Source organism: Bacteroides clarus (assembly GCF_015555825.1).
Lineage (GTDB): Bacteria > Bacteroidota > Bacteroidia > Bacteroidales > Bacteroidaceae > Bacteroides > Bacteroides clarus.
In genome coordinates, this window is sequence record NZ_JADNLF010000008.1 from 115,343 (window position 1) to 173,013 (window position 57,671).

General features: G+C 48.8%; 42 protein-coding genes (2 of these 42 running past the window's edge). 18 read left to right on the forward strand and 24 right to left on the reverse strand.

Annotation, left to right across the window (positions count from 1 at the left end):
• The 3 genes from I2F54_RS10345 to I2F54_RS10355 all read left to right on the forward strand — a co-directional run.
• Positions 1-111, forward strand: partial view of a hybrid sensor histidine kinase/response regulator transcription factor gene (locus I2F54_RS10345; protein WP_195501131.1) — the end only. Its footprint begins 3,948 nt before the window's first position; the window shows 111 of its 4,059 coding nt (coding positions 3,949-4,059); the start codon falls outside the window, past its left edge; its stop codon occupies positions 109-111.
• 26 nt (positions 112-137) lie between these two features.
• On the forward strand, positions 138-689 hold the full coding sequence (locus I2F54_RS10350; protein WP_009122439.1) for a chromate transporter: 552 nt from the start codon (positions 138-140) through the stop codon (positions 687-689).
• A gap of 83 nt (positions 690-772) precedes the next feature.
• Positions 773-1,342: a chromate transporter gene (locus I2F54_RS10355; protein WP_009122440.1), complete on the forward strand. Its 570-nt coding sequence runs from the start codon at positions 773-775 to the stop codon at positions 1,340-1,342.
• A gap of 119 nt (positions 1,343-1,461) precedes the next feature.
• On the opposite strand, the gene I2F54_RS10360 is transcribed toward I2F54_RS10355, so the two are convergent.
• A complete protein-coding gene (locus tag I2F54_RS10360; protein WP_087412778.1) occupies positions 1,462-2,970 on the reverse strand; it encodes a glycoside hydrolase family 10 protein in 1,509 nt (502 codons plus the stop codon).
• A gap of 71 nt (positions 2,971-3,041) precedes the next feature.
• Here I2F54_RS10360 and uvrA point away from each other — a divergent pair, with 71 nt between their 5' ends.
• A complete protein-coding gene (gene uvrA / locus I2F54_RS10365) occupies positions 3,042-5,813 on the forward strand; it encodes an excinuclease ABC subunit UvrA (protein ID WP_195501132.1) in 2,772 nt (923 codons plus the stop codon).
• A gap of 162 nt (positions 5,814-5,975) precedes the next feature.
• On the opposite strand, the gene I2F54_RS10370 is transcribed toward uvrA, so the two are convergent.
• Genes I2F54_RS10370 through I2F54_RS10380 form a run of 3 tightly spaced genes read right to left on the reverse strand, consistent with a single transcriptional unit; the run spans position 5,976 to position 8,130 of the window.
• A complete protein-coding gene (locus I2F54_RS10370; RefSeq protein ID WP_009122445.1) occupies positions 5,976-6,455 on the reverse strand; it encodes a hypothetical protein in 480 nt (159 codons plus the stop codon).
• Positions 6,456-6,480: 25 nt separating this feature from the next.
• Positions 6,481-6,705: a hypothetical protein gene (locus tag I2F54_RS10375; RefSeq protein WP_009122446.1), complete on the reverse strand. Its 225-nt coding sequence runs from the start codon at positions 6,703-6,705 to the stop codon at positions 6,481-6,483.
• 3 nt (positions 6,706-6,708) lie between these two features.
• Positions 6,709-8,130 (reverse strand): carbon starvation CstA family protein, encoded by a 1,422-nt coding sequence (locus tag I2F54_RS10380; RefSeq protein WP_087412780.1) that lies wholly within the window; start codon positions 8,128-8,130, stop codon positions 6,709-6,711.
• Between the two features lie 171 nt (positions 8,131-8,301).
• Here I2F54_RS10380 and I2F54_RS10385 point away from each other — a divergent pair, with 171 nt between their 5' ends.
• Entirely contained in the window at positions 8,302-9,756 is a 1,455-nt protein-coding gene (locus tag I2F54_RS10385) for a glycoside hydrolase family 10 protein (RefSeq protein WP_039950923.1), read from the forward strand.
• A gap of 52 nt (positions 9,757-9,808) precedes the next feature.
• Here I2F54_RS10385 and I2F54_RS10390 read toward each other — a convergent pair whose 3' ends face one another.
• Positions 9,809-10,987, reverse strand: a complete 1,179-nt coding sequence (locus I2F54_RS10390) for a hypothetical protein (RefSeq protein ID WP_195501133.1) — start codon at positions 10,985-10,987, stop codon at positions 9,809-9,811.
• 160 nt (positions 10,988-11,147) lie between these two features.
• Between I2F54_RS10390 and I2F54_RS10395 the strand changes: the two genes are divergently transcribed.
• From I2F54_RS10395 to I2F54_RS10405, 3 genes are all read left to right on the forward strand, one after another.
• Complete coding sequence (locus I2F54_RS10395; RefSeq protein ID WP_039950924.1) at positions 11,148-12,326, forward strand: ATP-binding protein; 1,179 nt, start codon at positions 11,148-11,150, stop codon at positions 12,324-12,326.
• Between the two features lie 47 nt (positions 12,327-12,373).
• A complete protein-coding gene (nifJ, locus tag I2F54_RS10400; protein WP_009122454.1) occupies positions 12,374-15,931 on the forward strand; it encodes a pyruvate:ferredoxin (flavodoxin) oxidoreductase in 3,558 nt (1,185 codons plus the stop codon).
• An 88-nt stretch (positions 15,932-16,019) separates the two neighbouring features.
• Positions 16,020-16,211 carry a hypothetical protein gene (locus I2F54_RS10405; protein WP_009122455.1) on the forward strand — a complete coding sequence of 64 codons (192 nt, stop codon included), beginning with the start codon at positions 16,020-16,022 and terminating at the stop codon, positions 16,209-16,211.
• A 43-nt stretch (positions 16,212-16,254) separates the two neighbouring features.
• On the opposite strand, the gene I2F54_RS10410 is transcribed toward I2F54_RS10405, so the two are convergent.
• The 4 genes from I2F54_RS10410 to I2F54_RS10425 form a co-directional block, all read right to left on the reverse strand.
• Positions 16,255-18,993 carry a substrate-binding domain-containing protein gene (locus tag I2F54_RS10410; RefSeq protein ID WP_195501134.1) on the reverse strand — a complete coding sequence of 913 codons (2,739 nt, stop codon included), beginning with the start codon at positions 18,991-18,993 and terminating at the stop codon, positions 16,255-16,257.
• 51 nt (positions 18,994-19,044) lie between these two features.
• A complete protein-coding gene (locus I2F54_RS10415; RefSeq protein WP_009122457.1) occupies positions 19,045-19,929 on the reverse strand; it encodes a carbohydrate kinase family protein in 885 nt (294 codons plus the stop codon).
• A gap of 185 nt (positions 19,930-20,114) precedes the next feature.
• Positions 20,115-21,278 (reverse strand): MFS transporter, encoded by a 1,164-nt coding sequence (locus I2F54_RS10420; protein WP_195501135.1) that lies wholly within the window; start codon positions 21,276-21,278, stop codon positions 20,115-20,117.
• 13 nt (positions 21,279-21,291) lie between these two features.
• Complete coding sequence (locus tag I2F54_RS10425) at positions 21,292-23,148, reverse strand: DUF4980 domain-containing protein (RefSeq protein ID WP_195501136.1); 1,857 nt, start codon at positions 23,146-23,148, stop codon at positions 21,292-21,294.
• Positions 23,149-23,473: 325 nt separating this feature from the next.
• Here I2F54_RS10425 and I2F54_RS10430 point away from each other — a divergent pair, with 325 nt between their 5' ends.
• From I2F54_RS10430 to I2F54_RS10465, 8 genes are all read left to right on the forward strand, one after another.
• The gene (locus I2F54_RS10430; protein WP_195501164.1) at positions 23,474-26,554 is read left to right on the forward strand and encodes a SusC/RagA family TonB-linked outer membrane protein; all 3,081 of its coding nucleotides are present in this window, start codon (positions 23,474-23,476) and stop codon (positions 26,552-26,554) included.
• Positions 26,555-26,580: 26 nt separating this feature from the next.
• Entirely contained in the window at positions 26,581-28,326 is a 1,746-nt protein-coding gene (locus I2F54_RS10435; protein WP_195501137.1) for a RagB/SusD family nutrient uptake outer membrane protein, read from the forward strand.
• A gap of 49 nt (positions 28,327-28,375) precedes the next feature.
• The gene (locus I2F54_RS10440; protein ID WP_229097165.1) at positions 28,376-29,782 is read left to right on the forward strand and encodes a DUF4960 domain-containing protein; all 1,407 of its coding nucleotides are present in this window, start codon (positions 28,376-28,378) and stop codon (positions 29,780-29,782) included.
• Between the two features lie 13 nt (positions 29,783-29,795).
• A complete protein-coding gene (locus tag I2F54_RS10445) occupies positions 29,796-31,379 on the forward strand; it encodes a glycoside hydrolase family 32 protein (RefSeq protein WP_195501139.1) in 1,584 nt (527 codons plus the stop codon).
• Positions 31,380-31,421: 42 nt separating this feature from the next.
• Positions 31,422-33,125, forward strand: coding sequence for a fimbrillin family protein (locus I2F54_RS10450; protein ID WP_229097166.1), 1,704 nt, complete (start codon positions 31,422-31,424; stop codon positions 33,123-33,125).
• A 400-nt stretch (positions 33,126-33,525) separates the two neighbouring features.
• On the forward strand, positions 33,526-36,360 hold the full coding sequence (locus tag I2F54_RS10455) for a glycoside hydrolase family 3 N-terminal domain-containing protein (RefSeq protein ID WP_195501141.1): 2,835 nt from the start codon (positions 33,526-33,528) through the stop codon (positions 36,358-36,360).
• A 103-nt stretch (positions 36,361-36,463) separates the two neighbouring features.
• Complete coding sequence (locus I2F54_RS10460) at positions 36,464-37,582, forward strand: lactonase family protein (protein ID WP_195501142.1); 1,119 nt, start codon at positions 36,464-36,466, stop codon at positions 37,580-37,582.
• An 86-nt stretch (positions 37,583-37,668) separates the two neighbouring features.
• Positions 37,669-38,721: a DUF4831 family protein gene (locus I2F54_RS10465; protein WP_118047540.1), complete on the forward strand. Its 1,053-nt coding sequence runs from the start codon at positions 37,669-37,671 to the stop codon at positions 38,719-38,721.
• A gap of 56 nt (positions 38,722-38,777) precedes the next feature.
• Here the strand turns inward: I2F54_RS10465 and I2F54_RS10470 are convergent, their stop codons facing one another.
• From I2F54_RS10470 to I2F54_RS10540, 15 genes are all read right to left on the reverse strand, one after another.
• Complete coding sequence (locus tag I2F54_RS10470) at positions 38,778-39,128, reverse strand: PqqD family protein (RefSeq protein WP_195501143.1); 351 nt, start codon at positions 39,126-39,128, stop codon at positions 38,778-38,780.
• A gap of 10 nt (positions 39,129-39,138) precedes the next feature.
• Entirely contained in the window at positions 39,139-40,803 is a 1,665-nt protein-coding gene (locus I2F54_RS10475; RefSeq protein WP_009122471.1) for an MFS transporter, read from the reverse strand.
• A gap of 196 nt (positions 40,804-40,999) precedes the next feature.
• A complete protein-coding gene (gene secG, locus I2F54_RS10480) occupies positions 41,000-41,395 on the reverse strand; it encodes a preprotein translocase subunit SecG (RefSeq protein WP_195501144.1) in 396 nt (131 codons plus the stop codon).
• A gap of 4 nt (positions 41,396-41,399) precedes the next feature.
• A complete protein-coding gene (locus tag I2F54_RS10485; RefSeq protein WP_195501145.1) occupies positions 41,400-42,278 on the reverse strand; it encodes a tetratricopeptide repeat protein in 879 nt (292 codons plus the stop codon).
• A 7-nt stretch (positions 42,279-42,285) separates the two neighbouring features.
• On the reverse strand, positions 42,286-42,810 hold the full coding sequence (locus I2F54_RS10490; RefSeq protein WP_009122474.1) for an LptE family protein: 525 nt from the start codon (positions 42,808-42,810) through the stop codon (positions 42,286-42,288).
• Positions 42,797-44,047: a sigma-54 interaction domain-containing protein gene (locus I2F54_RS10495; protein WP_195501146.1), complete on the reverse strand. Its 1,251-nt coding sequence runs from the start codon at positions 44,045-44,047 to the stop codon at positions 42,797-42,799. Before I2F54_RS10495 ends, I2F54_RS10490 begins: the two co-directional genes overlap by 14 nt.
• A gap of 1 nt (position 44,048) precedes the next feature.
• Complete coding sequence (pdxA, locus tag I2F54_RS10500) at positions 44,049-45,146, reverse strand: 4-hydroxythreonine-4-phosphate dehydrogenase PdxA (RefSeq protein WP_009122476.1); 1,098 nt, start codon at positions 45,144-45,146, stop codon at positions 44,049-44,051.
• 2 nt (positions 45,147-45,148) lie between these two features.
• Complete coding sequence (locus I2F54_RS10505) at positions 45,149-46,207, reverse strand: DUF4837 family protein (RefSeq protein WP_009122477.1); 1,059 nt, start codon at positions 46,205-46,207, stop codon at positions 45,149-45,151.
• Positions 46,208-46,276: 69 nt separating this feature from the next.
• A complete protein-coding gene (gene rlmN / locus I2F54_RS10510; protein WP_195501147.1) occupies positions 46,277-47,314 on the reverse strand; it encodes a 23S rRNA (adenine(2503)-C(2))-methyltransferase RlmN in 1,038 nt (345 codons plus the stop codon).
• A gap of 146 nt (positions 47,315-47,460) precedes the next feature.
• The gene (locus I2F54_RS10515; protein ID WP_009122479.1) at positions 47,461-49,599 is read right to left on the reverse strand and encodes a SurA N-terminal domain-containing protein; all 2,139 of its coding nucleotides are present in this window, start codon (positions 49,597-49,599) and stop codon (positions 47,461-47,463) included.
• Positions 49,600-49,722: 123 nt separating this feature from the next.
• The gene (locus tag I2F54_RS10520) at positions 49,723-50,979 is read right to left on the reverse strand and encodes a hemolysin family protein (protein ID WP_087412856.1); all 1,257 of its coding nucleotides are present in this window, start codon (positions 50,977-50,979) and stop codon (positions 49,723-49,725) included.
• A gap of 4 nt (positions 50,980-50,983) precedes the next feature.
• Positions 50,984-51,610, reverse strand: a complete 627-nt coding sequence (gene lptC / locus I2F54_RS10525; protein WP_022217606.1) for an LPS export ABC transporter periplasmic protein LptC — start codon at positions 51,608-51,610, stop codon at positions 50,984-50,986.
• A gap of 4 nt (positions 51,611-51,614) precedes the next feature.
• Entirely contained in the window at positions 51,615-52,934 is a 1,320-nt protein-coding gene (locus I2F54_RS10530; protein WP_009122483.1) for a tetratricopeptide repeat protein, read from the reverse strand.
• A 47-nt stretch (positions 52,935-52,981) separates the two neighbouring features.
• The gene (locus tag I2F54_RS10535; RefSeq protein WP_009122484.1) at positions 52,982-54,244 is read right to left on the reverse strand and encodes a membrane protein; all 1,263 of its coding nucleotides are present in this window, start codon (positions 54,242-54,244) and stop codon (positions 52,982-52,984) included.
• Complete coding sequence (locus I2F54_RS10540) at positions 54,231-54,962, reverse strand: type III pantothenate kinase (protein WP_087412797.1); 732 nt, start codon at positions 54,960-54,962, stop codon at positions 54,231-54,233. Before I2F54_RS10540 ends, I2F54_RS10535 begins: the two co-directional genes overlap by 14 nt.
• Positions 54,963-55,400: 438 nt before the next feature.
• Here I2F54_RS10540 and lnb point away from each other — a divergent pair, with 438 nt between their 5' ends.
• Together lnb and I2F54_RS10550 are read left to right on the forward strand one after the other, a co-directional pair.
• The gene (lnb, locus tag I2F54_RS10545) at positions 55,401-56,618 is read left to right on the forward strand and encodes a lipoprotein N-acyltransferase Lnb (protein ID WP_195501148.1); all 1,218 of its coding nucleotides are present in this window, start codon (positions 55,401-55,403) and stop codon (positions 56,616-56,618) included.
• A protein-coding gene (locus I2F54_RS10550) for an alkaline phosphatase family protein (RefSeq protein WP_195501149.1) crosses the window boundary here: on the forward strand, positions 56,618-57,671 show its 5' portion. It continues 515 nt past the right edge of the window; only the first 1,054 of its 1,569 coding nucleotides appear in the window; its start codon is at positions 56,618-56,620; its stop codon lies off the right edge, out of view. Before lnb ends, I2F54_RS10550 begins: the two co-directional genes overlap by 1 nt.

Genomic DNA, 57,671 nt, shown 5'->3' on the forward strand with positions numbered 1-57,671 from the left:
ACAGGGTTCAGCGATGCCAAATATTTCCGTGAAGTATTCAAGAAACACTTCAATGTAAGTCCGAGCCAATACGCCAAGGACGAAGGAAATATCGGTGAGGCCAAACAATAAACAGAGTTACAGTATTTACACATGATATGACGAATATATATATCGAAGCGTTTTCCATCTTTTTCAAAATCGGTGCATTCACCATCGGCGGCGGTTATGCCATGGTGCCATTGATTGAGGATGAAATCGTAACAAAGCGCCAATGGATAGCCAAAGAAGATTTTATAGACCTGCTCGCCATTTCCCAGTCGGCGCCGGGTATTCTCGCGGTCAACATATCCATATTCATAGGCTATCGCTTACGGGGAATACGGGGAAGCATCATCACGGCTTTGGGAACGATACTGCCCTCTTTTCTCATAATCCTTGCCATAGCCCTGTTCTTCCATAACTTCAAAGACAATGTTTACGTAGAGCGCATCTTCAAGGGCATCCGTCCGGCGGTTGTCGCGCTGATAGCCGCTCCGACTTTCAGTATGGCCAAATCCGCCAAAGTCAACCGCTACACGATATGGATTCCGGTTGTCTCGGCACTGCTTATCTGGCTATTGGGCTTCTCCCCTATCTGGATTATCATTGCCGCCGGCGTAGGAGGATACGTGTTCGGAAAGCTACGCTATCCGAAAGTGAAAAGTTGAAAGCCAAAGAAAACAGTATCCCCACCCCTAATCACTAATCACTAACCCCTAATCACTAACCACTAACCCTTAATCACTGCATTATGCTTTTCCTTCAACTATTCTATACATTCTTTAAAATCGGGCTTTTCGGTTTTGGCGGCGGATACGCCATGCTTTCCATGATACAGGGCGAGGTGGTCACCCGCTACGGTTGGCTGACGCCGCAGGAGTTTACGGATATCGTGGCTATCAGTCAAATGACGCCCGGTCCCATCGGTATCAACTCGGCAACCTATGTAGGCTATACTACGATAGCCGAGCAATACGGCACAAGCATGGGCGTACTGGGTTCTTGCATAGCCACTTTCGCCGTAGTGCTGCCCTCGTTTATCCTGATGCTCACTATCAGCAAGTTCTTTCTGAAATATCAGAAGCACCCTTCGGTAGAGGCCGTATTCAGCGGACTTCGCCCGGCGGTGGTCGGACTGCTGGCATCGGCCGCGCTGGTTTTGATGAACGCGGAGAACTTCAGCTCGCCCGATGAAGACATGTACTCTTTTATAATCAGTATCATCATCTTCCTTGTAGCCTTCATCGGCACAAGAAAGTATAAGGCCAATCCCATACTGATGATTATAGCGTGCGGAATAGCAGGGCTGATACTTTATTAGCACAAGACAAAAGACGGCTATCGGTCAAGGCGGACGAATATCCCCGGAAGAAAATAAAATATGCCCGGAAGAAACGAATGTATCTTCCGGGCATATCCCATCTACGGCTGCCGTATCTTTTACAGCTTCACTTTCTTGCCTACCGACTTGGACTCGTTATGCAAACGGTCGAGCGCCGTAACCACATAACGGTATTTCGTCTTACCGTTCTCGTAAGGCAACTTATAGAAAGTATTGCGCGTAACGGCCACGATGCGCGAGGGATCGTCGATATCCACCTTCTCCTTAGAGCCGAAACGATAGACAACATACTGTACCGGACGGTTCATTTCATCCTTGAACTTCGGCGCAGTCCAGAAAAGGATGTAGCCGTCGGCCGTCCACACCGGTTTTACCTTACGCACCTTGTCGGGCGCTTCATTATCCATAAAGTCAAACACAGGCGGCAAAGCCGGATATTTATGATATTCGGCAACCAGTGCATCCCGATACTTGCCGGCATTCTCCACTACCGCGCTGGCAGGCCACTGGCAGCTACCGCCGATAGTTTGATACGCACGCTGCAAAGCCATCTTGCGGGGAAGCTGATTGATAGAAGAATTCTTCGGGTCGGCATTCTGTACCGTATTCATTACGGACTGGCCGATGAACAGGGGACGGTTCTCCGTATGCTTCGCCCACCATTTCACCAATGTCTCATAATCGGCTGCCGGATGTCCTATCTGCCAGTATATCTGCGGTATATTATAATCTATCCAGCCCTTGCGCGCCCACAGAAGCACATCGGCATACAAATCATCGTAGTTCTGCAATCCGTTCGTATCGCTGCCCAACGGGTCGCTACTCTGGTTGCGATAGATACCGAAAGGACTTACTCCGAACTTCACCCAGGGCTTCAGTCCGCGAACCGTTTCGTGTATCTTCTGAATCAGAATATCCACGTTGCTGCGGCGCCAGTCGGCCTTATTGCCGAAGCCGCCGCCATAGCGCGCAAAGCTCGCGTCATCCGGAAAGTCCTTTCCTTTGATGGGATAAGGATAGAAATAATCGTCCATGTGAATGGCATCCACATCATAGCGCGACACGATGTCGGTTATCACCTTACAGATATGGTTGCGGCTTTCGGGCAATGCCGGGTCGAAGTACAACTGATCGCCATACGTCACAAACCACTCCGGATGCGAATTATAAACATGAATGGGAGAAAGCTCGTTCTTCAACGAAGTCTTTACCCGATAGGGATTAATCCAGGCATGAAACTCCATACCCCGCTTATGGCATTCCTCAATCATAAACTGCATAGGGTCCCAGTAAGGTTCCGGCGCTTTGCCCTGCACTCCGGTCAGGAAGCGGCTCCACGGTTCGTACTGCGAAGCATACAACGCATCGGCTTCGGGACGCACCTGGAAGATAATGGCGTTGATGCCCGCACCCTGCAAGGAGTTCAACTGGTTTATCAAAGTCTGCTTCAGCTTGTCGGTGGGCACACCGCGAAACTGTCCGTTCACCGCCTGAATCCACGCGGCACGGAATTCACGTTTGGGATAGACGGTAGACGTTTGCTGCGCCTGCATGGTCAAAGTCAGCACACACAACAATACTGGCAAGAGGAGATTTCTAAGTTTCATTTTGTTCTTTTTAAATATTGCATGGCAAAGATAATGATTATCTTTGTACCCCAATTCATTTTCAACAGTCTATGACAAAAAATACATCTATCACCATAAAGGGAGCCCGCGTCAACAACCTGAAGAACATTGACGTAGAGATACCCCGCAACAAACTGGTCGTCATCACCGGACTGTCCGGCTCCGGCAAATCCTCACTCGCGTTCGACACGCTCTATGCCGAGGGGCAGCGCCGCTACGTGGAGAGCCTCAGCAGCTATGCCCGCCAGTTTCTGGGACGTATGAGCAAGCCCGAATGTGATTTCATCAAAGGCATCCCCCCCGCTATCGCCATCGAGCAGAAAGTAAGCAGCCGCAACCCCCGCTCCACCGTAGGAACCTCTACCGAGATTTACGAATACCTGCGCCTGCTCTATGCCCGTGTGGGACGGACATTCAGCCCGGTCAGCGGACAAGAGGTAAAGAAACATTCCACCGAGGACATCGTGAACTGCATGCTGGAGCAGCCCGAGGGAACACGCTACACCGTGCTCACCCCGATATTACTTCGTGAAGGGCGTACTTTGCAGCAGCAACTGGAAATAGACATGAAGCAGGGCTTCAACCGTCTGGAAGTAAACGGAGAGATGGTACGCATCGACGAGTACCGCCCCAAAGACGGCGATACCGTATTCCTCTTGGTAGACCGCATGACGGTTTCCGGCGACAAAGATGCCATCAGCCGCCTTACCGACTCTGCCGAAACCGCCATGTACGAGGGTGACGGAGCCTGCCTACTCCGTTTCTACCAACCGGACGGCACGACCAGCCTCTACCGTTTCAGCACCAAATTCGAGGCGGACGGCATCACGTTTGAAGAGCCCAACGACCAAATGTTCTCGTTCAATTCTCCCATCGGGGCATGTCCGGAATGCGAAGGCTTCGGACGTGTCATTGGCATCGACGAGCATCTTGTTGTCCCCAACCGCTCCCTCTCCGTATACGACGGCGCCGTAGTGTGCTGGCGCGGAGAGAAAATGGGCGAATGGAAAGACATGGTGGTACGCGGCGCGGAGAAGGCCGGCTTCCCCATTTTCACGCCCTATTACGAACTGACGGACGGGCAACGCCGCATGCTGTGGGAAGGAACCCGCTATTTCGAGGGCATCAACGCCTTCTTCAAGATGTTGCAGGAGAACCAGTACAAGATACAGTACCGTGTAATGCTGGCGCGTTATCGCGGTAAAACCCTTTGCCCCAAATGCCACGGCACCAGGCTGAAGCCCGAAGCCGGTTATGTAAGGGTGGACGGACGCAGCATCTCCGAGCTGGTAGACCTGCCCATCACCGAACTGAAAGTCTTTTTCGACAACCTGAAGCTGGATAAGCACGATACCGACGTAGCCCGCCGCATCCTTATAGAAATCAACAACCGCATCCGCTTCCTGCTGGACGTAGGCCTGGGATACCTCACACTGAACCGCCTCAGCAACTCGCTGTCCGGCGGCGAAAGCCAGCGTATCAATCTGGCGACTTCTCTGGGAAGCAGCCTGGTGGGCAGTCTCTACATCCTGGACGAACCGAGTATCGGACTTCACAGCCGCGATACGGACAAGCTGATACACGTCTTGCGCCAACTGCAACAACTGGGCAATACGGTGGTCGTAGTGGAACATGATGAAGAAATCATCCGCGCCGCCGATTACATCATCGACATCGGCCCCAAGGCCGGACGCCTGGGTGGCGAAGTTGTCTATTGCGGAGACATGAAAGACTTGCAAAAAGACAGCAACAGCTACACCGTGCGTTATCTGCTGGGTGAAGAAACCATTCCCGTGCCCGAAAGCCGCCGCCCGTGGAACCAGTATATCGAAATCACAGGAGCCCGCGAGAACAATCTGAAAGGCGTGGACGTGCGCTTCCCGCTTAACGTAATGACGGTAGTCACCGGCGTATCGGGTTCGGGCAAGAGTACGTTGGTGCGCGACATCTTCTTCCGCGCCCTCAAACGCGAGCTGGACGAATGCAGCGACCGTCCGGGCGAGTTCGCCTCTATCGGCGGAGACTTGAAGGAGCTGCGCAATGTGGAGTTTGTAGACCAGAACCCTATCGGAAAATCCTCGCGTTCCAACCCCGTGACCTACATCAAGGCTTACGATGAAATCCGCAAATTATGGGCGGAACAACCTCTTGCCAAGCAGATGGGATACACCGCCGGTCATTTCAGCTTCAACAGCGAGGGTGGCCGTTGCGAGGAGTGCAAGGGCGAAGGAACCATCACCGTAGAGATGCAGTTCATGGCCGACCTTGTGCTGGAGTGCGAATCCTGCCACGGCAAACGCTTCAAGTCGGATACGCTGGAAGTGAAGTTCCACGATGTCAACATCTACGATGTACTGGAAATGACCGTCAACCAAGCCATCGAATTCTTCACCGGGCACGGACAGAAGAAAATCGTGAAGCGTCTGCAACCGCTGCAAGATGTCGGACTGGGGTACATCAAACTCGGCCAGTCGTCCTCTACCCTCTCCGGCGGTGAAAACCAGCGTGTAAAACTGGCATACTACCTCAGCATGGAGAAAGCCGACCCGACGCTCTTCATCTTCGACGAGCCTACCACCGGTCTGCACTTCCACGACATCCGCAAATTACTGGAAGCCTTTGACGCGCTGATACGCCGCGGCCATTCCATCGTCATCATCGAGCACAATATGGACGTAGTGAAGTGCGCCGACCATGTTATCGACCTCGGTCCCGAAGGCGGAGACAAAGGCGGCTACATCGTGGCAACGGGCACGCCGGAAGAAGTAGCGGCCTGTGCGGCAAGCTACACCGGGCAGTTCCTGAAAGAAAAGCTGCTATAAATCAACCGCATAATCCAGTCGGAATCGTCTCGTGAGATAAACAAATCCATCTCACGGGACGTTTTTTTTCATCCCATGAGACAAAAAAAATCGTCCCCTAAGACAAAACCAATCATCTTAGGAGACGAAATCAACTATCGTGTAAAAGGCCTTTCCGTCCTCTTAGAAGTAGAAACCGAATCCCACTTTCAGTCCGAATTCCGAACGGTCTTTATTTATATCCCAATAAACGGCAGGTTCAATGGTTACCGTACGCGACAGGAAGAACGCGTAACCGCCTTCCAAGCCGAAGCCGAAACGGGTTTTGTCACCGCCGTCCCAGTTATAACGGTTCAGGTTGACGTCAGCTCCGAGGAAAACGCCTACTTTGTCGATATAATAACGTCCGCCCACACCCAGAGTATAGACATCCGTCCCGCCGCCTTGCCACTTGGCGCCGGCATCTATCAACAGGGCTACATTATCCATCAAAAACGCACCGCCTTTGGCTTCAAGGCCGAAATGCGCTTTGTCCGTTTCCGTATTATAAGAAAGGTTGAGTCCGGTAATGGACGGATTTACGAACCATTTTCCTTTTTCAAACTGCGCGTGGGCAGCCACAGTGCCAATAAGCAGGCATACGAGTAATGCAAGTCTTCTCATCTTGTTTTTATTTTTGAGTGAATAATTATTTTCGTTCTGTTCTATCTTCTTCACGGCGCTTCCGTTGCAGCTCTTCTTTCTTACGGAGCACCAGCCACAGTACAAGCACGATGACATACGAAGCGATTACGGTGACATACTTCTCCGTATCGCTGATTTCCGTATTGCGCGGCAGGAAATACGCCGCGGTGGCAGAAACATAAATAAGCAAGGCTACGGTCAGCCCGGTAGATTTCTTGAATTTCTTCATCAGTCAAAGAGTTTTAGTCTGTTTGTTTTTCCATACGACGAACCACACCAACGCGATCACGACACCGGCTATCCCTATACCGTAGGCCACCGGATGCGACAGGCCGAAACCCTCGGGCGCTATGCAGATATAGGTCGTACAAACGCAGGTCATGAAGAAGGCAGGTATCAGCGTCAGGAAATATTGCTTCTTCGCGCGCACCAGATATACCGTGACAGCCCATAAGGTAAAGACGGACAAAGTCTGGTTGGCCCATGCAAAGTAACGCCATATCATATCGAAACCGTCTTTATCGCGCAGGCTGTACAGCAGTAATCCGATAGCCGCCAAAAACATCGGTACGCAGATATATAAACGACGGCGCATCGATTTTTGTTCCATACCCAGGAAATCAGCGACGATAAGTCGCGCCGAACGGAAAGCGGTATCTCCGCTGGTGATGGGAGCGGCAATCACCCCCAACACAGCCAGTACACCGCCGACGGTTCCCAACCAGTTCTTCGTAATGGCATCCACGATAACGGCGGCATTCGTCTCCTCCATTCCGTTTTCGTGGAAGAAATAAGTAGCGGCCGCAGCCCAGATAAGAGCTACGATACCCTCGGTAATCATGGCTCCGTAGAATACGGGACGGCCATGACGCTCACTCGTCATGCAACGTGCCATCAACGGGCTTTGCGTAGCATGAAAACCGCTGATTGCGCCGCATGCGATGCTGACGAACATAATGGGAAATATAGGCAGCGCGGAAGCATCGGGATTGGTGTTCCGCAACCCGTCCCACACTTCCGGCAATGCCGGATGATTCACGTAGAGCATTACCAAGATGCCCACCGCCATAAACAACAGCGCGATGGCGAATAGCGGATATATCTTGCCGATTATCTTATCCACCGGCAGTAGCGTGGCAAGCACATAATAGATAAAGACCACTACAATCCAGAAAGTAGTATCCAGCGTTTCCGGCGTCAGGCTAGCGAGCAGTCCGGCAGGACCCGCCACAAAAACCGCTCCTACGAGTATCATCAGGATAACGGTAAATCCGCGCATCACCTGCTTGGTGGTCACGCCCAGATAGCGGCCTATAATCTCCGGCAGGCTCTCGCCGTCGTGACGCAACGAAAGCATTCCCGCGAAATAGTCGTGCACGGCCCCGGCAAAGATACTTCCGAACACTATCCACAGGTAGGATGCCGAACCGAACTTGGCTCCCATGATTGCGCCGAAAATTGGACCCAAGCCTGCAATGTTCAAAAATTGTATCATAAAGATTTTCCACGTAGGCAGCGGGATATAGTCCACCCCGTCGGCTTTCGTAAGAGCGGGCGTCTTACGGTCGTCCGGTCCGAATACGTGTTCTATAAAGCGTCCGTAGATGAAATAGCCTGCAATCAGCGCCAGCAGGCAAAGCGTAAATGTAATCATGGCGTGCTAATGTTTAACGTATATGCTGAATGTTAATGTATTTTATGTATGCAAATGTAACAGTTTCCAACTAAACTACGCAAATTTATCAAGCGATTTACTTATCTTCGCCGTGAAATATAACAGAAATAAAGAAGTAAATGTGAATTTACTCAAAACCAAGATAGCATTATGAAGAGATTAAACCTTATACTATTATATATCTTTTGTCTTCTCCCCCTTGCCGCCCAGCGCCCGCCCAAACATGAGGTACGCGCCGCATGGGTCACCGCCGTTTACGGACTGGACTGGCCCCGTACCCGCGCCACCACTCCCGAAGGTATCCGCAAGCAACAGGCCGAGCTCATAGAAATACTGGACAAACTGAAAGCCGCCAACTTCAACACCGTACTGTTTCAAACCCGTACCCGTGGCGACGTACTCTATAAATCCGCAATCGAGCCCTACAACTCCATTCTGACAGGGAAAGTCGGCGGCAACCCCGGTTACGACCCGCTTGCCTTCGCCGTAGCCGAGTGCCATAAACGCGGTATGGAATGCCATGCCTGGATGGTAACCATTCCTTTGGGCAACCGCAAGCATGTCGCCGCTCTCGGCAAGGAGTCGGTCACTAAACGCAAACCGGCTATCTGCGTACCTTACAAACGCGAATACTTTCTCAATCCCGGACACCCTCAGACCAAAGAATACCTGATGAGCCTCGTCCGTGAAGTCGTGGAACGTTACGATGTGGATGGCGTACATTTCGATTACCTGCGCTACCCCGAGCATGCCTTGCGCTTCTCCGACAGCTATACCTATAAGAAATACGGAAACGGACGCGACCTCGCGCAATGGCGGCGGGACAATATCACCGAAATAGTCCGCTATCTCTATAAGGGCGTCAAGGCGCTGAAGCCCTGGGTGAAAGTCAGCACCTGCCCCGTGGGCAAGTACCGCGATACCTCCCGTTATCCGTCGCGCGGCTGGAACGCTTTCCACACCGTCTACCAAGACGTGCAAGGCTGGCTGGGCGAAGGCATACAAGACCAGGTCTATCCCATGATGTATTTCCGCGGCAACGGCTTCTATCCTTTCGCCCTCGACTGGCAGGAACAAAGTAACGGCCGGCAGATTATTCCCGGCCTGGGCATCTACTTCCTCGACCCAAGTGAAGGCAACTGGACGGTGGACGAAGTGGAACGGCAACTAAACTTCACCCGTGCGCACGGTCTGGCAGGCGAAGGCCACTACCGCGTGAAGTACCTGATGGACAATACGCAGGGACTGTACGACATACTTGAAGAAAACTACTACACCGCCCCCGCCCTGCAACCCGCCATGCCGTGGATAGACAATGTGCCGCCAACCGCCCCCACGCGACTCAATGTCGAGAAACCGGCCGAAGGATATTGGAGAATCACCTGGCAACCCGCCACAGACAACGACAAGCGGAATGCGCCGACGTATGTAATCTACGGTTCCGATACCTATCCCGTAGATACCTCCGACCCTGAGAACATAGTGGCGCAACGCATACAGGGAACGGAATACATATATGCTCCCATCCGTCCCTGGACTGCCCGGAAATACTTTGCGGTTACCGCCGTAGACCGTTGCGGCAACGAAAGCCCCGCCTGCCGATAGAAAAGCAAAGGCAATACGTTTATAATCCCGGATTTGTTATTGACTGCGGAAATCAGAGCCGGACATACGCTCTATAACAGTTTTTACCCGTAACCGGAACCAACGGCAGATACCCGGAAAGAAGCCTGCCGTTCTCCACAATCAACGGATAATTCCGCATATCCTGTTCGTGCCGTGCACGCAACGCTCCGTTATCGGGAACGTATTCAACCGTGAAACGTCCCTTGCTGCCGGGAGCCGCAAACCTATCGTAAAACAAGCGGGCGACGACACCCATATTCATACGCATATTTATCTCCACGCAAGGGTGTACAAGGTATTTGTTCTCTTTGTCTTGCCGGCAAATCATCATGTCTACGCCCAGATAGCCGGTATAGGTATACCCATAGACCGAAGCCAATTCCGTACGGAGAGCTTCACGAATGCGCTCCAGCTTCTCAAGAGGCAAATAGCGCGCAATAATCTCTTCTATCTGCCCGTCCGATGCAAGCAGATTGCCGGTATATGCGCCGTGCTCGTTGGTGGAAAACATGGAACAGCCCGCAAAGCGTACCCCGCCACACCCGTCGGAATAAAATTCAAGGGCGAAATCTTCCACCTTATTATATATAGGCTCCGCCGTAAGGCAACCTTGCTCTCTCAAAATACGTTCACACCAATTGGAAACGGGCTTCGTAAATCCGTGCAGGCACCAGTTCAGACCCTTTCCGCTACCGGACCAGGGTACTTTAAGCAAACAGGCGTGCATTGCATTGACTATGCGTTCGCAATCCTCGATATTGTTCACAAGAGTATGTTCGCCACAGGTGTATCCGAGATAACGCCCCGTCATGCGCCGCATCATCTCCACGGCCTGAATACGGGAAGAAAGCGACCGGTAGTCCGCAAGAAGCCGAGGGGAAGGCAGTTTGTCTTCATTGACGCCCCTCTTCAAGAGATATTTGCGAATGGAAGGATTCCATCCCCACGGCACAATCGAGGCTTCGGCATAGTCGGGCAATTCAGGCTCGGTGGCCAGTTGCACCCGCAACCCGAAAAGTTCCCGCATCCTCCGCAAAAAATCCGCATTGTAGGCGGAAGGCGCCAGTACCGCACTGTCCGGAGCGGCATACCATATCGGCAGCAAAGCCATGTCCTGCGCCATACGGCGGGCCGAAGCCGGGGCTATGTAGTTCGCCTCGTTATTGGCAAGCGCAAGGTCTGAATCCGGATTGAAAAGATATAGTTTCATTGATTATAGTTCATAATTATTCGGAACTGCAAACTTACAGAGAAAAAGAACAGCATACAAATATATAAAACTTAACTATGGACAAGATATTTTGCTATCTCTACTTTGCAATTCTATAAAAAAGGTGTATATTTGTCGCCCGATAAACCGAATTTAAAGCATGGAAGCATTTTACCGAACACACGCTTATCTGGTAGAGCATACGAATGCCCCCGTTCGCCGCGACCTCATGGACGAGATTGACTGGAACGACCGTCTTATCGGTATCAAAGGCACTCGTGGGGTAGGTAAAACCACATTCCTGCTGCAATACGCCAAAGAGAAATTCGGTACCGACCGTTCGTGCCTCTTCATCAACATGAACAACTTCTACTTCTCCGGTCACAGCATCGTGGACTTCGCTTACGAATTTCAACGCCGCGGCGGAAAAGTACTGTTGATAGACCAAGTATTCAAGCATCCGGACTGGAGCAAGGAACTACGCCTGTGCTACGACCGCTTTCCCAATCTGAAGATTGTCTTTACCGGTTCATCCGTGATGCGCCTGAAAGAGGAGAACCTGGAACTGCGGGACATCGTAAAAAGTTATAACCTGCGCGGCTTCTCTTTCCGCGAGTACCTGAACCTGCAAACAGGCATGAAGTTCCGCTGCTACTCGCTGGAAGAAATACTGAGCAACCACGAGCAGATAGCCAAAGGCATTCTTTCCAAAGTGCGCCCGCTGGACTATTTCCAAGATTATATGCACCACGGCTTCTATCCTTTCTTCCTCGAAAAGCGTAATTTCTCGGAGAATCTGTTGAAGACGATGAACATGATGGTGGAAGTAGATATTCTTCTTATTAAACAAATAGAGCTGAAATATCTCTCCAAGATAAAAAAATTACTATATTTGTTGGCCGTGGACGGACCGAAAGCGCCCAACGTAAGCCAACTGGCCAACGACATACAGACATCCAGAGCCACGGTGATGAATTACATCAAGTATCTGGCAGATGCACGACTTATCAACATGGTGTACCCGAAAGGAGAGGAATTCCCCAAAAAGCCGTCGAAGATAATGATGCACAACTCCAATCTGATGTACTCCATCTATCCCGTAAAGGTGGAAGAGCAGGATGTGCTGGAAACGTTCTTTGTAAACACAATGTGGAAAGACCACAAAGTGAACAAAGGCGACAAGAACATTTCGTTCATGGTGGACGAAGTGATGCCTTTCAAGATTTGTCAGGAAGGCGTGAGGATTAAAAACAATCCGGGAGTGACGTACGCATTGCACAAGGCGGAGATAGGCCGAGGCAATCAAATACCGCTCTGGTTGTTCGGTTTCCTGTATTAGGATTTACAGACAAAGAGATTTTTTTACTTAATAAATTCAATTTAGTTATGACTAAACAGAAGAAATTCATTACTTGTGATGGTAATCAGGCTGCAGCGCATATCTCGTATATGTTCTCGGAAGTAGCCGCCATCTATCCTATCACTCCCTCTTCTACGATGGCTGAATACGTAGACGAATGGGCTGCCGCAGGTCGCAAAAATATCTTCGGCGAAACAGTATTGGTACAGGAAATGCAATCCGAAGGTGGTGCTGCCGGTGCCGTTCACGGTTCTTTGCAGGCAGGTGCGCTGACTACTACGTACACCGCTTCACAAGGTTTGTTGCTGATGATACCGAATATGTACAAGATTGCCGGTGAATTCCTGCCTTGCGTATTCCACGTATCCGCACGTACTTTGGCAAGCCACGCACTGTGTATCTTCGGTGACCACCAGGACGTAATGTCTGCACGTCAGACAGGTTTCGCCATGTTGGCCGAAGGTTCTGTACAGGAAGTTATGGACTTGGCAGGTGTTGCCCACCTGGCTACCATCAAGTCTCGCGTTCCGTTCATGAACTTCTTCGACGGTTTCCGTACTTCTCACGAAATCCAGAAGATCGAAATGTTGGAAAACGACGACCTCGCTCCGCTTATCGATCAGGAAGCCTTGGCTGAATTCCGTGCACGCGCACTGAACCCGATGAACCCGGTTGCCCGTGGTATGGCCGAAAACCCTGACCACTTCTTCCAACACCGTGAATCCTGCAACAACTACTACGAGGCTGTTCCCGCTATCGTTGAGGAATACATGAACGAGATTTCCAAAATCACAGGCCGCAAGTACGGTTTGTTCGATTACTACGGCGCAGAAGATGCCGAACGCGTAATCATCGCTATGGGTTCTGTAACGGAAGCTGCCCGCGAAGCTATCGACTACCTCGTTGCCAATGGCGAAAAGGTTGGTTTGGTTGCCGTTCACTTGTATCGTCCGTTCTCTGCCAAGCACTTCCTTGCCGCCGTTCCCAAAACTGCCAAGAAGATTGCCGTACTCGACCGTACGAAAGAACCGGGCGCTAACGGCGAACCGTTGTATCTCGATGTAAAAGACTGCTTCTACGGTGCGGAAAACGCTCCGGTTATCGTAGGCGGCCGTTACGGTTTGGGTTCTAAGGACACTACTCCTGCACAAATCATCGCGGTTTACAAGAACCTGGCCATGCCGATGCCGAAGAACCACTTCACTATCGGTATTGTGGACGACGTTACTTTCACTTCTCTTCCTCAGGAAGAAGAAATCGCATTGGGCGGCGAAGGTATGTTCGAAGCTAAGTTCTACGGTTTGGGTGCTGACGGTACAGTAGGAGCCAACAAGAACTCCGTAAAGATTATCGGTGACAACACCGACAAGCACTGCCAGGCTTACTTCTCTTACGACTCCAAGAAATCAGGCGGTTTCACTTGTTCTCACCTGCGTTTCGGCGATACTCCGATCCGCTCCACATATTTGGTAAATACTCCGAACTTTGTGGCTTGCCACGTTCAGGCTTACCTGCACATGTACGATGTAACCCGTGGTCTGCGTAAGAACGGCTCATTCTTGCTGAATACCATCTGGGAAGGTGAAGAGTTGGCTAAGAACCTGCCCAACAAGGTGAAGAAATACTTCGCGCAGAACAATATCTCTGTTTACTATATCAACGCAACTCAGATTGCACAGGAAATCGGTTTGGGCAACCGTACCAATACCATTCTCCAGTCCGCATTCTTCCGTATCACAGGTGTAATTCCCGTAGAACAGGCTGTTGAACAGATGAAGAAATTCATCGTTAAGTCTTACGGCAAGAAGGGTGAAGACGTAGTGAACAAGAACTACGCTGCCGTTGACCGTGGTGGCGAATACAAGCAGCTCGCCGTTGACCCGGCTTGGGCTAACCTCGCTGACGACGCCAAAGCAGAAAACAACGACCCTGCATTCATCAACGAAGTGGTTCGTCCTATCAACGCACAGGACGGCGACTTGCTGAAAGTATCTGCGTTCAAGGGTATCGAAGACGGTACTTGGGAACAAGGTACGGCTAAGTACGAAAAACGCGGTGTGGCAGCTTTCGTTCCTGAATGGAATCCTGAAAACTGTATCCAGTGTAACAAGTGTGCTTACGTTTGTCCTCACGCTTCTATCCGTCCGTTCGTTCTCGACGCTGAAGAGCAGAAGGGCGCTGAATTCGCCCAGCTGAAAGCTGTCGGCAAGGTATTCGACGGTATGACATTCCGTATCCAGGTTGACGTTCTCGACTGTCTGGGCTGCGGTAACTGTGCCGATGTTTGTCCGGGCAACCCGAAGAAGGGTGGCAAGGCTCTTACCATGAAGCATCTTGAAAGCCAACTGGCAGAAGCTGCCAACTGGACTTACTGCGCAGAAAACGTGAAGAGCAAACAACACCTGGTTGACATCAAGGCTAACGTTAAGAACTCTCAGTTCGCAACTCCGTTGTTCGAGTTCTCCGGCGCTTGCTCAGGTTGTGGTGAAACTCCGTATGTGAAACTGATTTCTCAGTTGTTCGGTGACCGTGAAATGGTTGCTAACGCTACCGGATGTTCTTCCATCTACTCAGGTTCTGTTCCTTCCACTCCTTATACCAAGAACGAAAAGGGTCATGGTCCCGCTTGGGCTAACTCACTGTTCGAAGACTTCTGCGAATTCGGTCTGGGTATGGAGCTCGCTAACGAAAAGATGCGTGCACGTATCGTGAAGGCTATGGAAGAAGCTATCGCGGCAGAAGGTACTCCGGCTGAATACAAAGAAGTATTCCAGGCTTGGATTGAGAACATGTACGATGCGGACAAGACTAAGGAATTGGCTGAAAAGATCATTCCTATGGTAGAAGCTGCCAAAGACAAATGCGACAACTGCAAGACTATCGCAGGTCTGTCTCAATATCTGGTTAAACGCAGCCAGTGGATCATCGGTGGTGACGGTGCTTCTTACGATATCGGTTACGGCGGCCTCGACCATGTAATCGCAAGCGGTAAGGACGTTAACATCCTCGTTCTGGATACTGAGGTTTACTCCAATACCGGCGGTCAGTCTTCTAAAGCTACTCCGGTAGGCGCTATCGCTAAGTTTGCCGCTGCAGGTAAGCGCGTACGCAAGAAAGACCTCGGTCTGATGGCTACCACTTACGGTTATGTATATGTTGCTCAAATCGCTATGGGCGCCGACCAGGCTCAGACTTTGAAGGCTATCCGCGAAGCAGAAGCATATCCCGGTCCGTCACTCATCATCGCTTACGCTCCGTGTATCAACCACGGTTTGAAGGCAGGTATGGGTAAGAGCCAGGCTGAAGAAGAAAAAGCCGTTAAGTGCGGTTACTGGCACTTGTGGCGTTATAACCCGGCTCTGGAAGCTGAAGGTAAGAATCCGTTCACGCTGGATAGCAAAGAACCGGATTGGACAGGCTTCCAAGACTTCTTGAAGGGTGAAGTTCGTTACGCATCCGTAATGAAACAATATCCGCAGGAAGCCGACGAGCTGTTCAAGGCTGCTGAAGAAAACGCTAAATGGCGTTACAACAGCTACAAGCGTCTGTCTAAAGAAAACTGGGGCGCTGAAGTTGCCGAATAATTTCAGATACTGAAATAATACACTAAAATAGAGACTGCTCCGTGAACCGGACGCAGTCTCTATTTGTTTACAAAAGAAAGAAAATAGTATGATCGGATTTATTATTTGGATAATCGGCGTCATCCTGACAATCAGGGCGGCAATGGAAATATGGCGATGGAGAGGCATCGCTACCGAAAAGAGGTTGGTAGCAATCATCCTCGTGATACTGACCAGCTGGATCGGCTTGGCCGTATATTACTTCTGGGGCAGGGATAATTTGCCGCAAATGCTGAAATGAAAGACAATACGATAACTGAAATTCGTTTTGCCGACGGGCTATGTCATCCTTTGCGTTTCAGGAAATCGGTAGGACTTTCACCGAACTGTTCCTTATAGCATTTCGTAAAATAAGACGGCGATGAGAAGCCTACTTCATAAGCAACCTCGGCGATAGTCATATCGAAAGCGGCAAGCAAAGAAGCGGCTTTCTTCAAGCGCATCTGGCGCAACAGTTCATTGGGAGAATAGTTGGTAAGCGACTTTAGTTTGCGGTAAAGCTGTACGCGGCTCATTCCCATATCACGTCCCAAATCTTCAACATTCAGTTCCGGGTCTTTCATCTTCTCGCCCACCAAAGCCTTGAAACGGGTAACAAAATCTTTATCAAGCTCGCTGATAGATTCTTTCTCTATCGACTGGCTGTCACCGAAGAATTGTTTCAACTGTCTGTGGTTCGTAATAAGATTCCTGATGCGCGAGAGCAGCAGTTGCGAGTTGAAAGGCTTGGATATATAAGAATCCGCACCGCCGTCATAACCCTGTATACGCTGTTCGTCGAGCGAACAGGCAGTCAGCAGGATAACCGGGATATGACAAGTCTGCAATTCCCCTTTCAGACGACGGCAACATTCCAGACCGTCCATACCGGGCATCATGACATCGGATATAATCACATCGGGCACATATTTCATGGCAAGACGGATGCCTGCCGCGCCGTCCGCCGCATCCAGTACGCGATATTCCTTGGAAAGCAAAGCCTTGACATAATGGCGTATATCGGCATTATCATCAATGACAAGCACCGTCGGACAATCATCCTCCGTCATCCCCTCTCCTGTCGGAATATCCGCATCTACCAATGTGGACGCAATATCTTCCTCATCGGCAGGCAAGGTCGGTACGGCGGGATGATACTGCGACACATCCCGTTTCGGGAGAGTGACGGTGAAAGTAGTTCCTTTCTCATTGCTGTGCGCCATGATATTACCGCCATGCATTTCCACAAAAGCACGCACCAAGGCGAGACCGATACCCGTACCGGCCTGATGGCCGCCTACCTGATAGAAACGTTCAAAAATAGCCTCGACATCAGTGGTGGAAATATAACTGCCCGAATTGAATACCGACAACCGGAAGTGACGGTCTTCCGCTTCGAGGCGTACCACAATCTTTCCATTCTCCTGTGTGTACTTCACCGCATTGGAAAGAAGATTGAAATAAATGCGTTCCATTTTCTCGGCATCCGCCAGCATCCGATAGTCTACACCGGAAGCAGGTTCAAAGCTGAAAGCGATATGCTTTTTAAGCAGAGCCACACGGAACGAATCATTCCAGCCCTCAAAGCTGTTCAGTAAATCAAAGGGTTCGAGGTGCAGCTCCATACGCCCGTTCTCGACTTTGCGGAAATCAAGAATCTGATTGACAAGGCGCAAAAGAATATGTACATTCTTCTTCATCAGCTCCAACAGTTGGTGCGATTGTTCACTAATAGAGCGGTCGGCAAGAAGTTGGTCTACGGGGTCTGCAATCAGGGTCAACGGCGTACGGAAATCGTGGGAAACGTTGGTGAAGAATACCAGTTTGGCATGCGTGGCGGCCTCCAGTTCACGAGAGAGCCGTTCCAACTGGTCTTTCTGCTGTTCCAGCTGGTCTCTTTGTTGTTCCAGTTGTTCCTTCCGAAGGGAAAGCTCACGGTTCAGCCTATTCTTCGTACGCAAGGAAAGATAAACGGCAACCAGCAATCCCACGACCAACAGAAGCACCAGCAGGCTGCCATACAAAACTACTTGCTGTGTGGCATAGCGTGCCAGATACTGATTGATTTTTCCGTTCAAGGTTTCAATCTTCTCATCGAGTGAACTGATATGGGTAGTCTGCATCTTCATGATAAGCGCATTATCACGGTCTACCACCGAAGTATTCAGAATCGTTTCGCGGGGGAAGTCCCGTTTATTCAGAATATCCATCGCGATCTGCATGACACGGTCACCGCCTGTGGGATAGATAAATGTGGCATCCAATTCGCCCGAAAGTACCTGTTCCACCCCGTAGCCCTCACCGGGAATGGCATCCGTACCGACAAAACGCATCTCCTTTTCCCTTTTCCGGCGCATGGCGGCCGCATATGCTCCGGCAGCCATACGGTCGTTTTGGGCATAGACGACATCTATTTCCGGAAAACGGTCGAGCAAAGTATCCATTCTCTCTTCCGCTCGCGAGCGCAACCAAGCACCGTCTTCTTTTGCCAGCAAACGAATGTCCGGACAAGCGGATATGACACTCATAAATCCTTCATGGCGGTCTATGGCAGGAGTAGAACCCGCCAATCCCGCAATCTCTACTACCGTACCTTTTCCATGAAGCATATTGGACACATATTTACCTATCGCCTTGCCTATTTCGTAATTGTCGGCTCCGACATAAGCAGTATACTTTTCGGAAAGGATTCTGCGGTCTACCACAATAACAGGGATACCCCGGTCGTAGGCTTCTTCTACAACCGGGGTTATGGGTTCGGCTTCATTGGGAGCGACTATCAATAAGTCCACTCCCGCCTCTATAAAGTGTCTGATATCCTCTGCCTGCCTGGCATTATCATCTTTCACTGTACGTATCTCCACTTCTACGCCATCGTAGAAAAGAGCTTCACGCAACATTTCATTATTCATCTGGTGGCGCCACTCGTCATCGCTGCATTGCGATACTCCGATATGGAAACGTACTTCATGCCGGGAACAGGAAGTCACTATGCCGCCACATACCAACAGAACAAACAGTAACAGGTAAATATATCGTCTCATCTTCTTTCGCTGAGTTTAAGTGATTGCAGATGAGCAAAGATAACAAAAAAATCAGATTCTGTCTTTCAATACCTGCGGCAATTCCGGCATCGCCCCACTCTGCGTACATACATAAGCTGAAACTTCCACTGCCAGTTTATGAGCTTCCTGCACCGGTTTACCGCTAAGAACAGCCGATGTAAAAGCAGCGGTAAATGAGTCGCCTGCGCCTACCGTATCGGCAACGGGCACTCTCGGGGTCTCCTGGAACGATACAACTCCCGGAGTAAATACATAGCTGCCGTTTGTACCGCAAGTGAGGATAAGCATTTTCAGATTGTATTTAGCAAGAAGAATCCAGCACTTGTCCTGCAAGTCGATACCCGGATAACCGAATATACGGCTGATTGTCACCAACTCTTCATCATTGATTTTTAAGACATTGCAACGACGCATAGAGTCACATAGTATCTCTTTGGTATAAAAGCCCTGACGCAGGTTGATGTCGAATATCTTCAATTGTTCCTCACAGTCCGGCATGGTATCGAGAAAACGGTTTATCGTAATGCGACTGACCTCATTGCGCTGCGCCAAAGAACCGAAGCATACGGCGCGCGTGTTCAGAGCCAGACGTTTCAGCTCATCCGTAAAAGGTATATTGTCCCAAGCCACACCCTCTTTTATTTCATAACAGGGCACGCCCATCGCATCGAGCGTCACTTGCACCGTGCCCGTAGGATAAGGCACACGTTCAATCTGCGTACGCAGACCTTTCTGCGCAAACACTTCCAGTATTTCATCACCGTCGGCATCAGCGCCTACCGCACTGACTACGCGGCTGTCAAAGCCGAATTGCGATACATGATAGGCAAAGTTTGCCGGAGCACCGCCGATTTTCTTTCCTTCGGGCAGGCAATCCCAAAGCGCCTCACCCATTCCTACTACAATCTGATTCATGATATTATTATTTTACAGTTTTACATATTGTCATCGTTATTGCAAAAGGTAAAGAAACAGGGTCGCATATCGAGCCCTATTCAGTCGTATACACAGATAGGCTCAGTCGTATACTCAGGGTATCTCTGTATACGACTGAGATACCCCCCCTCTCACAATACCTTGCAGAGTCGCTCGCAAAAGTGTCAGCGTTTCATTCTCATCATATAGAAAAACAAGTACAGTACTCCCACCGTCATCACGGCCACCGCTCCGCTTTGACCGATAGCGTCACTTGCCACACCCATGGCAAGCGGGAATATCGTACCGCCAAACAACCCCATAATCATCAACCCGCTGACTTCGTTCTTCTTCTGCGGCATCGCCAGCAACGCTTGCGAGAAAATAACAGGGAAAATATTCGAGTTGCCGAAACCAATCAGAGCGATACACACATATATCATCGTCATCTCCTGGAAAACGAACAGCCCTATCATCGCCACCAGCATACACAACACACTGATTCCGAAGAAAGTTCGCGCAGATAACTTCTGCAAAATAAAGGCTCCGAGGAAACAACCTGCCGTACGGAAAATGAAATAAAGACTTGTTGCAAACCCCGCATCGGCAAGCGACATACCCAGACGTTCCATCAATATCTTGGGTGCAGTGGTATTCGTACCTACATCGATACCCACATGGCACATAATACCCAGAAAACAAAGCAATATAAACGGTTTCCCCAGCAAAGCAAGACATTCGCCGAAAGTAGAGGGACGTCCTTCTTCCTTTTCTTCACGAATAGACGTAGTGCCCAGCCATAGGATAGCGACAACCGCTATCACCATATAAAGGGGAAACAGTACTCTCCAGCCCATACCCAACGAAGGTATAGCCTGCGTAGCCCCCCACATGGCGATATAAGGAGCAAGGAAAGAAGCGATCGCCTTTACAAACTGCCCGAAAGTCAGCGAACTGGCCAACCGCTCGCCGCTGACAACATTAGAAAGCAGCGGATTGAGCGATGTCTGCATCAACGCATTACCGATACCCAGTAACGAGAACGAAATCAGCATCAGCGCATACCCGTCTCCGAAAACCGGCAACAACAGGGATGCAAAAGTCACGACCAAACTGAGAAGTACCGTTTTCTTGCGTCCGATGCGGTTCATCAACATACCCGTAGGTACGGAGAAGATAAGGAACCAGAAGAACACAAGAGAAGGGAATATATTTGCCTGGGAATCAGTCAGGTTTAAATCTGCTTTCACATAGTTGGAAGCGATGCCTACAAGGTCTACAAACCCCATGGCGAAGAAGCAAAGCATCATAGGAAGCAGCTTTGCAAGCGAATTATTATTGTTATTCATAAGATATCGGAATTTAGTTGTTAACTTTTAAAGAATTTACAGTCAAGTCGTTGACTTTGCAACGCCCTTTATCTACGGCAACGGAAACGGTAGTGTAAGGATGCTGCGGGAATACAAGGTTTGTCATGGCAAAGCGTCCGTCACCCTCGAAAGCTTCGACGCTGCAACGGTCTACAAACAGACGCAGACGCAGCTTGGCTTCTGCCGGACAGGGAGCTACGGTTATGGCAGGGAAATCCTTATTGAAATCCGTAAGTCCGCTTACAGTACGGTCCATGCTGAATGTGGAGTTCTCCAAGTCGTAAGTCATCACAGTCCGTTCATCCTTATCATTGGACAGCGTAATGTATACTTTACCTGCCGAACGGGGAACCAGCTCGAGGTTAATCTCACAGATACCGCTGTTCTCGGCCGGAAGTTTTCGGGAAACCTTCTTTGTTCCGGCAGAAAAAAAGCCGTATTTCAACGCCTTGCCTGCACGCAATGCATTTACTTCCGGTGCAGGGGTTACGGCCAGATAGAGCTCACCGTCACTGCCTTCGTACAATTCGATGTCGCGCGGCAATGTGTTGGCGCTGCGGAACTGTTTGGTAGGTACATTGTTGGCATATTGCCAGTTGCTCATCCAGGCAATCACGGTATGCCGCTTTTCGGGCGCATTGCTCCAGGATACGGCGGCATAATGGTCTTTACCGTAATCCATCCATTTGGTTATTTCGGGCTTAGTATCGCAAGTAAAGGTCTTCCCGTCAAAGTCACCGACAAAATACTGTGCCGCGCTTCCGCCGAAAGGTCCACCGGGATTGATATTGCAAATCAGTACCCATTTTGTACGGTCTGTTCCGCGAACGGGCAATTCCATGAGGTCCGGACACTCCCATACGCCATCCTGCGCGCCATATCCATGGCCGAAGCTGCTCTCCTTCGTCCAGTTCTTCAAATCGGGAGAGGAATATATCCACATTTCCTTTTCCAGAGCGGCCGCCAAAATAAGAATCCATTTACCGCTCTTCTCGTGCCAGAACATATTCGGGTCGCGGCATTCCTTGTCGGCGGCAATGATAGGATTGTTTTCATAGACATGGAAAGTCATTCCGTTGTCCAGACTATACGCAAGGCTTTGCATCTGGCTGGCTCCCGCCGAAGTATAAATGGCAATCACAGCTCCCTTTCCGAAACCTGCCGTATTATCCTTATCCACCACACTGCTACCGCTGAACACAGTGCCCAAGCCGTTGGGCTGTATGGCTACCGGATGATGCTGCCAGCTTATCAAGTCCTTGCTGGATGAATGTCCCCAGTTCATGTTGCCCCACATGGAGCCGTATGGATTCCACTGGTAGTAGAGATGGTATTCTCCGTCCTTGTAAAACATCCCGTTAGGATCGTTCATCCAGCCATAAAGGGGAGAATGGTGGTAAAGAGGACGAAATTCCTCACGGTTGGCATCATCAAACGTAGCGGAAAGCCTCAGTTCTTTCCAACAGGCATCCGCCATGGCATCACGTACATTGGCACGGCTGTTGCCGGTATGAATATCGAAAGTTACCGTCTTGCCTTTATACTGCTCCAAATCAAACGGAACGAGATAGTCGATACGGTTGACAGCCAGGCGAACCTGAAAACTCCGGTCTGTCTTATTGTTCACCAATACATTGACGGTAGCTTCGGGAGCAGCCTCTTCCACCGGCAGCAAAAGATACTTCTGCGGTTCCCGCACCTGCACCAAACTGTGGTTTGCACCCAGATAATGGATTTTCAGTCCGGCAGACTGCGCCGCACAAATGCCGATATTCATTATTATAATAAGAGAAGTTACAATAACCTTTCCCCAAAAAGGAAGAAGTGTTCTATGAGAGTAATGCTTCATTTTCAAAATCAGGTATTAAATTTAATGTTTACTTTATGAACTCGCTCAATGCTCGGGAAAGCACATTGCAAAGAAAAGGAATAAAAGCGAAAAGGGCTAACACAAATGTTACAAATGCTGCTAAAAATGATACCAGGCTATCTCCAGAGCGCGGTCAGCCTCATATCATGAAACAAATTTCGCAGCATCCGTATCATTTTTTATAGCCTGTTTCAATACAAACCATTTACTTTGCAACATCAAAACATGATCGGGAAAGCTGTTTTGAGAATTCACAAGATAACTGTTAACAATAAATTTATAATGTATGAGAAAACTTAGCATTATGATGTTCCTTTTAGGATTATGCGGTTTTGTCTATGCGCAAAACATCCAAATAAAGGGAACGGTAACTTCTGCTACCGACAGCTACCCCATCATCGGGGCATCCGTTGTGGATAAGGCAGATAAAACCAACGGAACGATTACGGATATAGACGGCAACTTCACCCTCACCGTAAAGCCGGGCTCCGAAATCACTTTCTCTTATATAGGTTACCAAACACTGACCCTGAAAGCGGAAACATCCATGACCGTCATCATGCACGAGGATTCGGAAATGTTGCAGGAAGTAGTAGTAACCGGCTACACCACCCAGCGCAAGGCCGACCTTACCGGTTCCATCTCCGTAGTGAGCATGGACGAGATAGCCAAGCAGAACGAAAACAATCCGATGAAAGCCATGCAGGGGCGTGTACCGGGCATGAACATTACGGCCGACGGTAATCCGAGCGGCAGTACCACCATCCGTATTCGCGGCGTAGGTACGCTGAACAACAACGACCCGCTCTACATCATCGACGGCGTACCCACCAAAGGCGGTATGCACGAACTGAACGGCAGTGACATCGAATCCATACAGGTACTGAAGGATGCCGCTTCCGCCTCTATCTACGGTAGCCGCGCCGCCAACGGCGTCATCATCATTACCACAAAGAAAGGTAAAGAAGGGCAACTCAAGATAAACTTCGACGCTTCCGTTTCCGCTTCCATGTACACCAACAAGCTGGAAGTGCTGAACGCCGAAGAATACGGCCGCGCCATGTGGCAAGCCTACGTGAACGAAGGACAAGACCCGAACACCAACAACCTGGGCTACCTCTATGACTGGAGCTACGGCGCAAACGGTTACCCGCAACTCAACGGCATCAGCATGCGCAAGTATCTGGATGCCGCCGGCACAGTACCCGCCGCAGACACCGACTGGTTCGACCGTACCACACGCACAGGTATTATCCAACAATACAACGTATCCGTGAGCAACGGCTCGGAGAAAGGTTCTTCTTTCTTCTCCTTAGGATATTACAAGAATCTGGGTATCATCAAAGATACCGATTTCGACCGTATATCCGCCCGTATGAATGCCGACTACAAGCTGATAGACAATCTGCTGACCGTAGGCGAGCACTTCACCGTAAACCGTACCAGCGAAGTGCAAGCTCCCGGCGGATTCCTGCAAAACGTGCTGCAAGCCAATCCTTCACTACCGGTATATACTACCGAAGGTGAATTTGCCGGCCCCGTCAGCGGCTATCCCGACCGCGAAAATCCGGTAGCGCGCCTGCAACGCAATGCCGACAACCGCTACACATACTGGCGCATGTTCGGCGATGCATACGTCAACCTGAACCCGTTCAAGAACTTCAATCTCCGCTCTACGTTCGGCATAGACTACTCACAGAAGCAACAACGCATCTTTACCTATCCCATCACGGAAGGTAACGTAGCCAACGACAAGAATGCCATAGAAGCAAAGCAAGAGCATTGGACCAAATGGATGTGGAATGCCATCGCCACCTATAACATGGAAGTCGGCAAACACCGTGGAGACGTAATGTTGGGTGTGGAGCTGAACCGTGAGGACGATATACATTTCTCAGGCTACAAAGAAAACTTTTCCATCCTTACGCCCGACTATATGTGGCCGGATGCCGGTGTAGGCACGGCGCAGTCCTACGGTGCAGGCGAAGGTTACTCGCTGGTTTCTTTCTTCGGAAAGCTGAACTATACATACAACGACAAATATCTGCTGTCACTTACCGTACGTCGTGACGGTTCTTCGCGCTTCGGCAAGGACAACCGCTATGCCACCTTCCCATCGGTTTCCGCCGGCTGGCGTCTCAGTCAGGAAGAATTCATGAAAAGCATCCAATGGCTGGACGATTTGAAAATACGCGCGTCCTGGGGACAGACCGGTAATCAGGAAATCAGCAACAACGCCCGTTATACGATTTATGTGCCCAACTACGCCGGAACGGAAAACGGCGGCGGAAGCTACGGAACTTCCTACGACATCACGGGAAGCAATGGCGGAAGCATTCTTCAATCCGGTTTCAAACGCGACCAACTCGGCAACAACGGTATCAAATGGGAAACTACCACACAAACCGACCTCGGTTTCGACTTTTCCCTTTTCGACCAGACACTGTACGGTTCGTTCGACTGGTACTATAAAAAGACGACCGACATTCTGGTAGAAATGGCAGGCATCGCCACCATGGGTGAAGGAAGCAAGCAGTGGATTAATGCCGGTGAAATGGAAAACAAGGGTTTTGAACTGAACTTAGGCTACCGCAACAGTACAAAATTCGGACTGAAGTACGACATCAATGCCAACCTCTCCTCTTACCGCAACAAAATCACCGCCTTGCCCGCCACGGTAGCGGCCAACGGAACTTTCGGCGGGAACGGCGTGGAAAGTGTGATAGGACATCCCAACGGGGCGCAGGTAGGCTACGTAGCCGACGGCCTTTTCAAGTCACAGGAAGAAATCGACAACCACGCCACTCAGGAAGGTGCAGGCTTGGGACGCATCCGCTGGCGCGACCTGGACGGCAACGGTATCATCAACGAGAAAGACCAGCAATGGATATTCGACCCTACGCCTGCTTTCAGCTACGGTATCAATATCTATTTGGAATATAAGAACTTCGACCTTACCATGTTCTGGCAAGGCGTGCAAGGAGTAGACATCATCAGTGATTTAAAGAAAGAGACCGACCTGTGGAGCGGACTCAACATCGGCTTCCTGAACAAAGGCAAACGCGTACTCGATGCCTGGTCGCCCGCCAATCCCGGTTCCGACATTCCGGCGCTTGCCCGTAACGACAGTAACAACGAGAAACGCGTATCCACCTATTATGTGGAGAACGGTTCATTCCTGAAACTGCGCAATCTGCAGGTAGGCTACAACGTACCGAAAGCATGGGCGGAGAAAATCCGCATGGAGCGCCTGCGCTTCTACCTCAGCGCACAGAACCTGCTCACCATCAAGAGCAAAGATTTCACCGGAGTAGACCCGGAAAACGTGAACTACGGCTACCCCATTCCTTTGAATATCACTTTTGGCGTGAACGTCAGCTTTTAATACAATGAACAACAAATAGAAAAACCATGAAGAATTTAGTATATACCCTTATCTTCGGACTCGCATGGATATGCACCGGATGCTCCGACTTCCTGGAAAGCCAGACACCGCAGGGAAGTGTGGACGAAGAACAACTGCAAGACCCGGCTTATATAGACAACCTGGTGATTTCGGCATACGCCGTATGGATCAGCGCCGAGGATATCAACTCCTCTTTCTCCTTATGGAACTACGATGTCCGCTCGGATGACGCTTACAAAGGCGGCAACGGTACGGAAGACGGCGATGTGTTTCACGCGTTGGAAACCTCGCAAGGTATCATGACTACCGCATGGAACATCAGCGACATCTGGCAACGGTTATACAACAGCATCTCACGCGTAAACATGGCTTTAAAATCTCTGAACGGGATGGACGAAACCACCTATCCGGAAAAGCAGCAGCGTATCGCGGAAATGCGTTTCCTGCGCGGACACGGACATTTCCTGCTGAAACAGCTTTTCAAGAAGATAGTCATAGCCAATGATGAGACGCTGGATCAGGAAGGTTATAACAACTTGTCCAACGATGTCTATACCAACGACGAGAGCTGGGCGGAGATAGCCGGAGACTTTGAGTTCGCCTACAAGAACCTGCCGGTTACCCAAGAGGACAAAGGACGCCCTACCCGTGCTGCCGCTGCGGCTTATCTGGCAAAAACATATCTGTACAAAGCATACCGTCAGGACGACGATGCCACCAACGAAGTAACTTCCATTAATGCGGAAGACCTTCTTCAAGTGGTGAAATACACGGACAAGAGCATCATGAGCGCAGGCGGCTATGGTCTGGAACCGGATTTTCACAACAACTTCCGTCCTGAACCGGAATATGAAAACGGCGTGGAATCTCTGTGGGCCATGCAATACTCCATGAACGACGGAACAAAGAACGGTAACTGTAACTGGTCCAACGGTTTGATTGTACCCAATATTCCGGGTGTGACAGACGGCGGTAACGACTTCTACAAACCCAGTCAGAACTTGGTAAACGCTTTCCGTACCGATGCCGGCGGACATCCGTTATTCGACAGCTTCAACACCAAGAACTACGACAAGACCGAGGACAACGCCGACCCGCGTCTGTTCCTCACGGTAGGTATGCCGGAGTTTCCTTACGAATTCAACACCAAATACATGATGAAGAAAAACAATACATGGAGCCGTAGCGGCGGTCTGTACGGCTATAACGTCACCCTGAAACAGAACGTAGACCCCGACGGCGGTTATCTGGTGAAAGGTAGTTATTGGGGCACGCCTATGAACCACATCGTACTGCGCTATGCCGATGTATTGCTGATGCGTGCCGAAGCTCTGATTCAGCTGAACGACGGCCGGATCGAAGAAGCCGTAAGCCTGATAAACGAAGTACGTAGCCGTGCCGGTCAGAGCGTTACCGCAAGTACCAGTGTGATAAAGAATTATGCCGAGGACTATGGCGTAAAGATTAAGGTAGAGCCTTACAACGGTACATACAGCCAAACTGACGCCTTGAAAATGCTGAAGTTCGAGCGTCGTGTGGAACTTGCCATGGAGTGCGACCGCTTCTTCGACCTCGTACGCTGGGGTGAAGCGGCCGAAGTACTGAACAAGTACTATGCCGAAGAAGCAGCCGATTGCAGTATCTACTCCAACGCCTCGTTTACCAAAAACAAAAACGAGTACCTGCCCATACCGTTTGCGCAAATCAGTGCCAGCAACGGAAGATATGTACAGAACTGCGGCAACTGGTAACTCCTCTGCGGGAATGGAAACATCGTTTTACCTTCAAAAACAGAAAAGAATGAAATCAATCCTGAATATATTTAACCTGTCTTTCCTCACAGCCATTCTATTATCGGCTACGGGATGCAGCGATGACAACAGCAGCGCGCTCAGACTGAACGAAGACACCGCCATCAAATCCTTTGCGCTAGACAACTACTCCGGCGTCATCGACCCTCAAAAAGAGACTATCACCATCACCCTGCCGGAAGACTACGATATGGCGGCAATGACAGTGACCGACATACAACTGCCGGCAGGCGCCGAGGCGACCCTCAAGCAGGGAGATGTACTGAATCTGAACATGACACAGACTGTAAAAGTAGCCAATGGCAACGTATTCCAGCAATACGTCATCCAAACGAGATACGATGAAGCGCGGATTCTGACATTCCAACTGAATGATATGTATAACGGCATCATCGACCAGCAAAACCAGAACATTCTGGTTCAGGTACCGGCTTCCGCCGATATAACGAAGCTCGTCCCCACCTACACCGCCACCGAAGGAGCCATCGTAGCCCCTGCCGGAGGAACCGCCATGGATTTCAGCCGTCCGGTAGACTTCATCGTATCCAACAATATGGCATCGGCTGTCTATACCGTAAAGGTACTCACACCCGCAGGCAAGCCGGCAGCGGTTTATGCAGGCCTCGCTTCCACCATCGAAGGACTGAACCCCGAAGAGAAAGAAGCGGCGACGTGGATGCTGTTCAATGTGAAAGACGCGCAATATGTTTCTTTCAGCGACATAGCGTCAGGCAACGCGGATTTAAGTGAATGTAAGGTGTTGTGGTGGCATTTCCATGCAGACGCCACCATCGATGATATGAACAAGTTCGAAACGGCTGCTCCGGCCGCCTTGTCTGCTGCCGGTGTGATTAAAACACGTTATGAGCAGGGCATGAACTTGTTATTGACACGATACGCCACTTTCTACGCCGTCAATCTGGGAGCGGCCAAAGACAATAAGAATCCCAACAACTGCTGGCTCGGACACACGGAAGCCGAACCCGAAATCACCGCAGAGCCGTGGAGTTTCTTTATACAAGGACATGAAAATCACCCTGCCTATCAAGGTATACACGAGGGTAATGCCGTATATACCTGCGGTAAGGGCTACGGAATCACCAACACTACCGCTCAATGGCATTTACGCTCGCAAGATGGAGCGAACCCTTGGGGAGATTACAACGATGAGGCCGACTGGTCTCGGAAACATGGCGGCCAAGCCTTAGGTTACGGTGGCGACGGAGCTATCGTGGTTTGGGAATATCCGGCCGACGGCGGCAAGGGCGGCGTCTTCTGCATCGGTTCCGGTTGCTACGACTGGTATTCGGAAGGCATCGACACATCCAAAGACCCATACCACGGCAATGTAGCCAAGTTCACGAAAAATGCAATCGATTATCTAACCGGTAAATAAAGACTGACATACAATGAAAACAATGATATACACACTTGCATACGCCGCGCTGCTGGGTACAACCCTCGGCAGTTGCAACGACGATAACGCTCCCGTGCTCACCCAAAAGGACTGGGACAACACCGCAACTTATTTCGAGCCGACCGACGAAAACATGTTCGGCACTTACTACAAACCGCAACTGGGCTACGTGGGCGACCCCATGCCGTTCTACGACCCGCAAGCCGGCGACTTCAAAATAATGTACTTACAGGAGTACCGCCCCAATCAGACCACTTACCACCCGTTTTGGGCGGTAAGTACCAAAGACGGCGGCAGTTACACCTCATTGGGTGAACTTATCCCCACCGGAACGGAAGAGGAGCTCGACGCGGCCTTAGGTACAGGCTGTACGTTCTATGATGAAGCCAATAAGCTATATTATACCTATTACACCGGACACACAGCCGACACCGAAGTCGTGATGCGGGCCACTTCCACCGATTTCAAGACGTGGAGCAAAGACCGTACTTTCTTCCTGCCCGGCAGCAATGACGGTTACAGCCGGAAAGACTTCCGCGACCCTTTCATCTTCGAGAGCGAGAGTGGCAAGTATCACATGATCGTATCCACTAAGAAAGACGGTATAGGAGTGCTCGCCGAGTACACTTCCACCGACTTGAAAACATGGGAACACGCGGGCGTATTCATGCCGATGCACTGGGGCGCCGACCGCTTCTACGAATGTGCCGATGTATTCAAGATGGGCGACTGGTGGTACCTCGTATATTCCGACCAAAATGCCGTATCGCGCAAGGTATGCTACTTCAAAGGCGGCACGCTGGACGAACTGAAACGAATGACCGCCGCACCTACTTTCCCCGACAACAAAGAGGGTGTGCTCGACTCCCGTGCCTTCTATGCCGGAAAAACGGCAAGCAACGGAACCGACCGTTACATTTGGGGCTGGTGTCCCACCCGTGCCGGCAATGACAATACGGCTGTCGGCGCTGCTCCTGCCGAACCCGAGTGGGCGGGTAATCTTGTGATGCATAAGATTATCCAGCACGAAGACGGCACGCTCTCATTAGGATATGTAGACGGAATTCTGAACAAGTACACCGACAACGCCGTACTGAAAGTAATGGCGCAAAGTGAAACCGGTGTAGCCGAGAGTAACGGCAACTATACGCTCAGCGGTGATGCCTACGTACTTTTCAACCGCCTGAACGTACACAACAAGCTTACATTTACCGTAACAGCCTCAAGCAACGAAGATGTATTCGGTATTTCCCTGGTACGCGGCACAGACTCCGGGAAATACTACTCCCTTATCATCAATCCGGAAGACAACAACAGCAACCGCAAAATCAACTTCGAGCAGAAAGGGAAGGAAGGCATGGGATTCATCGCAGGAATAGACAGCTACAAATTTCCCGTTCCCGCCGATAATATTTATCATGTCACCATCTGCACGGACAATTCCGTATGTACCGTCTATATCAACGAAAACGTGGCATACACCAACCGCATCTACGGCATACAGAAAAATTGCTGGTCGTTAGACTCTTATGCGGGCAGCATACAGGTGAGCGACATAAAAGTGAGCTGCTACTAAATGGAAAACAAAAGAATACCAATACTAAAAAGAACAAATATCATGAAAACAAAACTATCTACTCTTATTTCATCAAAGTTAGCCTTCAGGCTTTTGGCGTTGACCTTTACAACACTGACATTGACCTTTACGGCATGCAGCAATGACGACGAAGACGATATTCTCGGCCAAGGTGAGGGCAAGCAACTGGCACAACCCGTGGCTGTGGACTTCTCGGCAGGTATCACTACTCGCGTAACGACAAACAGTGAGTGGGAAATAGGTGACCTTGTAGGCATATCGGCTTCTGAAATAGTAGGAACAACATCCACTCCTAAATATACAAACGTACAATACAAAGCGGATGCAGACGGAGAGTCTACCACATTCTCTTGGGCTGGAACAGAACAAGACGAGATAGCCTATACCTCAGAGAATAAAATGGTTTTCACAGCGTATTATCCGCATACTGCCACTACCGAAAACAGTATTATTGAAGCTAGCACGAATACGGAAGCACCGCAAAAGAATATCGATTTCTTATTTGCTAAAACCGGTGAAATAAGCTACATAGAGGGGAGTGAAAGCCCCCAAATAAACTTAGAATTCCAACACAGGATGGCACGTATCCGAGTGAAGATTAAGGTAACCGATAATACGGACATCAATGGCAAGAACATTATATTAGGCGGTTTAATACACGAAGGCACATTTGATACAAATTCCGGTATCGCAAGAGCCAATGGTAGTAATGTAGTAAATAATTGGTCTATCGGAACTTTCAACTCCACAAACGGCACGGAAATGGAAATCATCCGCATCATTTACCCGCAGAACGCCGAATCTCTCGACTTACGGATTGGTGATGAAAATGATAATCTAAAGACATCATTCACTCTGCCCGACAATAAAAAGTTCGAACCAAACAACTCATACACCATTAACGCGGAGGTAAAAGATGCTACAATCCATGCTACCATTACTATTGATAATAATACGATAAAGGGGTGGAATGAGAATGAACCGGGTAAAACAAAGATTGCATTTATAAGCAATGCAGAAGATACAGGCTCTTTTGATGCAGAAGCAGGAGCCGCTTATAATTGGTTAGTAAGTACGGACAAGTATGATGTAGAGTACTTATCCATGAATGATGTAAATGAAAACATTGATTTGAGTTCATACAAAATGATTTGGACACACTTCGATTACATCAATACAGAAGATAATAATATGAACCAAGCCATTGGTAAATATTATAAAGACGGTGGTAATATTTTTGCTTCTCGAGAAGCGATGTACAACCTTGTAGTATGGGGCATCGTAGCGGAAAAGAATGTACCTAATGACAACTGGGAAGACGATAATAATCCTGTGACATTAGACTATGAAGCAGGTATCAACGTTACAATAACTGCACATGACATCTTCAAAAATGTAGGATTAGACGAAGAAGGACATGTAAATCTACATCCCAAAAACTATACTTCCAATAAAAGAATGAGACAATGGAAGTTTAATAGTCAGAATGAATTAGACGCCTGGTTAACAGATGCAAATGCTATCCGATTGATAAAAGACAGTGATTTTAGTGCAACAATGGCTGAGTTCAAAACAACAGATACCCATGGATGTGTAATTGCCACAGGTGACCCTGCTTTTGAATGGAATGGAGTGACCAATGACGGAAGCCAACAAACTAACTCCCTGTACAAACTTACAGAAAACATCCTTGATTACTTAATCAGCCAATCCAACAACAAATAGCAACAACCGCAAACAATAATATTTTAAATATACATTATTTGTGATTACCTGTAATGATACCCCTAAATAGAACAAGGTTTCTATCAAAGCCATAATAACCTCACGACCGAGAGACTATTAAAAGGCTCATAATACTATATTAAAAGGCTTATAATATGATATTATAAGCCTTTTAATCATAAATCACCTTATGACAGAGAGACACTGACTCAATCAACGAAGAGATATCAACCATATAATCTATCAGTCAAAGGCACAAACGCCATTATCCGCAGCTATCATCCTATCCCGATACAGTATGTACAATAAATACCCGTACTTCGGACAATTTTATCCTTTCCTGTCTCTAAAACTCATTATCTTTGACACCCGAAGAAAACTATAAAAAACATACCATACCATGAAAAAATTAATTGTAGCTACCTTGTTATTAGGCAGTGGCACATTACTGTCTGCACAGAAAACTACAAAAGTACCGGCACACTACAAACCGGTAAAAAGCGAAATGTACCGCAAGGGTTGGATAGATTTCAACAAAAACGGTGTTAAAGACATATACGAAGATCCCGCCGCAACACTCGACGACCGCATCGAAAACCTTTTGCAACAGATGACACTCGAAGAAAAAACCTGCCAGATGGTTACCCTCTACGGCTACAAACGGGTACTGAAAGACGACCTTCCCACTCCCGAATGGAAACAGATGCTTTGGAAAGACGGTATCGGAGCCATCGACGAGCATCTGAACGGTTTCCAGCAATGGGGGCTTCCCCCCTCGGACAATGAAAACGTCTGGCCTGCCTCACGCCACGCCTGGGCGTTGAATGAAGTACAACGTTTCTTCGTTGAAGATACCCGCCTCGGCATCCCCGTAGACTTCACCAATGAAGGCATCCGTGGCGTGGAAAGTTACAAAGCCACCAACTTCCCCACCCAACTGGGCTTAGGACATACATGGAACCGTGAGCTAATCCGCCAAGTCGGACTTATCACCGGACGGGAAGCCCGTATGCTGGGCTACACCAACGTCTACGCCCCCATCCTCGATGTAGGCCGCGACCAGCGCTGGGGACGTTATGAGGAAGTCTACGGTGAATCTCCCTATCTCGTTGCCGAACTGGGTATCGAAATGGTACGCGGACTGCAACATAATCACCAAGTAGCCGCCACTGCCAAACATTTTGCCGCCTACAGCAACAATAAGGGAGCACGTGAAGGCATGTCGCGCGTCGATCCGCAAATGTCGCCGCGCGAAGTGGAAAACATCCATATCTACCCTTTCAAGCGGGTAATCCGTGAAGCCGGACTACTGGGTATCATGAGCTCCTATAACGACTACGACGGTATCCCCGTTCAGGGCAGCTACTACTGGCTGACAACCCGCCTGCGCCAGGAAATGGGCTTCCGGGGATATGTAGTGTCGGACAGCGATGCCGTGGAGTATCTCTATACCAAGCACAACACCGCCAAAGACATGAAAGAGGCCGTACGCCAAAGTGTGGAGGCAGGCCTCAACATACGTTGTACATTCCGCTCGCCCGACTCGTTCGTGCTTCCGCTGCGCGAACTCGTAAAGGAAGGCGGGCTGAGCGAAGAAGTCATCAACGACCGTGTGCGCGACATCCTTCGGGTAAAGTTCCTTATCGGACTGTTCGACTCTCCCTACCAAACAGACCTTGCCGGAGCTGATAACGAAGTGGAAAAGGCGGCCAATGAAGCCGTTGCCCTGCAAGCATCCCGCGAGTCCGTCGTATTACTGAAAAATGCAGATAACACACTGCCGCTGAGTATCGATAAGATAAAGAAGATTGCCGTCTGCGGCCCGAACGCCGATGAGGAAGGCTATGCTCTGACACACTACGGCCCGCTTGCAGTAGAGGTGACTACCGTCCTCGAAGGTATCCGCGAAAAAGCGCAAGGTAAGGCCGAAGTGCTTTATACCAAAGGTTGCGACCTCGTAGACGCCCATTGGCCGGAAAGCGAAATCATAGAATATCCGCTTACCCCCGACGAACAGGCCGAAATAGACCGTGCCGCTGCCAATGCCCGCCAAGCTGATGTGGCGGTAGTAGTACTGGGCGGCGGTCAGCGTACCTGCGGCGAGAACAAATCACGTACAAGCCTGGAATTACCGGGACGCCAATTGAAATTGCTTCAAGCCATACAAGCCACGGGCAAACCTGTGGTACTGGTACTGATAAACGGCCGTCCGCTATCCGTAAACTGGGCTGACAAGTTTGTCCCCGCCATTCTCGAGGCCTGGTATCCGGGGTCCAAAGGCGGTACGGCAGTAGCCGACATTCTCTTCGGCGACTACAACCCCGGCGGCAAGCTGACAGTTACTTTCCCTAAAACAGTCGGACAAATACCGTTCAACTTCCCCTGCAAACCGGCTTCACAGATTGACGGTGGCAAGAATCCGGGAGCGGACGGCAATATGTCGCGCATCAACGGCGCGCTTTATCCCTTCGGCTACGGTCTGAGCTATACCACTTTTGAGTATTCCGACCTCGAAATCAGTCCCAAAGTAATCACGCCCGACCAAAAAGCCACCGTACGCCTAAAAGTGACGAATACCGGCAAACGTGCCGGTGATGAAGTGGTACAACTCTACACCCGCGATATATTGAGCAGCATTACCACCTACGAAAAGAATCTTGCCGGCTTTGAACGCATCCGTTTGAAACCGGGAGAAACCAAAGAGGTTACTTTCACGCTCGACCGCAAGCACCTCGAACTACTGAATGCCGATATGAAGTGGATAGTGGAACCGGGCGAGTTCGCCATCATGGCTGGCGCATCTTCCGAGGACATCCGGCTGAATGGCATACTTACCGTAGAAGACTACCGGAGCCGTCTGCATGCCCTTGAAAGCCAAAAGCCCGTCAGCCCCGTAACGGCCAGTACCGATATGGAAAATGCCCCGAACGTGCTCGACGGAAAAATCAGCACCGTTTGGCAAGGTAATAAGGGAGATTATATTACCTTTGCTCTAAAGAACGGTGCTAAAGTAGACGAAGTATCTATCGCCTTCAAACGCGATAATAAGCTGCCAGCAGAGTTTGAAATACAGCTCTCGGGCGGTGGCGGGCAATTCCTGACGGTTTATTCAGGTACTGTCAGCCAATATGAGCAGCTCATCCCCTACTCGTTCAAGGGAACTACCGCCAGCGACCTGCGCATCGTGCTGAATGACGACCGCGTAGGAATAGCGGAAGTAGTGCTGAAAGAATAAAATACAAGTTATAAGTTATGAGTTATAAGTTATTCGCTTGTACTTTTTCCTTTCGGGAGCTGGAAATAAACAAATAACTTATAACTCATAACTTATAACTCCAATGAAACTTCTTTATTGTATGCTCGGATTAAGTATGGCGGCCTGCACGCCTCAAAAGACCGTCAACGGCGGTGAAGATGAACTTTCCATGTTGATAGGTACATACACCGACGGAACAAGTAAAGGTATCTATTCTTTCCGTTTCAACCAAAAGACGGGTACGGCCACGCCGCTCGGCTCGGTGGAGCTATCCAACCCGTCCTACCTCACGCCATCGGAAGACGGTAAATTCATTTATGCCGTAAGCGAGATGAATGACAGCACGGCAGCCGTCAATGCCCTTGCCTTTGATAAGCAAACGGGCAATCTCCGCCTGCTGAACAGCGAACGTACTCCGGGAGCGGCTCCCTGTTACGTATCCACGAACGGCAAAGAAGTGCTGACCGCCAATTACAGCGGCGGAAACATGTCTGTATTCCGGTTGCGCAAGGACGGTACGCTATCACCTGCGGAAGCGCTCTTTAAAGGTACGGCCAACGGCCCGGACACCATTCGCCAAATCGTACCGCACATCCATTGCGCCCTGTTCTCACCGGACGGGAAGTATATATTCGCCACCGATTTCAGTGCCGACCGTATTCTGCGCTTTACATTAAGCTCCGAAGGCAACATCTCCCGCCTGCCCGGTGAAACGATCGATATCGCTCCCGACTCCGGCCCGCGCCACCTCACATTCAGCCCGAACGGTAAGTTCGCTTATCTCATCAATGAACTGTCCGGTAAAGTAATCGCCTTCGGTTATACCGACGGCAAACTGGAGCAGATACAGAGTATCGCAGCCGACTCGCTGCAAGCCCGGGGAAGTGCGGACATCCATTTAAGTCCCGACGGCAAATTCCTCTATGCCAGCAATCGCCTGGAAGGAGACGGTATAGCCATCTTCGCGGTAGATACCGTAAACGGAACATTAACCCGTGCGGGATACCAGCCTACCGGCATCCATCCGCGCCATTTCAATATCACGCCCAACGGCAAATACCTGCTGGCGGCTTGCAGAGACAGCAATGTCATCCAAGTATACGAACGCGACACCGAAAACGGATTGCTAAAAGACACACAGCAAGATATTCTTATCGATAAACCGGTCTGTGTACAGTTCATCCCGCCATTTCACAATTAGTTAATCTTTCGTAAATGAATTTCCAAGAACAAAGAACTTCGTTAACTTTGTTATTAAAAATTATAGCTATAAACCGATAGAGAAGTATGAAGAAAAAGATGATATGGCTTGCCGGGCTTTTCATAGCCACAAGTACCTATGCCCAAACGGATGTCACCACCGGCATAATGCGCGGTAAGGATTACGGTGTAACTTATCTCCTGCCCAAAACCGAAATAGAGATTGTAGTGGAAGCTACCAAACATACGTACATGCCCGGAGAGTTCTGTAAATATGCAGACCGTTACCTGCGCATGAACAACGTATCTGCCGACCCGGATATCTATTGGACCATCGACAAGTTGCAGACCCGTGTAACCGGAGTGCCCGATAAAGATAATGTTTACTTCGTCAAGCTGAAAGACAAAACCGTAGCCCCGCTAATGGAGCTTACCGAAGACGGTATCGTACGTTCCATCAACATGCCGCTCAGCGGCCGTACGGTACCGGCAACCAAAATAACCGCCACCGCGCAAGAGATTATAGACCCGCGTAAATTCCTTACGGAAGAGATACTCATGGCAAGTTCCAGAGCTAAAATGGCGGAGTTGGTAGCCAAAGAAATCTACAACATCCGTGAAAGCAAAAACGCCCTTCTTCGCGGTGAAGCCGACAATATGCCGCAGGATGGCGCACAGCTCAAAATCATGCTTGACAACCTGAACCTGCAAGAACGCGCCATGACGGAAATGTTCTCCGGTACTCTGAAAGAAGAGCCCCAAACATTTACAATCCGTCTGACTCCGAAGGAAATGGACAATGAAGTAGCTTTCCGCTTCTCCAAACGACTGGGTGTAGTAGCCTCTGATGATTTGGCAGGCGAGCCGTATTATATCTCCATAACCGACTTGAAAACTCCCGCCATTCCCGAAGACGACGGTAAGAAGAAAGTGGACGGAGTGGCCTACAACGTTCCGGGACGCGCCCACATTACATTAACAGGTAACAACAAAAAATTATTCGACGGCGAACTGCCTATCACGCAATTCGGTACCATAGAATACCTTGCGCCTGTATTGTTCAATAAAAACTCCACTGTAAAAGTACTGTTCGATACAGCCACAGGCGGGCTGATAAAGGTAGACAGAGAAAACAATTAGAGAGTTGAAAGTCAAGAGTTGAAAGTTAGCATGCGGCATCATAGCGCAGCTAACTTTCAACTTTTAACTCTCAACTGAACAAACCCATCCTTCTGCAACTGCATAATGTAAGCAGTGACACGGGAAGGATAGTTATCTTCATTTTGGAAATGTTCGGTAAGCAGAGAGATTATCTCTTGCACTGTCCGTTTTCCGTCTATCAAACTCCATACGGCAGTACCATGTTCTTCCAGCTTCACACGGATATCGGCCGACATACTTTTCGGCAACAAGAAACATCTCATCCAGTCATACTTAAACCGGGGAAAGGAAAGTACCGCGTACTCCCCTTCCCATCCGGTCGTAATATGTCCGCACTGAACGGGGACAGTATCCAACAGGTTTACTTTTCCTTTTGTATCTGACATTACCGTCTTATCAAGCTTTGATATTAGGTTCTTCCAAACCAAGTCCTTTCTTCTTATCGACAATCTTAAGGATAAATCCCAGTACCAAAGCGGCAACGCCAAGGCAAGCCAGCATCACAAGCGGCGCGGTGTAATCATACGAAACGGCAGCCTCTTCCGGAGTAATCACACCGTTTTTCAAATCAGCTACAAGTTGCGTATTTGTTTTATCGAGCACCTTTCCGATAAGAAGCGGAAAAAGCCAAAGACCGATATTCTGCACCCAGAAGATAAGCGCATAAGCGCTACCTATAATCTTGGCATCAACCAGTTTCGGAACGCTGGGCCATAAAGAAGCGGGAACCAATGAGAAACTTGCGCCAAGCACCAATATGGTAAGGTAAGCTATCATAACACCGCCTACCGCATTGTCTTTGAACTCAGGAAGTACAAACGCAAAGGTAAGATGACAAAGCACGAGCAGCATTGAACCGATCATCAACATCGAGGCCGCCTTACCCTTATGGTCGACATAGTTGCCCAATATCGGAGTGATACCCACGGCAAGCAAAGGGAATACGGCAAATACCGTTTCCGCGCTCTGGCGCATATAACCCATATAGCAGAAAACAGCCAGCAATACTCCGGCAAGGGTAAGCAGACCGTACTTCATACTTGCTTTCTTCATAAAATTACTTGCAAAAGAAGCGCCTGCAACGACAAGCATAATGCAATACTGAAGAATCGTCACCGTATTGGTAGCCCAGAAAGAGTCGGAAGGTACTTCCTTAAATACCAAATTACATTGCAACATATTTACGGCATACTTCTGGAACGGGAATATGGCAGAATAATAAAGCACGCAAAGAAGCGCCACCAACCAGAATCCGCTGCTTGACAAAATAGTACCGAGATCGCTAATCTTGAACGGATCGTCTTTCTCCTCAGCCTCACCCGTTTGCGCATCGAGTTTCTTATCCATAAAGAAGTAAACAATAAACATGATAAGCGCGATAAGCAACAATACAACGCCAAATGCCACCGAACGGGAAACATCGATAACGCCCCCTAACTTGGCGAATACCGGAGAGAATATCATGCAAGTGGCGACTCCCAAACGGGCAAGCGCCATTTCGGAACCCATGGCAAGCGCCATTTCACGGCCTTTGAACCACTTGACGATACCGCGGGATACCGTAATTCCCGCCATCTCGACACCGCAACCGAAAATCATGAAACCTATTGCCGCAAACTTAGCCGATGCCGGCATACCTCTATAAAACGGAGAGATACCCAGTTCATCGAAACCGGGAATATAATTCAGATTGTCGGTAAACCAAGTTTGAAGCCCGCTTCCCTGAAAAGCATCCGTCACCGCATACCAGTTGATGGTAGCTCCGACAAGCATCACAGCTCCGGAAAGGATTGCTGTAAAGCGTACCCCCATTTTATCGAGGATAATACCAGCGAAGATGAGGAAAAACACGAATACATTAAGGAATGTCTCAGAACCCTGCATCGTACCGAATGCGGTCGAATCCCAGCCGCGTGTGGACTGCATCAGGTCTTTAATAGGTGAAAGTATGTCCATAAAGATATATGAACAGAACATGGCGAACGCCAAAAGCAGTAGCACCAACCAGCGCATACCTGCCGAATCGCGGAGCGTCTGGTGAATTTTGTCAGTAGTTGTCATTACAATAGTATAATAAATTGATTAATTAAATTCGGTTTATATATCATGACGGATAGTATAATAAAACATACGCTTTTAATAAGTATCCCGCTGCAAAAGTAACTAAATATAAAAGACCATAAATAAAAACAGGCAGAATTGCACAATATTAATTGTACAATTCCACCTGTCAAGAAATTCGGTTATTTCTCGAATATTAGTTTGCAGCCGGTTCTGCAGCGTCCGTGGCAGCAGGAGCTGTTGCCGCCGGGGCTGTCTCGGCCGGTTGTTCAGCTTGCGGAGCAGCCGTACCTACGGGCATATTGTACGGGTTTGTTTTTTCTTCTTGTTGTGCCTGTTCCAGAATTACATCACCGCCCTTGTGAGAAACGGAAGGAATGACGTAAGCCGAAGCAACACTCATCACCACCAAAAATACAGCGAGGCTCCATGTTGCCTTTTCCAGAAAGTCAGTAGTCTTGCGTACACCCATGATTTGATTGGATGATGAGAAACCCGAAGCCAGACCGCCGCCTTTGGAATTCTGAATCAACACAATGAAGCACATCAGCACGGATGAAATCACCATTAAGATAACTAATAATAAGTACATTTTGTTATTTTGATTTAGCGTTAATAATCAATTTCTCTAAAAATCTTATTTGGTCTGCAAAGTAAGCATTTTTTTTTGGATAATTCAAACTTAATTTTTTAATAATTTCAAGCGCTTTATCATATCTGCGCTGTTTAATATAGATTTTGGCCAGAGTTTCCGTAAAACAGCTATCGTCCAGGCTGTCCTGCGGGGGCTGTTCACCGTTAGCTCCGTCTTCTTCGGAAAGCGACTGACCATTCTCTGAGAAGGCGGCCGGGGCGTTTTCGGTTTTCCCTGAAGATATTTCCTCTTCTCCGGAGGATATTTCTTTTTCTTCCGGGGATACCGGGACTTCCTCAAGATATACCGGTCTTACGGATACGGACAGTTCCGTAGACTCGCTCTTGCGGATAAATCCGTCTATCAGTTCGTGCCCGCGCAGCTTGGGAACTTCCTTTCCGTCGGCTGGTCCGGAATCCGTCGAACCGTCATCCTGCAACAGATACGTAGTGTAATCCATTGCATAATCCAGCTCGGTAGCTTGCGAATGTTCTTCGGGAACAGTTGCCAGGAAAGCGTCTATCAAAGAAAGCGTACGGTCTACGCTGGGTTCTTCTTCCAGAACTTTAGAAGACAGCAAAGGAGATTTCCGGGATTTCAGGGTGTAGCGGTCGCCTTCTATCAGATAGAACAATACGCGTCTGTCCGCCACATACAGTACAGCCTTACGCAGTTCCGCGCCGAATGTGATGTCATGCAGCAAATAAAGATTCTTGAGGTATAACAGCCGGAGCGACTGGAAATAGGGATAACGGGCCACTAATGTACGAAGCTCGTACAAAGTATCCTTATCCAACATTTCAGGATGCTGTATCCATTGTTGCAAATAGGCAGAAGTCATTCCTCGGTTACCAGTTAGCTACGGTTGAGTTAAATATTTGTTCTGTAATATCCTTTATCATTTTACTTATCAGGTCGTCCTGCACATCAGTCAGCAACAAGGACGAATCGTAAGTCTGGAAGGCGGAGAACTGTTGCTCAAAGTCTTCCTCATGGTTGGTGTTGTTTACATAACGTACGTTAACGGTCATGGTCAGCTTCACTTTAGAAGAAAAACCGTCCGCAGCCACAGCCTCGTTGTACTGGTTATAGCCGGTTATCTCACCGTCTATTTCCAAATCGCCGTTGGCATTCACCAGTTGCAGACGTGTCTGCTGGATAAACATGTCCTTGAGTTTCTGGTTGAACTCCGTAGTCATGGGAGCGTACACGTATTCGGCACGATTGGGAAATTCGGCAATCGTAATAGTCTTTACTTTGCTGTAATCGATAGAGCTTATCGGGGCAAGTCCCATAGAGATGCGGCAGGAAGCTACCACGCACACCACACCCGCTAACGCCGATACCAGCGCTATTTTCTTAATCCAATCCATATTCTTTTATCTTTCTGTATAGCGTGCGCTCCGATATATTCAAATCCTTGGCCGCACTTTTGCGTTTTCCGTGATGCCTTTCGAGAGCTTTGCGTATCATCTCTTTCTCCACTTCATCCAGCGAAAGAGATTCTTCAACGTATTCTTCCGTATCTTGGATATCATCATCCATGGCGGGAGCCGGTTTTACGGAAGGATGTATTATGGTAGGCACAGCAGCGGGCACAGAAGCCACTACCGCAGGAGCAGGCGTATAGTAAGCGGCAGGCGTTACGGCCGGACTTCCCACAGCAGCCCGTTCGGTCATAATCTCGTGTACCAGTTTCTTCAGTTCGGTCACATCCTGACGCATGTCGAAAAGCACCTGATACAGTATCTCGCGCTCGCTCTCAAAGCTCTTGCTTTCATTCTTCACGCCAAACAGGGCGGGCAGACGCTGCGTATTGTTCTGTTCGGGCAGATAGTTCTTCAAAATAGAAGCGTTGATTTCGCGATTGGTTTCGATGATGGAAATCTGTTCCGTTATATTCTTCAGCTGGCGTACGTTACCGGGCCATGAATATGCCAGCAGCAATTGCTTGGCGTCCTCGGTCAGCTGAATCGCAGGCATACGGTACTTCTCGGCAAAGTCCGATGCGAACTTGCGGAACAACAGCACCACATCCTCTCCGCGTTCGCGCAAAGCCGGAACCTGAATAGGCACCGTGTTAAGACGGTAATACAAGTCTTCGCGGAAGCGTCCGTCGGCAATCGCCTGCGTAAGATTCACATTGGTGGCGGCTACGATACGTACATTCGTCTTTTCCACCTTAGACGAACCTACCTTGATAAACTCGCCCGTCTCGAGCACACGAAGCAAACGGGCTTGCGTAGGCATGGGAAGTTCGCCTACTTCATCAAGGAAAATCGTTCCGCCGTCCGCCTCACCGAAGTACCCTTTCCGTTCGCCGATAGCGCCTGTAAAAGCGCCTTTCTCATGACCGAAAAGCTCCGAATCTATCGTCCCTTCGGGAATGGCGCCACAGTTTACGGCAATGTATTGCCCGTGCTTTCTCCGGCTGTACTGGTGGATTATCTGCGGGAAGCTTTCCTTACCTACACCACTCTCTCCGGTAATCAGCACCGACAAATCGGTAGGAGCCACCTGAATGGCAATATCGATGGCACGCATCAGTGCCTCGTTATTGCCGATGATGCCAAAACGTAATTTTACTTGTTGTATTTCCGCTTTCGTCATACTACAAATCTTCTTCTACACTATCGAGTTTCAGTTTGTCACTGTCGTCACGTCTTTCGTAATATTGTTTCCGCAAAGGATTGGCGTGCGCTTCTTTCTCACGCATACGGTTACGGAACACGTCGATTGCCACATAGACAGCCTGACGGAAAGAATCTTCGGAAGCGAGCCCTTTTCCCGCAATGTCGTAGGCTGTGCCATGCGCCGGTGAAGTACGCACTACCGGAAGTCCCGCGGTATAGTTCACGCCCTCGTCCATGGCCAATGCCTTGAACGGAGCCAGTCCCTGGTCGTGGTACATTGCCAGTACGCCGTCAAAATGGGTAAAGTTACCGGAACCCATAAAGCCGTCAGCCGGATAAGGTCCGTAGCACAACATGCCTTTGTCTGCCAGTTCCTGTATGGCAGGACTGATGATTTCCTGCTCTTCCGTACCCAGCAGCCCCTCATCGCCTGCATGCGGATTCAGAGAAAGTACGGCAATACGCGGTGCTCCGATGCCGAAGTCCTGCTTCAGAGAACGGTTGAAGATTACCAGTTTCTCTTGTATCAATTCTTTAGTAATGGTCGATGCGATCTCTCTTACGGGGATATGTCCTGTCACCAATGCCACCCGGAAGTCATCCTTCATCAGAATCATCAAAGCCTTTCTGCCGTCGCCCAACTTCTCCTCGATATACTCCGTATGCCCGGGGAAAGAGAACTCTTCCGACTGGATGGTATGCTTGTTGATAGGAGCCGTGACAATGACGTCAATCAGCCCTGCCTTATACTCCTCAATCGCTTTTTCCAAAGCGCCGAGAGCGGCTTTACCCGCCTCTGAATCAGGCTTGGAGAATTCGACCTTTACTTCATCGTCCGTACAGTTCACCACACTCAAACGGTCGGGCGCAGCTTCGGATGCCGAGTTTACAATACTGAAATTGGTCGGCAAATCCAACGATTTGCGATGATAGGCAGCCACTTTGGGCGAACCGTAAATAATCGGAGTACACAGCTCCAGCATCGTAGGATCTGAGAAAGTCTTTAAAATCACCTCATATCCCACTCCGTTTATATCTCCCTGAGTTATGCCGACTCTTATTTTGTTATCTTCCATTCTTATTTTTCTATTTTAGTGGAATTTTCTTTTGTTACCGCCAAAGGCATTTCGTTTCCTTCCTGTTTGCTTCCCGGCAATCTAAGCGTATACAGTGACGCTTCCATCTGACGCACCAGATTGCGTTTCATCTTATCGGGTGAGTATACAAATATCTCGGATACGATAATACGCCGGTTAGCCTTGTCCAAACGAACATGAGACACGTACGGACCGCCCATAAAGTCGCCCTTCACACGCCACAGGCCGCGGGCTTCCAAAGCATATTCGCCCTGTACATTGATAGGACGCACATCTGTCATCAACGAATCGGTTTCCATGTACATGCCTTCGCTCGCACCGGGAATATTGACTTTCATCACAGAGTCGCGCTTATGCACAAAGTACTCTTTCGTGAATGTATCCTTGTCCGTATAAGGATAAGAGTAGATAACGAAATTCTGATCGCCCGTCGCCGCATTCGTACCTGCCCAGAAGAAGTTTTCCCCCTGTTTGGTTGCGGTCAGTTCACCGGGAACCCATACGTCACAATCGAACATACTCTTTACTTTCGTCGAAACATAATCATTGTGCTTGGTTTCCAGCACTGAAATCTGACGGTTCATTTCGGCACGAGTAAAGAAATCGATGATAACCTGTCTGTTTTCTTCGACAAACTTCTCGAAAGAGGCTTCGTCCGGCGCCTGAATGGTCAGGATGGATTGCGGAGCGGCATAAACGTCCTTCGCGTACTTAAACTTGGGCTGTGTATACTGGTCTTTGTTTATCTCGACAATAATAATATTGCGGATCAACTTCAATGTAGCGTCATAGTTTGCAGGAGAAGTATACATAATACGGAATGAACGTTCCGACTGGGGCAACCCCGGCACATCGGAATCAAGCACGTTATAGAGGGCGCGACCTGCAGGACGTTCCCACAGTCCCTGGTCAACCACTACCAAAATTTCATACGCCCGACCGCTTGACGTCGGAGTAAACACACCCTTCTTGCCATTACCGCACGCTGAAAACAGTGCGAGTATCAGGGACATACTCAAATAAAACAGGTGTTTCTTCATATATCTATATGTTTTAGTTTTTACAAAGCTACGAAAAAGCCATATAAGCTTGACGGCAAAGTTAATAATTTATATTAATTCTTCTTTATTCTCTTCCTGTTTAGCCGTTGAAAGCATACCGCATGCAGCGAATATATCCTCGCCGCGGGAAGCGCGAATCGTAGTAAACAATCCATGCGACGTCAGATAATCGCGAAGCGTTGTCATCGTCTCCATATCGGCGCCTTCCAGATCAACTCCCGGAATCGCATGAAAACGAATCAGATTGACGCGGCAGTCCAAACCTCGCAACAGCTTCAGCAACTCCTTGGCATACAACAGCGAATCGTTCACTCCCTTAAAAACAATATACTCGAAAGATAGTCTGCGCTGTTTACTAAAATCATAGTTTCTTAACAGTTCTACAATCTCGGCAATGGAGAAAGCCTTTTCGGCAGGCATCAGTTCGCGTCGCTGCAAAGGTACGGGCGAGTGCAGGCTGATTGCCAAATGACAGTCCGACTCTTCAATGAAGCGTTGCAAACCCTTACGAAGCCCGACGGAAGAGAGCGTAATCCGCTTCGGGCTCCAACCGTAGCCATAGGACGATGTCATCACTTCCAACGCCTTCAACACCTCATCGAGATTATCCAACGGTTCTCCCATACCCATCATCACCACATTGGTCAGCTTGTCCCGTTCGGGCAGAGAATTAATCTGGTTGATAATCTGGCTGGCGGTCAAATTGGCGGTGAACCCCTGCTTGCCGGTCATGCAAAACTTGCAGTTCATCTTACACCCTACTTGGGAAGATACGCACAGCGTAGCCCTGTCCTCATCCGGAATGTAAACAGCTTCCACATAATACCCCTCTCCGGCACGATAAAGATACTTCACCGTACCGTCTGCCGAGCGCATGGCATCCACCGGCGCCTCACCCCCCACTTCATATATCTCTTTCAACAGCTCCCGGTGTTTCAACGACAGGTTTGTCATTTCATCTATGGAAGCTGCTTTTTTGTCATATAGCCACGAAGCGATCTGTTTGGCTGCAAATCCGGGCATCCCCAGATTCTTTACGACTGCCTGAAGTTCGGTTAAGGTAAGACCTAAAAGAGGTTGTTTCATTCTAATTGCATATTTACGATAACAAGATAGTTTATTCACCGATAAATTATCTTTTGCAAAGGTATGAATAAAGTTGCACAAATGAAAAAGCCGTTCGACATTTATCGAACGGCTTCTCCAAGTATTCTAAAGTTTATTCTACTTTCTTAGAAGTACAGATAGCGGTTATCCTTTACATCCGCATTCAGATACAGGTCATTGATGAACTGGCTTGCCATACGTGCGTGCATATTCTCCAATGTAGCTTCTTCCGTTTCCTGATTATAAGTTTCGTTCAGTTTGTCCTTGGCATAAGGCTGAAGAACGAATACGCCGCCATTGCCTTTGATAGGAGTGCTCAACTTGTTCAGCTCAGCGATAGAAGCATAAGCACCTACCAGCGGTTCGCTGCTACGCAATGCCGGAACATAAGCCGGAGCCGCGAAAGTCACGTGCTTAACAGAGTCGCTAACTGCATTTGCCATGTTCTTATACTGGTCGAAAGAAGTTGCGCCGGCAGCTTTCATATCAGCCATAATCTTCTCGGCTTTCTTGTCACGGAGGATTTCGCTTCTCAACTGATCCTGTACCATAGACAACGGACGATAGCCTTCCGGAACGATGCGTGTAACGGCTACTACCATCATGTGATCGCTTTCGCCACATTCGTACAGACCTGAAACTTCACCTGCTTTTGCGGCAAACGCCCATTTCAGAGCTTCTTTTGTTCCTTTCACACCACCGATATTGTGCTCAGAGCTATACAAGTCGGCTCTATCCAACAGTCTGTAACCGGCATCTTCCGCATTAGCGGTCAGCTTATCCAGCGTATTGTTGGTAGCGATAAATTGGCTGAAGTCATTGTATGCCTTGCTATAAGTTTCCTTGCTGAATTCAACCGGACGCTTGATAACGGCTACTTTATATTTATCTTTCACAGCTTTCTTGTTCATCACTTGCAGGATAACGTTCGCCTGCCCCAAAGCGAGGTTAGTCAACTCGTTCTGACCTAAAGTAGTGATAGCCGCGATATACTTCAAATTGTCACCATCCACTTGAGCGCCTTCGTAGTTGGCAGAAGAAATCCATGTCGCTTCGCCGGTCTGGCCGTACTTTTTAGCGATTTCGGCAAAGTCCGCGCCACCCTTGATGGCAGTATAGATACTGTCAGCCAAAGTTTTGGTCTTGGCAGCGTCTTCCGCAACAACCTGAATCTGGCGGTATTGGATAGAGTCGGCCATAGCGGCAGTAGCCAGTTTCTTGAAAGAGTTGATTGTATTGTCCGACGCATTGTAGTAAGGACCGTATACACCGCCTACCTTTACAGAATCCAAACGGGCAACAACGTCGGCAGGCAACGCCTTGTCTGTGTAGAACAAGTCAACATACTGCTGAGTAGAACCGGTTGAACGGACGAAGTTTGCATAATCGGAAGGATTTTCGGCCAACTGTGCAGTATATTCTTCCACCTCTTTCTGAATATCGGCTTTGTCTTCCGGGCTTGCGGTAACCTGTACATCGATATACTTGATGTTGCGGGTTTCCACATATTGTCTGAATTGCTCTTTCTTCTTGTCATAAGCATCTTTCAGGTCGGATTCCTTAATAACGATTGTAGAGTCTACGATAGAGGAATAAGGAACGGCGGCCAACAACAGGTCAGACTGGTCTACGCGCGCATTGAAAGCATCTTCCGCTTCAACAGGGTTAGAGAACAAAGACTTTGTAATCAGAGCCTGGTATTTCTCCTGCAGACGCGCCTGTACGAGTGATTTCTCTACAAAAGCCCAGAAATTGTACATGGAATTGTAGTACTCTGCGTATTGAGCCGGCATCTGAGCCTTGTTCATCTTAGAATAGTCCACCAGGAACTTCTTCAACATATCTTTGTCAAAAGCTCCGGTCTGCGGATTGCGGAACGGTGTCTGCTGCAACATCGGATGTACACCGGCGTCGATGATAGCCTGAAGTTCCGCTTTAGAAACGGTCAAACCCAACTTTTCAGCTTCGTTCTCAATCAATTTATTGTTTACGTATGCTCTCCATACTTCGTCCTTAATCTGGTTGGTTTGTTCATCGCTCAACGCGTTCAAGCCGCTGGAGAATTTCACTACTTCCGTATATTCCTCTACCAATGCCTGAAAATCCTGAGCGGAAATTGTTTCCCCGTTCACTTCACCTACATCTTGTGACTGGTGCGGCTGAAGTACTTTCCACGCGTCTCCCGCGATGAAGGCAAACAGCGCCAAACCAATAACAATCACCAATAAGGGCCCTTTAGACCGAATGTTTTGTAATGTTGCCATTTTAGTTAATATGAATTATTTGTTTATTATTATTTTCTTTTCAATGTTCATTTTAGCGCACGAAGATACAAAAAATGCTAATACGCATCTATTTATTCTTTAAAAATTTACGCTGAAACGGAATTATTCCGTGACTTTCAACCGTACCAACTCTATTTTAGTGGCTGTCACCTTAATTATCTTGAACTGATATTCATCGACGGTTATCACCTCATGCAGCTTCGGGAAGCTTTGATAACGGCTCAGAATCAATCCGCCTATCGTAAGATATTCATCCGACTCCGGAAGCTCAAGATTGAACGTTTCGTTTACTTTCTCTATCTCAAGACGAGCTGACAGCACATATTCACGCTCGCCGATCTGTTTACAGATGTAGGAAGTATTATCATGCTCGTCCTCAATATCTCCGAATATTTCTTCTACCAGATCTTCCAGTGAAACGATACCGGATGTACCGCCAAACTCATCCACTACAACGGCAATCGTCTTTTTCTGCTGCATAAAAAGTTTCATCAGCTTATGCGCCGCCATCGTTTCGGGCACAATGGGCACTTCCTTGACATTATTTCTCCAATCCGCCGGGTTTCTGAACATCTCGGACGAGTGGATATAGCCGATTACATTATCTATATTCCCGTCGTACACAATAATTTTGGAAATGCCCGACTCCACAAACATACTCTTCAAATCCTCGAGCGAGGCCGTCACATCCACCGCCACCACTTCCGTACGGGGCACAATGCAATCGCGTATCTTGATATTGGAGAAATCAAGCGCATTCTGAAAGATTTTCACTTCCGCATCCAGCTCTTCCTCATTAGCGGCATTCTCTATGCCCGACTGCACGAAATAGTCCAAATCGACCTTACCGAACGCCTTGTCGGACGCTTCCTTGTTTATCTTCATGCCGAACAGGCGCAGAAAGAGATAAGACAGTCCGGAAGCAAGTTTCGATATGGGAAACAGAATAACGTAGCAGACAAACAAAGGAGTAGCAAACACCCTCAGCATCAGGTTCGGATTAATCTTGAACAGCGTCTTTGGAAGGAACTCGCCCGTTACAAGGATAATGAGCGTGGATATGATGGTCTGCACCAGCACCATTACAAAATGATTATCAATCATGCCCGCCAGCAGATTCACCTCGATAATCTGTGCCATAAGGATACCGTAGATAACCAGCGCAATGTTATTTCCCACCAGCATGGTAGAAATAAAATTATTCGGGTTACGGAAGAAACAGGAAAGGATGCTTGACGTAACACCCGGCTTCCGTTCCATCTCAAAACGAAGCTTGTCTACAGAAACAAAAGCAATCTCCATACCCGAAAAGAAAGCGGAGAAAGCCATGGTTATCAACAAGTAAATAATAGTATCCATCATATCATTTGATGCTGTCCGTCCTCAACGTATCGGAAGGCGTGGTACTCTCCTCGTCCACATAGAAGATACCTTCCGTCTTGAAGAAACGATATTTTGTTAATTGCTCATTCGACTCAAAGCCGATGGCATAGATTATCTGGTCGGGTTGTTCTATACGTACCCGCCGGTCGGAATACACACGTTTCTTGTTCTGATCCCAATACAGCAACTCCGTATCGAATTTCTCTCCTTTCAGGTTCTGTATATGCACATTCCCCATCAGCTTCCACAACTCTTTCTTATTATAATAATAAGCCGTATCGGCCTTGATACTGGCCTCGGTATGAAACACCGAATCGAACTTTTCCAGGTAAATGCCTTTTTCGAACGCCCAATAAGGCGGGTTCTTACGGTCGTAAATCAGCCACTCCGCCGTATTGACACGATAGCGGGTAATGCCCGAATCGGAAATCAGCGTTGTAACACCTTTAGTATCCATAACCGGCAATGAATCGCGTTCGGTAATGGCGGCTCCCATCTCTTTTTTACGTCCGGAACAGGAAGAAAATAAAAGAAGCATAACCATTACCCCGAGGGCAATGGTTATGCTCATATTCTTATGTCCGACCACGTGGGGTTGTAGCGACATATGCTTATCTGATGGTTGTAGACTCACCGATCCAACCGCCGATCGTGATACGGTCACCGGCTTTGTAACCCAACATAAAGAGGTCTTTAGCCTGCGGAGTATGACGCGCATACGTTGAAATCAGTTCATTAACTTTGTCTGTAACGCTTGGGTCTACAGCTTTAGCGCGTTGCAGCTTATCGATAACAACAAAATAAGTACATCTGTTCAAAGCGGGTTCGTCGCTCCAGTTAGGATTTGAACCGTACATTTGAGCCAGCAGGATGTAAGGCTCGCCGTAGCTTTCATTGAAGCTGATGGCTTTCTGAGCATAGCTTCTTGCCTGAGACAGCTTCTTGGCCTGCCACAAAGCGGCAGCGGTAGCATAAGCCATTTCGGCTTTCTTCGCGTTATCGGTCTCCATACCCAGCGCTTCGTCGAAGTACTTCACAGCAGTGTCGTAGTCACCTTTCTTGTAGTACATATATGCTACGCCTACGGCAGCATCCGCACTCGGGTTAACACGATACAGATAGTCGGAAGCCTTGAAATACGCCTCGCTCTCATTACACTTCATCATCTTCAGGATGGTGATGGTCTTCTTCAGGAAAGCGGAGTCGGACTTGTTTTCCTCAACTTTAGGACCGTAGATATTCTGCAAGGACTCACAATCGGCTACACCGCTGTTCACGAACATAGCTACCAAATTGTCCTTGATTGTCTGCAGCACGGCTTTTTTCTTAGCGTTATCCTCTGCTGCAATAGCATCGTCAGCGTACTGTGAAGCGTTGATATAATCCTGGAAGAATTGGTCTGTGTGATTAGTGTCGGCTTTTACTTTCTGCATGGACACATCTACAAAATAGTGCAATACGGCACCGTCAGATTCACCCTTAGCGGTTTCAGCGGATTCCTTCAACCATGCATAAGCCTGGTTCAAATCCGGAGCCGGTGAATATTGCAGATAATCCACGGCTTTTGTACCTAACGCAGACGCAACACTCGGTACACCCTTCATCTTCGTAGCAAATTCAGGAATATACTTCATTTTCTGGTCATGTACAGCCATCAGTTCGTCAAACAGCTTCTTATACTCTGCAGAATTACGATCCTTAATCTGGCTCATCAAGCCGACGAGAATCTTTTGCGCATCGGTATAAGTGTAATATCTCAATGTCGGACAATCTTTCAGAACTTCCATACAAGGGGCGTAAGCGTCCTTGAAATTTTTCGCTCTTACCGCCTCATGCGAGATACTACTATTGGCATTACAATCACTTTGTGCGAAAGTGCTGGTTACTCCACCCGAAAGGAGCAAAACAGCGACAAGCGTTTTAATTTTCATTGTATTTAAATTTTAGTTGTTATATTGTCTATTTTCACCATTCAACATTAATCGACTTTCCGTTTGAAGAACCAGCGTTCGTTAAAAGTCACCCCGATGCAGACGCGCAATGTGTTTTCATTGAGAAACGCCGCTGTCTTACCTTCGGTTCTTACATACTGCGCCGAGAGGCTCAATACGGAACGCGTACGCGGAATAGGAAGTCCGAAACCGGCAGTCACTCCATATTCATTGGCGGCACGCATGCCATTTATTTTGTAATACGGCTGGGAATAATAAGCTCCCAAACGGTATTTCACATGCGCCAAATAACTTCTTCCCAAAGGATTCGGCAGAAATTCGGCGCCTAAAGCTATCTTCGTACGATTACAGAAAGCGTTCTTCGCATTCATGTAAGTAACCGAACTCCATTTCTGGAAAGTAAAATCGGCGCCTACCGTCAAACGTTTGTCGTATACATAGCTGAGACCTATGCCGAAACTCATCGGGCTGCCGAACGTAGCGACCGTGTCCCGGGTATTTATCGTAGCGCCCGTATTGCTGTCGCCCAACTGGTCTTGCACGTACGAATCGTTACCCAAATCATGTCCCGGCGAGAATACCACTCCTAAAGTAGCTTCATGTTTTTTGCCGAACGCCTGCGTGTACTGCGCGCCGAAGTCCAGCTTATAGCTTTGTATGGACGTACCCGTCACCGTAGTCAACGGCAAGGTAGACGAGTTGTTCGGGAATGTCATGGCTCTCGTATGCGTTATATCCCCCCAAAGATACGAAATGTTCGCGCCAACGGAAAGATTTTTAAATATTTTAAATCCGGCCCCCAGATATAACTGGTGCAGTCCGCCGTCTCCGTAATATTGCAACGCGCTGGACTGTGAAGGATAATTCGCGTCTTCCCGATATTCTCCCATGCTATATCCCACATTGGAATAAGGCAGCAGTCCCAAACTCATGGCCGCCCATTTACCCAGGCGAAATTGCATTGTAATATAGTCGAAACTGGAGTTTTTGGCATTTTGCTTCACCGTACCGTTACTGAAGTTCGTGTTCTGCAAAGAGATACCGCCGTCAAAAATAAAAGTAAGCGAATCTATCGCCGTATAGGATGCCGGATTAGCGAAATTCACCTGGTATTTATCCCGTAATCCGTATGCAATACCACCCATGGCTTTGCTATTACCTGAACCTTGGTCTGCCAATTGTCCGTATCCGTATCGTGTATAGGGAGAATTCGTATTATTTTGAGCGATTGCCGCTCCGGACAACATCATGAGCAAGAACACCAAGAGTGTTTGTCTATATCCTATCATTATTATAGTTTAAAATTCTATTTAATCCTTTCAACACTAAAAATCTGTCTGCAAAGATGATACTTTTTAAGTTTGTATCAAAAGAAAAATCATCGCCGCCCGTTAAAAAAACCAAAAGTTCAGGATATTTATGCTTCATGGCCATTATGTAGCCCGAAATTTCATATTCCATGCCTTTCAGCACTCCTTCGCGCATTGCCGTATCGGTATCCTTACCCAGCGGCAGCCGCCGCCCTTCGCGTGACACCAGCGGAAGCCGCCCTGTCAGCTCGTGAAGTGCTTTAAAGCGCATTTGCACACCCGGCGAGATATTCCCGCCATGATAGCGGCCGGCGGCATCTACAAACTCATAAGTGATGCAAGTTCCGGCATCTATCACCAGAATATCCTTTCCGGGAAATTGTTCATAGGCGCCCACCACAGCCGCCATACGGTCGTACCCCAATGTCTCGGGAGTTTCATACAGGTTCTCTACCGGAAGCGATGTTGTTTCATTCAGCCACAACAGCGGAACGGGCAAACGCGCCAATTGCGCCGACACTTGCTCATTCAGATCGATAACGGTAGCCGCAATGGCTTTCTCAACGGCATATTTCGCGCAGATATCCGGCAGATTTTCAAGCGTTTGATTGGAATCGTAGAACACCTCGACGATGTCCTTGTCTTTAAACACCGCTATCTTTGCAACGGTATTGCCTATATCGATTATAAGATTCATTCTGCATATATTTAAAGCGGGGCAAAGATAGCACTTTTTTCGATTGTTTTACATGCGCGTTACACTAAGTTTACAGGTTTTCCCTTATATATAACCACGCATAAATCTTAAGGCTCGCCCGTATGCGCGCATTATCTTTATCTTTTTATTTCCGAAAAATCGCCGATGTTATCACGATTGACAGAGGAGGGTATACCCCCCTCCGCATATACGGCGATTTTTATAGTACTTGAAAAAAGTTTTTCACCACAGTGGAAATCCGTTATGACGTACATCAAAAAACGGTTTGGGTATAGTGCGAAAAGAAACGGGATGCAGATGTAAAAAAGACGAAAGGAGTGTCCGCAATAATTGCCGTTTTAAGATTTAAAGCGTATCTTTGTAACGAATTACAAGATATGACCCCGATTCAAATCAGTGATAATAAAAAAAAGACAAATGAAATTCTCCTTACCAGCTTTCCGCATACTTATTTTTCTTTTCCTCTGCCTACCTTTCATCGCCGTGCAAGCGCAAGAACACAAAAGAGACACTCCGGATTCCATACGCATCAGCCTGCTGACATGCGCCTCGGGCGAAGAAATATACTCCCTTTTCGGACATACCGCCATACGATACGAAAACCATACGCGCGGCATTGACGCCGTATTCAATTACGGCATCTTCAACTTCAACGCGCCGAACTTCATTCTCCGTTTCGCTTTGGGTGAAACGGATTATCAGTTGGGTGTCAACAGTTACGAACGTTTTGCCGCCGAATATCACTATCTGGAACGCGATGTCTGGCAACAAGAGCTGAACCTCACCCCGCAGGAAAAAGAGAGGCTGATAGCCTTGCTCGAAGAAAACTATCGCCCCGAAAACCGGGTATACCGTTACAATTTCTTTTATGACAACTGCGCCACCCGCCCACGCGACTTAATAGAAAAATCCATTGACGGGAGCCTGCAATATGCTGACAATATGACCGATACGAACACCGGTACATCCTTTCGCGACTTGTTGCACAAATACAGCGAGGGACATCCCTGGTCGCGTTTCGGCATGGACTTATGCATGGGCAGCCAGGCTGACGAAATCATCAACCGCCGACTGATGATGTTTGTCCCTTTCTATGTACAAGACTACTTCAATCAAGCCCATATTGTAAACAAAGACGGACAAGCACGTCCTTTGGTGCTGAATGAAGAGAAAATAATAATGACCGGAAGCGAAGAAGCGGAACAGCCTTCCGACGGCTTCACCCCGATGCAGGCCGCTTTACTCCTGTTTATACTGACCGCGGCCGCCACCATCTACGGAATACGCCGGAAGAAAACGCTTTGGGGAATTGATTTGGCACTGTTTTTTGCCGCCGGAACGGCGGGATGTATATTGGCGTTCCTCGCCCTGTTCTCCCAACACCCTGCCGTCAGCCCCAATTATCTGCTGTTTGTATTCCACCCGCTGCATCTTTTCTGCCTGCCATGCATGCTGAACAGAGTGCGAAAAAGGAAAAGAAGCCGCTATATGCTGGCAAACTTCATAGTTTTAACACTTTTTATATTGCTTTGGCTCGTAATACCGCAAAGATTTCCGTTAGCAGTGTTACCTTTGGCACTTTGTTTGCTGATACGTTCTGCAAGCAACCTAATTCTCACATACGATAAGAAATAATGAAGAAAGGACTGATAACTTCCATACTCGCGCTGACATTCGGCAGCCTGCAAGCCCAGCCGTTGCCACCATCTCCGAAGCTCGTGGTGACGCTGACAATAGACCAACTGCGCACGGACTACATGGAAGCATTCCCGTCATTGTATGGAGAAAGGGGCTTTAAACGGCTGTTAAGGGAAGGGAAAGTGTTCCGCCAGGCGGAATATTCTTTCAACGTCACCGACCGCGCCTCGGCCATCGCCGCTTTTTATACGGGTACCACACCGTCTATGAACGGCATCATAGCCGAACGTTGGTTCGACCCGAAAACCTTGCGTCCCAGGAATTGCGTAGACGATTCAGCCTTCATGGGTAACTATACCGACCAGAACACCGCCCCTACACAACTGCTGACTTCCACTTTTTCCGACGAGCTTAAAATAGCCACCAAAAACGCCGCATTGGTATATTCCATCGCCCCCTTCCGTGATGCCGCCGTCCTTTCGGCGGGACATAGCGGCAACGGCGCGTTCTGGCTGAACCATAAAACCGGCAAATGGTGCGGTACAACCTATTACGGCGAATATCCCTGGTGGCTGAGCCAATACAATGACGGGCAATCACCCGACTTCCGCATCAAGGAAATGGAGTGGAACCCTCTCCACCCCGTCACAAGCTATACATTCCTGCCCGAATGGCGTACCATCCCTTTCAAATACAAGTTCGAAACAGAAAAGGACAATAAATACCGCCGGTTGATAACCAGCCCGCTCATCAACGATGAAGTGAACCGAGTGGCGGAAGATTTACTGGATAAAAGCAATATCGGCAAGGATGAAATAACGGATTTACTTGCAATCACCTATTATGCAGGCAACTACAATCACCGCAGCACGCAAGAGTGCGCCATGGAAATGCAAGACACCTACGCCCGCTTAGACCAAAGCATCGCTCATCTGCTGGATATGCTGGAACGCAAGGTGGGTCTGCAAAACGTGCTGTTGTGCATCGCCTCTACGGGATATACCGACCCGGACGGAGCAGATATAGGCATCTACCGTATTCCCGGCGGAG

Bases quoted from the DNA above. Each gene is read 5' to 3' on its own strand.
- pdxA (WP_009122476.1), bottom strand. From the start codon at position 45,146: ATGGAAGATAACAAAATAAGAGTCGGCATAACTCAGGGAGATATAAAC.
- I2F54_RS10420 (WP_195501135.1), bottom strand. From the start codon at position 21,278: ATGAATAACAATAATAATTCGCTTGCAAAGCTGCTTCCTATGATGCTT.
- I2F54_RS10415 (WP_009122457.1), bottom strand. From the start codon at position 19,929: ATGAATCAGATTGTAGTAGGAATGGGTGAGGCGCTTTGGGATTGCCTG.
- I2F54_RS10515 (WP_009122479.1), bottom strand. From the start codon at position 49,599: ATGGCAACATTACAAAACATTCGGTCTAAAGGGCCCTTATTGGTGATT.
- I2F54_RS10355 (WP_009122440.1), top strand. From the start codon at position 773: ATGCTTTTCCTTCAACTATTCTATACATTCTTTAAAATCGGGCTTTTC.
- lnb (WP_195501148.1), top strand. From the start codon at position 55,401: ATGAAATTCTCCTTACCAGCTTTCCGCATACTTATTTTTCTTTTCCTC.
- I2F54_RS10350 (WP_009122439.1), top strand. From the start codon at position 138: ATGACGAATATATATATCGAAGCGTTTTCCATCTTTTTCAAAATCGGT.
- I2F54_RS10450 (WP_229097166.1), top strand. From the start codon at position 31,422: ATGAAAACAAAACTATCTACTCTTATTTCATCAAAGTTAGCCTTCAGG.
- I2F54_RS10460 (WP_195501142.1), top strand. From the start codon at position 36,464: ATGAAACTTCTTTATTGTATGCTCGGATTAAGTATGGCGGCCTGCACG.
- uvrA (WP_195501132.1), top strand. From the start codon at position 3,042: ATGACAAAAAATACATCTATCACCATAAAGGGAGCCCGCGTCAACAAC.
- nifJ (WP_009122454.1), top strand. From the start codon at position 12,374: ATGACTAAACAGAAGAAATTCATTACTTGTGATGGTAATCAGGCTGCA.
- I2F54_RS10360 (WP_087412778.1), bottom strand. From the start codon at position 2,970: ATGAAACTTAGAAATCTCCTCTTGCCAGTATTGTTGTGTGTGCTGACT.
- I2F54_RS10430 (WP_195501164.1), top strand. From the start codon at position 23,474: ATGATGTTCCTTTTAGGATTATGCGGTTTTGTCTATGCGCAAAACATC.
- I2F54_RS10390 (WP_195501133.1), bottom strand. From the start codon at position 10,987: ATGAAACTATATCTTTTCAATCCGGATTCAGACCTTGCGCTTGCCAAT.
- I2F54_RS10410 (WP_195501134.1), bottom strand. From the start codon at position 18,993: ATGAGACGATATATTTACCTGTTACTGTTTGTTCTGTTGGTATGTGGC.
- I2F54_RS10520 (WP_087412856.1), bottom strand. From the start codon at position 50,979: ATGGATACTATTATTTACTTGTTGATAACCATGGCTTTCTCCGCTTTC.
- rlmN (WP_195501147.1), bottom strand. From the start codon at position 47,314: ATGAAACAACCTCTTTTAGGTCTTACCTTAACCGAACTTCAGGCAGTC.
- I2F54_RS10540 (WP_087412797.1), bottom strand. From the start codon at position 54,962: ATGAATCTTATAATCGATATAGGCAATACCGTTGCAAAGATAGCGGTG.
- I2F54_RS10445 (WP_195501139.1), top strand. From the start codon at position 29,796: ATGAAAACAATGATATACACACTTGCATACGCCGCGCTGCTGGGTACA.
- I2F54_RS10425 (WP_195501136.1), bottom strand. From the start codon at position 23,148: ATGAAGCATTACTCTCATAGAACACTTCTTCCTTTTTGGGGAAAGGTT.
- I2F54_RS10385 (WP_039950923.1), top strand. From the start codon at position 8,302: ATGAAGAGATTAAACCTTATACTATTATATATCTTTTGTCTTCTCCCC.
- I2F54_RS10395 (WP_039950924.1), top strand. From the start codon at position 11,148: ATGGAAGCATTTTACCGAACACACGCTTATCTGGTAGAGCATACGAAT.
- I2F54_RS10490 (WP_009122474.1), bottom strand. From the start codon at position 42,810: ATGGATTGGATTAAGAAAATAGCGCTGGTATCGGCGTTAGCGGGTGTG.
- I2F54_RS10485 (WP_195501145.1), bottom strand. From the start codon at position 42,278: ATGACTTCTGCCTATTTGCAACAATGGATACAGCATCCTGAAATGTTG.
- I2F54_RS10370 (WP_009122445.1), bottom strand. From the start codon at position 6,455: ATGAGAAGACTTGCATTACTCGTATGCCTGCTTATTGGCACTGTGGCT.
- I2F54_RS10495 (WP_195501146.1), bottom strand. From the start codon at position 44,047: ATGACGAAAGCGGAAATACAACAAGTAAAATTACGTTTTGGCATCATC.
- I2F54_RS10435 (WP_195501137.1), top strand. From the start codon at position 26,581: ATGAAGAATTTAGTATATACCCTTATCTTCGGACTCGCATGGATATGC.
- I2F54_RS10465 (WP_118047540.1), top strand. From the start codon at position 37,669: ATGAAGAAAAAGATGATATGGCTTGCCGGGCTTTTCATAGCCACAAGT.
- I2F54_RS10470 (WP_195501143.1), bottom strand. From the start codon at position 39,128: ATGTCAGATACAAAAGGAAAAGTAAACCTGTTGGATACTGTCCCCGTT.
- I2F54_RS10475 (WP_009122471.1), bottom strand. From the start codon at position 40,803: ATGACAACTACTGACAAAATTCACCAGACGCTCCGCGATTCGGCAGGT.
- I2F54_RS10440 (WP_229097165.1), top strand. From the start codon at position 28,376: ATGAAATCAATCCTGAATATATTTAACCTGTCTTTCCTCACAGCCATT.
- I2F54_RS10530 (WP_009122483.1), bottom strand. From the start codon at position 52,934: ATGAAAATTAAAACGCTTGTCGCTGTTTTGCTCCTTTCGGGTGGAGTA.
- lptC (WP_022217606.1), bottom strand. From the start codon at position 51,610: ATGTCGCTACAACCCCACGTGGTCGGACATAAGAATATGAGCATAACC.
- I2F54_RS10405 (WP_009122455.1), top strand. From the start codon at position 16,020: ATGATCGGATTTATTATTTGGATAATCGGCGTCATCCTGACAATCAGG.
- secG (WP_195501144.1), bottom strand. From the start codon at position 41,395: ATGTACTTATTATTAGTTATCTTAATGGTGATTTCATCCGTGCTGATG.
- I2F54_RS10375 (WP_009122446.1), bottom strand. From the start codon at position 6,705: ATGAAGAAATTCAAGAAATCTACCGGGCTGACCGTAGCCTTGCTTATT.
- I2F54_RS10505 (WP_009122477.1), bottom strand. From the start codon at position 46,207: ATGAAGAAACACCTGTTTTATTTGAGTATGTCCCTGATACTCGCACTG.
- I2F54_RS10455 (WP_195501141.1), top strand. From the start codon at position 33,526: ATGAAAAAATTAATTGTAGCTACCTTGTTATTAGGCAGTGGCACATTA.
- I2F54_RS10380 (WP_087412780.1), bottom strand. From the start codon at position 8,130: ATGATTACATTTACGCTTTGCCTGCTGGCGCTGATTGCAGGCTATTTC.
- I2F54_RS10535 (WP_009122484.1), bottom strand. From the start codon at position 54,244: ATGATAGGATATAGACAAACACTCTTGGTGTTCTTGCTCATGATGTTG.